This is a genomic window from Dietzia sp. KRD202, from assembly GCF_017168155.1.
GTDB classification, from domain to species: Bacteria; Actinomycetota; Actinomycetes; order Mycobacteriales; family Mycobacteriaceae; genus Dietzia; species Dietzia kunjamensis.
The window spans coordinates 94,130-151,800 of the sequence record NZ_JABFAN010000017.1 but is presented as its reverse complement, the minus strand read 5'-3'; the positions used below and the strand labels follow the sequence as shown (position 1 = coordinate 151,800).

At 71.9% G+C, this 57,671-nt stretch carries 41 protein-coding genes and 1 pseudogene (2 of these 42 running past the window's edge); 25 read left to right on the top strand and 17 right to left on the bottom strand.

Annotated elements, in window-relative coordinates; genetic code table 11:
* Positions 1 to 696, top strand: the 3' portion of a protein-coding gene (locus tag J1M64_RS13295) for a DUF5926 family protein (protein ID WP_371517424.1). 216 nt of this gene lie to the left of the window's left edge; 696 of the gene's 912 nt are visible here — the last part of the coding sequence; its start codon lies beyond the left edge, outside the window; it ends in the stop codon at positions 694 to 696.
* A gap of 165 nt (positions 697 to 861) precedes the next feature.
* On the top strand, positions 862 to 1,758 hold the full coding sequence (locus tag J1M64_RS13290; RefSeq protein WP_206474418.1) for a hypothetical protein: 897 nt from the start codon (positions 862 to 864) through the stop codon (positions 1,756 to 1,758).
* A gap of 10 nt (positions 1,759 to 1,768) precedes the next feature.
* Here the strand turns inward: J1M64_RS13290 and J1M64_RS19965 are convergent, their stop codons facing one another.
* From J1M64_RS19965 to J1M64_RS13275, 3 genes are all read right to left on the bottom strand, one after another.
* Positions 1,769 to 3,283 (bottom strand): LCP family protein, encoded by a 1,515-nt coding sequence (locus J1M64_RS19965; RefSeq protein WP_241261514.1) that lies wholly within the window; start codon positions 3,281 to 3,283, stop codon positions 1,769 to 1,771.
* Positions 3,284 to 3,505: 222 nt separating this feature from the next.
* Complete coding sequence (locus tag J1M64_RS13280) at positions 3,506 to 4,345, bottom strand: CPBP family intramembrane glutamic endopeptidase (RefSeq protein ID WP_067715105.1); 840 nt, start codon at positions 4,343 to 4,345, stop codon at positions 3,506 to 3,508.
* Between the two features lie 22 nt (positions 4,346 to 4,367).
* Positions 4,368 to 5,060, bottom strand: coding sequence for a hypothetical protein (locus J1M64_RS13275; protein ID WP_067714865.1), 693 nt, complete (start codon positions 5,058 to 5,060; stop codon positions 4,368 to 4,370).
* A gap of 67 nt (positions 5,061 to 5,127) precedes the next feature.
* On the opposite strand from J1M64_RS13275, the gene J1M64_RS13270 reads away from it, so the two are divergent.
* The 3 genes from J1M64_RS13270 to J1M64_RS13260 are packed head-to-tail and all read left to right on the top strand — an operon-like array spanning position 5,128 to position 7,249.
* The gene (locus J1M64_RS13270) at positions 5,128 to 5,667 is read left to right on the top strand and encodes a hypothetical protein (RefSeq protein ID WP_206474417.1); all 540 of its coding nucleotides are present in this window, start codon (positions 5,128 to 5,130) and stop codon (positions 5,665 to 5,667) included.
* Positions 5,668 to 5,687: 20 nt separating this feature from the next.
* Positions 5,688 to 6,620 (top strand): prephenate dehydratase, encoded by a 933-nt coding sequence (gene pheA / locus J1M64_RS13265; protein ID WP_206474416.1) that lies wholly within the window; start codon positions 5,688 to 5,690, stop codon positions 6,618 to 6,620.
* Entirely contained in the window at positions 6,617 to 7,249 is a 633-nt protein-coding gene (locus J1M64_RS13260; RefSeq protein WP_206474415.1) for a histidine phosphatase family protein, read from the top strand. The genes pheA and J1M64_RS13260 overlap by 4 nt, the downstream gene beginning before the upstream one ends.
* A gap of 27 nt (positions 7,250 to 7,276) precedes the next feature.
* Here J1M64_RS13260 and J1M64_RS13255 read toward each other — a convergent pair whose 3' ends face one another.
* Both J1M64_RS13255 and J1M64_RS13250 read right to left on the bottom strand, forming a co-directional pair.
* Entirely contained in the window at positions 7,277 to 7,627 is a 351-nt protein-coding gene (locus tag J1M64_RS13255) for a metallopeptidase family protein (RefSeq protein WP_069388729.1), read from the bottom strand.
* A complete protein-coding gene (locus J1M64_RS13250) occupies positions 7,624 to 8,742 on the bottom strand; it encodes a septum formation family protein (protein ID WP_241261513.1) in 1,119 nt (372 codons plus the stop codon). Before J1M64_RS13250 ends, J1M64_RS13255 begins: the two co-directional genes overlap by 4 nt.
* Positions 8,743 to 8,789: 47 nt before the next feature.
* Here J1M64_RS13250 and J1M64_RS13245 point away from each other — a divergent pair, with 47 nt between their 5' ends.
* Together J1M64_RS13245 and serS are read left to right on the top strand one after the other, a co-directional pair.
* Positions 8,790 to 9,233 (top strand): ankyrin repeat domain-containing protein, encoded by a 444-nt coding sequence (locus tag J1M64_RS13245; RefSeq protein ID WP_067714851.1) that lies wholly within the window; start codon positions 8,790 to 8,792, stop codon positions 9,231 to 9,233.
* Positions 9,234 to 9,293: 60 nt separating this feature from the next.
* On the top strand, positions 9,294 to 10,556 hold the full coding sequence (gene serS / locus J1M64_RS13240; protein ID WP_163375315.1) for a serine--tRNA ligase: 1,263 nt from the start codon (positions 9,294 to 9,296) through the stop codon (positions 10,554 to 10,556).
* Between the two features lie 78 nt (positions 10,557 to 10,634).
* On the opposite strand, the gene J1M64_RS19960 is transcribed toward serS, so the two are convergent.
* On the bottom strand, positions 10,635 to 11,150 hold the full coding sequence (locus J1M64_RS19960) for a PaaI family thioesterase (RefSeq protein ID WP_307872443.1): 516 nt from the start codon (positions 11,148 to 11,150) through the stop codon (positions 10,635 to 10,637).
* A gap of 62 nt (positions 11,151 to 11,212) precedes the next feature.
* Here J1M64_RS19960 and J1M64_RS13230 point away from each other — a divergent pair, with 62 nt between their 5' ends.
* Positions 11,213 to 12,034 carry a 1-acyl-sn-glycerol-3-phosphate acyltransferase gene (locus tag J1M64_RS13230; protein ID WP_173674785.1) on the top strand — a complete coding sequence of 274 codons (822 nt, stop codon included), beginning with the start codon at positions 11,213 to 11,215 and terminating at the stop codon, positions 12,032 to 12,034.
* Positions 12,031 to 12,864, top strand: a complete 834-nt coding sequence (locus J1M64_RS13225) for an HAD family hydrolase (protein ID WP_206474413.1) — start codon at positions 12,031 to 12,033, stop codon at positions 12,862 to 12,864. Before J1M64_RS13230 ends, J1M64_RS13225 begins: the two co-directional genes overlap by 4 nt.
* 180 nt (positions 12,865 to 13,044) lie before the next feature.
* On the opposite strand, the gene J1M64_RS13220 is transcribed toward J1M64_RS13225, so the two are convergent.
* On the bottom strand, positions 13,045 to 15,180 hold the full coding sequence (locus J1M64_RS13220) for an N-acetylmuramoyl-L-alanine amidase (RefSeq protein ID WP_241261512.1): 2,136 nt from the start codon (positions 15,178 to 15,180) through the stop codon (positions 13,045 to 13,047).
* Between the two features lie 409 nt (positions 15,181 to 15,589).
* Between J1M64_RS13220 and glf the strand changes: the two genes are divergently transcribed.
* Positions 15,590 to 16,789, top strand: coding sequence for a UDP-galactopyranose mutase (gene glf / locus J1M64_RS13215; protein ID WP_206474412.1), 1,200 nt, complete (start codon positions 15,590 to 15,592; stop codon positions 16,787 to 16,789).
* A 79-nt stretch (positions 16,790 to 16,868) separates the two neighbouring features.
* Here the strand turns inward: glf and J1M64_RS13210 are convergent, their stop codons facing one another.
* Complete coding sequence (locus J1M64_RS13210) at positions 16,869 to 18,263, bottom strand: hypothetical protein (RefSeq protein WP_206474411.1); 1,395 nt, start codon at positions 18,261 to 18,263, stop codon at positions 16,869 to 16,871.
* Positions 18,264 to 18,327: 64 nt separating this feature from the next.
* Between J1M64_RS13210 and J1M64_RS13205 the strand changes: the two genes are divergently transcribed.
* The gene (locus J1M64_RS13205; RefSeq protein WP_206474410.1) at positions 18,328 to 19,782 is read left to right on the top strand and encodes a DUF5129 domain-containing protein; all 1,455 of its coding nucleotides are present in this window, start codon (positions 18,328 to 18,330) and stop codon (positions 19,780 to 19,782) included.
* 34 nt (positions 19,783 to 19,816) lie between these two features.
* On the opposite strand, the gene J1M64_RS13200 is transcribed toward J1M64_RS13205, so the two are convergent.
* Positions 19,817 to 20,554, bottom strand: coding sequence for a peptidylprolyl isomerase (locus tag J1M64_RS13200; protein ID WP_206474409.1), 738 nt, complete (start codon positions 20,552 to 20,554; stop codon positions 19,817 to 19,819).
* 174 nt (positions 20,555 to 20,728) lie between these two features.
* Between J1M64_RS13200 and J1M64_RS13195 the strand changes: the two genes are divergently transcribed.
* The 11 genes from J1M64_RS13195 to J1M64_RS13145 all read left to right on the top strand — a co-directional run bounded on the left by J1M64_RS13195 (position 20,729) and on the right by J1M64_RS13145 (position 40,498).
* Positions 20,729 to 22,729 carry a glycosyltransferase gene (locus J1M64_RS13195; RefSeq protein ID WP_241261511.1) on the top strand — a complete coding sequence of 667 codons (2,001 nt, stop codon included), beginning with the start codon at positions 20,729 to 20,731 and terminating at the stop codon, positions 22,727 to 22,729.
* Entirely contained in the window at positions 22,713 to 23,348 is a 636-nt protein-coding gene (locus tag J1M64_RS13190) for a phosphatase PAP2 family protein (RefSeq protein WP_307872442.1), read from the top strand. Before J1M64_RS13195 ends, J1M64_RS13190 begins: the two co-directional genes overlap by 17 nt.
* The gene (locus J1M64_RS13185; RefSeq protein ID WP_067714824.1) at positions 23,345 to 24,382 is read left to right on the top strand and encodes a decaprenyl-phosphate phosphoribosyltransferase; all 1,038 of its coding nucleotides are present in this window, start codon (positions 23,345 to 23,347) and stop codon (positions 24,380 to 24,382) included. Before J1M64_RS13190 ends, J1M64_RS13185 begins: the two co-directional genes overlap by 4 nt.
* A 16-nt stretch (positions 24,383 to 24,398) precedes the next feature.
* A complete protein-coding gene (locus J1M64_RS13180) occupies positions 24,399 to 26,504 on the top strand; it encodes an arabinosyltransferase (protein ID WP_206474408.1) in 2,106 nt (701 codons plus the stop codon).
* A 195-nt stretch (positions 26,505 to 26,699) separates the two neighbouring features.
* Entirely contained in the window at positions 26,700 to 27,833 is a 1,134-nt protein-coding gene (locus J1M64_RS13175) for an alpha/beta hydrolase family protein (protein ID WP_206474407.1), read from the top strand.
* Between the two features lie 239 nt (positions 27,834 to 28,072).
* Positions 28,073 to 30,031: an alpha/beta hydrolase-fold protein gene (locus J1M64_RS13170; protein WP_206474406.1), complete on the top strand. Its 1,959-nt coding sequence runs from the start codon at positions 28,073 to 28,075 to the stop codon at positions 30,029 to 30,031.
* A complete protein-coding gene (locus tag J1M64_RS13165; protein ID WP_067714813.1) occupies positions 30,028 to 30,522 on the top strand; it encodes a DUF732 domain-containing protein in 495 nt (164 codons plus the stop codon). The genes J1M64_RS13170 and J1M64_RS13165 overlap by 4 nt, the downstream gene beginning before the upstream one ends.
* A 177-nt stretch (positions 30,523 to 30,699) precedes the next feature.
* A complete protein-coding gene (locus J1M64_RS13160; protein WP_082923820.1) occupies positions 30,700 to 31,665 on the top strand; it encodes a cutinase family protein in 966 nt (321 codons plus the stop codon).
* 175 nt (positions 31,666 to 31,840) lie between these two features.
* The gene (fadD32, locus tag J1M64_RS13155; RefSeq protein WP_067714808.1) at positions 31,841 to 33,787 is read left to right on the top strand and encodes a long-chain-fatty-acid--AMP ligase FadD32; all 1,947 of its coding nucleotides are present in this window, start codon (positions 31,841 to 31,843) and stop codon (positions 33,785 to 33,787) included.
* A 91-nt stretch (positions 33,788 to 33,878) separates the two neighbouring features.
* Complete coding sequence (gene pks13, locus J1M64_RS13150; RefSeq protein ID WP_206474405.1) at positions 33,879 to 38,948, top strand: polyketide synthase Pks13; 5,070 nt, start codon at positions 33,879 to 33,881, stop codon at positions 38,946 to 38,948.
* Positions 38,945 to 40,498 carry an acyl-CoA carboxylase subunit beta gene (locus J1M64_RS13145; RefSeq protein WP_154829383.1) on the top strand — a complete coding sequence of 518 codons (1,554 nt, stop codon included), beginning with the start codon at positions 38,945 to 38,947 and terminating at the stop codon, positions 40,496 to 40,498. The genes pks13 and J1M64_RS13145 overlap by 4 nt, the downstream gene beginning before the upstream one ends.
* A 27-nt stretch (positions 40,499 to 40,525) precedes the next feature.
* Here the strand turns inward: J1M64_RS13145 and J1M64_RS13140 are convergent, their stop codons facing one another.
* The 8 genes from J1M64_RS13140 to J1M64_RS13105 all read right to left on the bottom strand — a co-directional run bounded on the left by J1M64_RS13140 (position 40,526) and on the right by J1M64_RS13105 (position 55,090).
* On the bottom strand, positions 40,526 to 41,053 hold the full coding sequence (locus J1M64_RS13140; RefSeq protein ID WP_206474404.1) for a copper chaperone PCu(A)C: 528 nt from the start codon (positions 41,051 to 41,053) through the stop codon (positions 40,526 to 40,528).
* Between the two features lie 64 nt (positions 41,054 to 41,117).
* Positions 41,118 to 44,483 (bottom strand): arabinosyltransferase domain-containing protein, encoded by a 3,366-nt coding sequence (locus J1M64_RS13135; protein WP_067714797.1) that lies wholly within the window; start codon positions 44,481 to 44,483, stop codon positions 41,118 to 41,120.
* A gap of 22 nt (positions 44,484 to 44,505) precedes the next feature.
* Positions 44,506 to 47,937 (bottom strand): arabinosyltransferase domain-containing protein, encoded by a 3,432-nt coding sequence (locus tag J1M64_RS13130; protein ID WP_241261540.1) that lies wholly within the window; start codon positions 47,935 to 47,937, stop codon positions 44,506 to 44,508.
* 13 nt (positions 47,938 to 47,950) lie between these two features.
* Positions 47,951 to 49,897 carry a galactan 5-O-arabinofuranosyltransferase gene (locus J1M64_RS13125; protein ID WP_206474403.1) on the bottom strand — a complete coding sequence of 649 codons (1,947 nt, stop codon included), beginning with the start codon at positions 49,895 to 49,897 and terminating at the stop codon, positions 47,951 to 47,953.
* 2 nt (positions 49,898 to 49,899) lie between these two features.
* A complete protein-coding gene (locus J1M64_RS13120; protein WP_206474402.1) occupies positions 49,900 to 50,661 on the bottom strand; it encodes a decaprenylphospho-beta-D-erythro-pentofuranosid-2-ulose 2-reductase in 762 nt (253 codons plus the stop codon).
* Between the two features lie 464 nt (positions 50,662 to 51,125).
* Positions 51,126 to 52,574 carry an FAD-binding oxidoreductase gene (locus J1M64_RS13115; protein ID WP_206474401.1) on the bottom strand — a complete coding sequence of 483 codons (1,449 nt, stop codon included), beginning with the start codon at positions 52,572 to 52,574 and terminating at the stop codon, positions 51,126 to 51,128.
* Positions 52,575 to 52,934: 360 nt separating this feature from the next.
* The gene (locus tag J1M64_RS13110; protein ID WP_241261510.1) at positions 52,935 to 54,233 is read right to left on the bottom strand and encodes a lipase family protein; all 1,299 of its coding nucleotides are present in this window, start codon (positions 54,231 to 54,233) and stop codon (positions 52,935 to 52,937) included.
* A gap of 194 nt (positions 54,234 to 54,427) precedes the next feature.
* Positions 54,428 to 55,090: a TetR/AcrR family transcriptional regulator gene (locus J1M64_RS13105; protein WP_182631476.1), complete on the bottom strand. Its 663-nt coding sequence runs from the start codon at positions 55,088 to 55,090 to the stop codon at positions 54,428 to 54,430.
* Between the two features lie 140 nt (positions 55,091 to 55,230).
* On the opposite strand from J1M64_RS13105, the pseudogene J1M64_RS13100 reads away from it, so the two are divergent.
* From J1M64_RS13100 to J1M64_RS13090, 3 genes and pseudogenes are all read left to right on the top strand, one after another.
* Positions 55,231 to 56,364, top strand: a pseudogene (locus J1M64_RS13100) (VOC family protein).
* Positions 56,361 to 57,308: a fumarylacetoacetate hydrolase family protein gene (locus J1M64_RS13095; protein ID WP_182631478.1), complete on the top strand. Its 948-nt coding sequence runs from the start codon at positions 56,361 to 56,363 to the stop codon at positions 57,306 to 57,308. The pseudogene J1M64_RS13100 and the gene J1M64_RS13095 overlap by 4 nt, the downstream one beginning before the upstream one ends.
* A 16-nt stretch (positions 57,309 to 57,324) precedes the next feature.
* Positions 57,325 to 57,671: the 5' end (the start) of a bifunctional 3-(3-hydroxy-phenyl)propionate/3-hydroxycinnamic acid hydroxylase gene (locus tag J1M64_RS13090; RefSeq protein ID WP_182631479.1), read on the top strand. It continues 1,171 nt past the right edge of the window; the window shows 347 of its 1,518 coding nt (coding positions 1–347); its start codon is at positions 57,325 to 57,327; its stop codon lies beyond the right edge, outside the window.

Sequence of the window (57,671 nt, the reverse complement as noted above, 5' to 3'; positions counted from 1 at the left end):
GCGACCGTGCTGCCCGGCGCCATCGCGGGCCTGGTCCGCGACGAGGAGCTCGGCGGCCAGGCCATGGTCGGCCTGCAGGTGCAGGTCCACGGGCCGGACCCCGCCGTCGATCTGGCCTACGCGGTGGACTGGGCGACCCGCGCCGGTGGCGGGGAGACCCTCACCTCGTCGCACCCGACCGACTCCACCCCGGCACTGGCCGACGTCGTGGTCGCCGATGCGCCGCTGGAGATCGTCGTCCACGACGACTTCTCGTGGTGGGTCGCCGACGGCGTGGACGTGGGGCCCGAGATCGAGCAGGCCATCCGCAACGCCAACGAGGTCATGATGCCCTCGGCGCGCGTCTCCGCGGACGGCATCGAGGCCGCCTGGTGGGTCGACGCCGGCGAGAAGGCACACATCCGCTGGGTGCGGCCGGAGAACGAGGACGACCTGTTCGAGGCCCTCGCCCGCGTGCACGCCGCCGGTGCGCTCCATCTGGGGGAGGGGTCCCGCTTCGCCGGGTCGTTCCGCACGCACGGGGTCCTGGTGCCGGTGTTCGACCTGGACCGCGAGATGCACCACCAGGAATGGGCGCCGGGTCTGCAGGCGCTCGACGCCGCGCTGCGTGACGCCCTGGCCGACGACACTCCCCTCACCTCGGACGAGCGGTCCTCCCGCGACGGTCTGCGCGCACGTCAGGTGACCCTGCGCTAGACGGCGGCTCCCCGCGAGCACCACGCGCCCGGCACCCGCGGTATGAACCCCCGGCCGGGCGCGCCGACCTCTAGGATCCACTCCGATGGCGACCGCGGTCGCCCGTGACGCGATGACCCGTCACGCGATGAGTCGACGCGGGGTGGAGTGAGGGGGTGGGGCGGCGTGGCCGACCGGCCGAGGGCGGGCGACGACGACGAGGCCCCCCGGCTCCCGGAGGTGACGGTTCCGCCGTGGTTGCGGACCGGGCCGACCCCCGATCACGCGATGCCCGGCGTCCCCGCCGCGGGCCGGTCGGCCGGTGAGGCCGGTGGCCCGGGTACCGGGCGGGCCGGGTCAGGTGAGCCCGAACCGTCCGCCGATGCCCCGCCCCCCACCCGCATCACCCTCGGCGCCGCCGGCGGCGGTGCACACGCCCCGACGGCGGGGGAGCCGCGCACCTCGGCGGCGCCGGCCGGGACCGGCAGCACCCGGCGCGAGGCGGACGACCTGTCCACCCTCTCGCTCGGGGCCCCGGCCGCGGACCGTGACCTCCCCGAGGACGAACCGTCGCCGGCTCCCGCGGTGCTCGACCACCGCCCGGCGCGGATCGCCCTGCTGGCGGCCGCCGGGGTCGCGGTGCTGGGTGGGTCCGCGGTCCTCGGGTACGTCGTGACCCGAGGGGCCGTCAGCCCGGCGGCCGAGCGGGACACCGGGTGCGTGGAGGTGTCCGAACCCGGCCGGATGGTGGGGTCCGGACCGGGCTCGCTCGAGACGCCGGCCGGGGCGGTGCTGGCCTTCGATCACGCCTACTACGTGGAGCGTTCGGCCGAGAAGGCCTTCGAGGCGGTCGCGCCCTCCAGCCGGATGACCGAGGAGCAGCTGCGCGTCGAGGGGGTCGAGCGGGTCCCCGAGGGCACCACTCACTGCGTGGACGTACGAGAACTGTCACCGACCCTGCTGGAGGTGGACCTCACCGAGTACCCGCCGGAGGCCGAACCGGTACTGATCCGGCAGCGTGTCCGGGTGGCCGAGAACCCCGACGGCACGTGGGGGATCGTCTCCATCACCCCGGCCGGCTGAGCTCGGCCGCTCACGGTCCGGTGTCGAGGAACTCCGGTCCCGGGGTCCGCCCGGAGGCCACCGCGTCGAAGAACCCGGTCGTCGTGGGGCCCCACACGAGGTAGGAGCCCACGGACCCGGAGGCCATCCCGTCGTGGGGTGCGGTCACGGTGAGCGGGTCACCGCTGAGTCGACGCATCACCATGGCGAGGTTCCAGATGTGGTCGCCGGTGTCCACGGTGACCGCCTCCGACGCCGAGTTCACCAGGGGCACGGCCGTGAACGGATTGAGCAGGTTCCCGGGCGAGAGCGTCTTGCGCATGAGCGCGCCGAGGAACTGTCGCTGGTTGCGGACGCGCTGCAGGTCCTGCTCGGCGAAGCCGTAGCGGGTGCGCACGAAGCCCAGCGCCTGCGGGCCGGCGAGCGTCTGGCACCCGGCGGCGAGGTCGAGTCCGGCGAGCGGGTCGTTGATCGGCTCGTCGATGCAGATGTCCACGCCGCCGACCGCGTCGACGATCCCGGCGAAACCGCCGAACCCGATCTCCGCGTAGTGGTCGATCCGCACCCCGGACTGCTGCTCCAGGGTCTGCGCCAACAGGGGTGGACCGCCGAAGGTGTAGGCCGCGTTGAGCTTGTTCTCGCCGTAACCGGGGATGTCGACCAGCAGGTCACGGGGTAGGGAGATGAGCATCGTCCGGTCCCCGCCGCGGGGGGTGTAGACGAGCATCATCGTGTCGGTGCGCTTGCCGCCGGCGTCCGACTCGGACCCGGTCGACAACTGGGCCTGCTGCTCGGCGGTCAATCCCTCGCGGGAGTCGGTGCCCACCAGCAGGGTGACGGTGCCGGGCGTGTTGCCGCCTCGCCCCGGGTAGTCGGTCAGCGCGTCGATCCGCTGCAGTTTCGAATCCGCCCACAGCACGCTCACCACCCCGAGCGTGAGCACGACGACCAGCACCAGTCCGAGGATCCGCAGGGGCCCGATTCGGCGCCGCGGGGTGCGGCGGCTGCGGGGGCCGCGCGGCGTCCCCGCCGCCCCGCGCGGGGGGCGACGGTCGGGTCGCCGGCCGCGGCGGTCGACGGGCCCCCGGTAGGGGTCGCGCGAGCCGGCCCGTGCACCGGCGGGCTGCCGCGGGTCCCGGGGATCGCGTCCGGCACGCGGGTCGCGGGGGTCGCGCCCGGCACGCGGGTCGCGGGGGTCGCGTCCGGCACGCGGGTCGCGGGGGTCGCGTCCGGCGCGCGGGTCGCGGGGGTCGCGCCCGGCGCGCGGGTCCGCGGGGTCGCGGCGGTCCCGGGCGGCGTAGCGGGCCCGCTCCTCCGGGGACAGCGGCTCCGGTTGCTGGCGTGGCTGATAGCCGGTGCGACCCACGGGACGGTCACCGCCCGCGGCGCGGGGGTCCCGCCGGTCGCCCCGATCGCCGCGGTCGGGCCTGGCCGACGGGTCCCGCGGCGCGCCGGGGTCGGCGTAGCCACGGCGTTCGCGCGCGCGTCGCCGGAGCTCGGCGGCCTCCTCCGGGGTGAGGTGCCGGCGCCTGGAGTCGTCGGTCATGGGATCGGACTCTACTTGCCCGGTGCCGCGGTCGGCGGGTCCCACGGCCCCGGCGGGACAAGCGTCACAACCGCGGGGGTCGCCCCTCTGCGCCGGGGTGCGCTGCCCCTATGTACGCAATTCGACCCGGTTCGCTGCCTGAATGGACCATTCGGGCAGCGCACCTGAAGCGGTGGCGGGCGCGGAGCGGCGGCCGGGCGGTCACAGCGATGAGTCGGGCGGTCACAGCCACGACAGGTGCGGGGCGAGCAGCGCATAGCCGAGGAACGCGACCACGTCGAGCAGCGTGTGCGCCAGCACGAGCGGCCACAGCCGGCGGGTCCGCATCCACCACAACGCGAACACCACACCCATCGCCAGGTTCCCGAGCCCGCCGCCGAACCCCTGGTAGAGGTGGTACGACCCGCGCAGCAGGGCGCTGGCCGCCAGGGCCAGTGCGGGCGGCACCCCCAGCTGGCGCAGCCGGATGAGCAGGTACCCCACCACGAGGATCTCCTCGGCGGCGCCGTTGCCGGCGGCGGACAGCACCAGCACGACGGGCCGCCACCACGTCTCGCCCAGGCCCGATGCCGACACCTGCAGATTAACGCCGGCGGCGACCGCGCCGAGGTACAACGCCAGCCCGGGGACGCCGATGACGGCGGTCAGCGCGAGCCCCCACGCGATCTGACGGCCCGGACGGTCGCGCACCAGCCCGACGGCCCGTGCGCCGAGCCCGGAATGCGCGAGCAGCACCAGCGGCAGCAGCGCCCACGCCAGCAGTCGCAGGACCCCGAGCGCCTGGTAGGCCAGGTCGAGCCACGGATGTTCCGAGCGTGAGACGTTGAGGGCGGCGGTCTGCTCCCCGAGGTCCGCCGGTGCGAGAAGCGCGGAGACCAGGTCGAGGACGGCGTAGGCGCCGGACAGGCCGAAGGTGACGGCCAGGACGACGACGAGCTCGGCCACCAGCAGCCGGCGGACACGGGGGTCGGTCACCGGGTCGAACCGAGCCGCATACCGGGCGAACGCCTCGCGGGGCGAGAGAGCCGCGCGGACCCGTCCCGCGCCGGAAGCCGGTGGCATCGACCCGCTCACCGCCACGCGGTCACTCGGGGAGCCGGACATGGTCGACGATCCGGTCCATCCACCGGACGCCGGGAGCGGACTGCTGCGCGGTGGTCACGTACGCCACCCACCACCGGCTGTCCTCGGAACCGAAGACAGCGGTGTAGACCAGGCCGCCGGAGTCCTGGTCGGGGATGCCGTCCGGGACCACCACGTAGGAGATCGCGGCGCCCGTCCCCGCCTCGTTGTCCACGGGGGCCATCCGTTGTTCGTCACGGGTCCCGGACACGCCCAGGACGTACAACTGGATGGTCTCCGCGAGCGCGGTGGCGGCCCCCTGGTCATCGGTGATCGCGGCGGCGGCGATCCCGGATTCCAGGGGCCCGGCGAGGATGCGGGTGTCCAGGGCCCGACCGGTGCCGACCGGCCGCAGCTGCACGCTGCCGAACTCCGGGTCGTCGATCACACGCCAGCCGACCGGCACCTGCAGCTCGAGCCCGGAGCCCTCGTCGACGTAGTAGGTGCCGGCCAGGGTCGAGTCGCGGGGCAGCACCGATGCGGGGTTCGTGGCCACGGCGGCGACGAGCAACGCGGCCAGCAACCCCAGTGCCACGTGGACGGTGCGCGGCCCGCGCTTCTCCTCGGGCGTGAGGTGGGAGGCGTCCGGGGCGTCGTCCGGTGCGGGGGTGTAGTCGGCCGCGTACTCGGGCACGGGGGAGTCGTCGGTACCCATCGGGGAGAGCGTAGCAACGTGCGGGGTGTGGTCCTGAGGTCATCGCGCGGGGTGTAGACCTGAGGCCATGACGGTGTCGCTCGAACTGCTCGGTCGCGGTCCCTCCCGGCCGGATCTGCTGGACGACCTCGTGGTGGACGAGGCGTCGATGGTGTCGGCCCTGGCGCGGTGGTCGGCGCCCGCCCCGGTCGAGGTGGAACCCGCGGCCGCCACCGGCCTGCCCGCGCTCGACGCGGTGGCCGGGGTGCTCGCTGCGGGAACCCCCGCGGTCGTCGACGTGGCCCCCGGGCTGGCCGGCCCCGGGCCCGCCGCCGACCACCTCGCGGACCTGCTCGCCGTGGCCGCCCACTCCGGGGTGGGGTTCGGTTCCGGCCTGGTGCCCCGCTGCGCCGACGCCGACCAGGTGTGGGCCATTCTGGCCGGCGCCGTGGCCGCCATGACCGGGGCGGACGCCCGCGCGGCGCTCGCAGGACCGGACCCGGCCCGGATCCTGGGCCTGTCGAGGTCGGCCCGGGAGGCGATCCGCGACGTGGTCACGTGCGCCCTCGTGCCCGACGGGCGGGTCGACGCCGTCTCGGCGGACCTCGCGTCGGCCGACGGTCCCTGACGCTGGCTAGTCTTGTCGTCGTGGTCACCGTCGCCTACCTGGGCCCGCCCGGCACCTTCACCGATGCCGCCCTGCACCGACTGCGCGCAGACGCGCGCACCTCGGCGCTGCTCGCCGATGCCGAGGCGGTCCCCGCCGGCACCCCCGACGAGGCGTTGGCCATGGTCCGCGCCGGCACCGCCGACTACGCGTGCGTCCCGTTCGAGAACTCCGTCGACGGCACCGTCAACCCCACCAGCGACGCGCTCGCGGTGGGGGACCGGCTGCAGATCTTCGCCGAGACCGAACTCGACGTGGTGTTCTCCATCCTCGTGCGGCCCGGCACCGCCGCCGACGACGTCCGCGTCCTGCGGACCCACCCCGTCGCCGCCGCGCAGGTCCGCCGCTGGGTGGGGACGAACCTGCCCCGGGCCCACATCGAGACCACCTCCTCCACCGCCGCCGGCGCCGAAGAGGTCGCCGCCGGCACCGCCGACGCCACCGCCGCGCCCGGCCGGGCCGGCGAGATCAACGGACTGGTCCCGCTCGCCGAGAACGTCGCCGACATCGGCGGGGCGCGCACCCGGTTCGTGCTGGTCGGACGGCCCGCCCCGCCACCGCCCCGGACCGGCAGCGACCGCACCTGCGTGATCTTCGGGCTGCCCCACGAGCCCAACTCGCTGGTCCAGGCGCTCACCGAACTGTCGATCCGCGACATCGACCTCACCCGCATCGGCTCCCGGCCCACCCGCGTCGAGCGGTTCACCTACCTGTTCCACGTCGACCTCGTCGGGCACATCGACGACCCAGCGGTGGCGGAGGCGCTCGTCGCGCTGCGTCACCGGACCGCCGACCTGCGCTACCTCGGGTCGTGGCCCGTCGCCGGCGGCGGTGAGGCCGGTGCGCCCCCACCGGACCGCGCCGAGGAGATCGACTGGCTCGACCGCCTGCGACGCGGGGAGGACGCGGGGTGAGCGCCCGCCTCCACCTGGTCCGCCACGGACAGACCCCGTCCAACGTCGCCGGCGCCCTCGACACCGCCCTGCCCGGCGCGCCGCTCACCGACCTCGGGCGCGATCAGGCACGGCTGGTGGGCGGGGAGCTGGCCGGCTCGGGAATCAGGCCGTCCGTCGTTCTCAGCTCCGAGGCCGCCCGCGCCCGCGAGACCGCCGGGCTCATCGCCGGGGAGATGGGCCTGCCCACCCAGGCCGTGCCCGGCGTCCACGAGGTGCAGGCCGGCCGCTACGAGATGCGGACCGGTGCCGAGGCGCTCCTGGCCTACAACCGGGTGGTGCGTGACTGGTTGGAGCTCGGCGATCTCGACTCCCGGCTCCCCGACGGTGAGAGTGCCCTGGACGTGCAGGACCGGGCGATGCCGCTGATCACCGAGCTGCGCGAGTCCTATCTCGACAACGCCGTGGACGTGGTGTTGGTGGTGCACGGCACGCTCATGCGGATGCTCGCCGTGTTCGCCGGCGCCGTCCCCTCGCAGTGGGCGCTGGACAACCGGATCCCCAACTGCGGGGTCATCGAGCTCGCGCCGGACGGCGGCGGCTGGGCGTGCGAGCGGTGGGGCGACCACCTGGGGCGACCGGGGTACTGACGGCGGCGGGCTCAGCCCCGATCGGGCTCAGCCCCAGCCGAGCGCGTGGAGCGTCTCCTCGTCGATCCCGAAGTGGTGCGCGATCTCGTGGATCACCGTCACCGCCACCTCGTGGACCAGCTCCTCCTCGGTGGAGCAGAACGCGCACAGTGCGCCCCGGTAGATCGTGATGGTGTCCGGGAGGAACCCCGAGTAGGTGGTGTCGCGCTCGGTCAGCGCCACCCCCTCGTACAGGCCCAGCAGGTCGGGCTCGTCCGGGTGGCGGTCGGCGATGAGCACCACGACGTTGTCCATCGCCTCGAACAGCGCGTCCGGGACCGAGTCCAACGCGTCGTCCACCAGCTCCTCGAAGCGTGTCTCGTCGACCCTCAGGCTCACGGCGTCCCGCCGGGCACCGGTACCGACACCGTGCCCTGGCCCGCGTCGGTCGGCGCTCCGGGGACGCCTCCCGGCGGCTGACCCGGCGGCGGGATCTGCGTGGTGGTGGGAGCGACCGGGGTGGCTCCGTCGACCAGCACGCCCTGGCGCGCCGACCCCCGCAGTACCGCGAACGGGCCGGGTTCCGCGGCCTTCATCAACCCGCAGTTGACGGTCCGGCTACCCGTCTGCCACGACACCTCCGAGATCGGGTTGACCAGCGTCGAGATGAGGGTCGTCCGCCGCAGTGCCTCGGCGTCACCGAGGTAGGCGACACCGGCCTCCCGGCAGGCGTCGGCCGTGAGCTCGGACTGCTGTCGGGGGTCCGGCGGGACCGGCCCCTCCGGGAACACGGCGGAGACGTTCACGTCGGCGACGATCTCGATCGAGTGGTCCTCCGAACAGGGCGTGGTCGCGCCGGGTAGGCCCTCGTCGGTGAAGCCCAGACAGGTACCCGGCTCCCATCGGCGGTGCTGGTCTGCCTGGGCGAACGTGCCCGTCGACAGGGCGGAGCGTCCGTCGAGTTCGGCGGCGGCGACACCGCACAGCACGCTCCGGTCGCCCTTGTCCCAGCCCTGTTCGGAGGGCGGCACGACGAGCCCGGTGAAGCGGCCGCCGGGATCGACCTCGCGCCCGTCGGCGTACCGGGAGATCAGCGGGAGACAGCGCTCGGTCCCCACCGGCGCCAGCTCGGCACTGACCGGCAGCGGCGCACTCTCCCCGAAACCGGGGACCTCCGACAGGTCGATCCGGGCCGCCACCTCGAACCGGTGCGGTTCGGAGCAGTCCACCGTGTCGAACGAGGTGACGCGGTCCGCGGCGTCCAGCGACCAGGTCAGGCAGGTGCCCGGCGCGGCTTCGGCGTACGCGGGCCCGGACAGGGTGCGCGGGTCGACCTGCGGGACGACCGCCGCGATGCGTTCGGCGCGGGAGGAGTTGGGATCGTTGATCGCCGACGCCATGAGCGCACCGGTGACCGCCCCGCCGGACAGGATGGCGAGGAGGGAGGCCATGACCGCGCCCCGTGTGCGGAGCAGCGATCGACCACGGCGCGAGGATCGGGTGGAAGTGGTCATCGCCTTCCATGATGCCGCAATCGCGCGGTCCCGATAGGATCCTCTGCATGAGCGGACAGAACCACGACGAGCCGGCCGGTGCGGACGGCGACGTGCGCTCGCCGCGGGACGGGGTGGACCCGGAGGTCCTCGAGTTCGCGCAGATGCTGTTCCAGCTGGCCCGCGACGGCGAGACCGAGCGGCTCGCGGCGTATGTCGACGCCGGGGTGAGCCCGGACCTCACCAACGAGCGGGGCGACGCCCTGCTGATGCTCGCCGCCTACAACGGGCACCCGGACACCGTCCGCGCCCTGCTCCAACGCGGCGCCGAGGTGGACCGCGCCAACGACCGGGGCCAGACGCCGCTGGCGGGAGCGGTGTTCAAGGGGTACGGCGAGGTCGTCCGCGCGCTCTTCGAGGCCGGTGCGGACCCCTACGGCGGGACACCCACCGCGGTCGACACCGCGCGCATGTTCGAGAAGGACGCCTTCCTCGAGCTGTTCGGCGTCTGATCCACCCGCGGCCACGGTCGCGGCTCGGGCCGGCCGGGTGGGGCCGCTAGGCTGAGGTGCGTGATCGATCTCAAGCTGCTCCGCGAGAACCCCGACGTCGTCCGCGACTCCCAGCGCACCCGTGGTGAGGACCCGTCGCTGGTCGACCAGCTGCTCACCGCCGACGAGGCCCGCAGGTCCTCGATCGCGGCCGCGGACGGGGCTCGCGCCGAACAGAAGGCCCACGGCAAGAAGGTCGGACAGGCCTCGCCCGACGAGCGTCCCGCGCTGCTCGAGGCCGCGGGTGCGTTGAAGCAGGCGGTCAAGGACGCCGAGGAGGCCGAGAAGACCGCCGCGGCGGAAGTCGAGCGACTCCAGCGGCTGCTGTCCAACGTCGTCGAGCAGGGCACGCCCGCCGGCGGCGAGGACGACTTCGTGGAGATCGAGCGCGTCGGCGAGATCCCGACCTTCGACTTCGAACCGAAGGACCACCTCGAGCTCGGCGAGAGCCTGGGGCTGCTCGACATGGAGCGCGGTGCCAAGGTCTCCGGCGCGCGCTTCTACTTCCTCACCGGCTACGGCGCACTGCTGCAGCTGGGCATGCTGCAGCTGGCGGCGCAGAAGGCCACCGCCAACGGCTTCACGATGATGATCCCGCCCGTCCTGGTGCGACCGGAGATCATGCAGGGCACCGGGTTCCTCGGCGCGCACGCCGACGAGGTCTACAAGCTCGACGCCGACGACCTCTACCTGGTCGGCACGTCCGAGGTCGCGCTCGCGGGGTACCACCAGGGCGAGATCCTCGACCTGTCGGACGGGCCGAAGCGGTACTGCGGTTGGTCCTCCTGCTTCCGCCGCGAGGCCGGGAGCCACGGCAAGGACACCCGCGGCATCATCCGCGTCCACCAGTTCGACAAGGTGGAGATGTTCTCGTGGTGCAAGCCCGAGGAGGCCCACGCCGAGCACAAGCGTCTACTGGGGTTCGAGAAGGAGATGCTCGAGGCGATGGGCCTGCCGTACCGCGTCATCGACATCGCGGGTGGCGATCTCGGTTCCTCGGCGGCCCGGAAGTACGACTGCGAGGCGTGGGTCCCCACCCAGGGCACCTACCGCGAGCTCACCTCGACCTCCAACTGCACGACGTTCCAGGCCCGCCGCCTGGGTGTGCGGTACCGCGATGACGAGGGTCGGACGCAGACCGCCGCCACCCTCAACGGCACCCTCGCCACGACGCGGTGGCTGGTGGCGATCCTCGAGAACCACCAGCAGGCCGACGGCTCCGTCGTGGTGCCGGAGGCGCTTCGGCCGTTCGTCGGCAAGGACGTGCTCGAGCCGATCCGCTGACCCCGCACCGCGGGTGGTCGCCGGGGTGTCCGGGGACGACGACGAGGTCTTCGGACGCCTCGCGGGCCGCCGCCCGGGTCACGGGCGGAACAGCATCATCACGCCGCTCGCGCTGGCGCACGTGCGGCCGTCGGTGTCGGTGACCCGGACCTGCACCACGCACGTCGACCGGCCCGCGTGCTCGACCTCCGCGCGGATCGTGGCGGGCGTGCGCTCCAACCGGAGCGCCCGGATGTACCGCACGGTGAGGTCGAGGGTGCTGTAGCCGACGCCCTCCTCCACGACCGTCGCCGTCGCGTAGCCGAGCGCCGTGTCCACCCACCCGGAGACGATCCCGCCGTGGACCGTCCCGCCGTTGTTCAGTGCCCACTCCGCGGGCTCGGCCGTCATGGTCACAGCGCCCACCTCGGCCGCGGACAAGCGGACGCCGAGCGTATGCGCGCCGGGGGAGAGGTGTCGCTCGCCGTCGATGATGAGGCGCAGCGCCTCCAGACCCGCGTGCACGCTGCGCTCGGCAGCACCCGGCAGGGCAGGCCAGGAGTAGTGGCGGCTCTGTGCCACCGGGTCGACCGAATCGAAGGGGGCGTCATCCACCCCGCCGAACCTACCGGCAGGGGCGGGCACCCGTGTCGGTGCGGGCGGCTACGCTGGTGGCCGTGGAGCTGCTCTATACGGGGATCATCGGGTTCGCCCGCACAATGTTCAAGGTCCAGGGCCTGGACCTCACGATTCGCGGGGAGCGCAACTTCCCCGAGGTCGGTGGGGCGGTGGTGGTGATGAACCACACCGGATACCTCGACTTCGTCTACGGCGGCATCCCGGCGCGCGTGCACAAGCGGTTCATCCGCTACATGGCCAAGGTCGAGGTGTTCGACCACAAGGTGTCCGGGCCGATCATGCGCGAGCTCAAGCACATCCCCGTCGACCGGACGGCGGGCAAGGCGTCCTTCGACGAGGCCGTCGCCCGTCTCCGGGCCGGCGAGCTGGTCGGTGTGTTCCCCGAGGCCACCATCAGCCGCAGCTTCGAGGTCAAGGGCTTCAAGTCGGGTGCGGTGCGGATGGCACTGGCGGCCGATGTCCCCATCATCACCGTGACCCTGTGGGGATCGCAGCGGGTGTGGACCAAGGGCCTGCCCAAGAAGCTCCTGCGCCCCAAGGTGCCGATCATGATGGAGGTCGGCGAGCCGATGCGGGCCTACGAGCCCGTCGAAGAGTGCACCGAGGAGCTGCGCTCCCGCATCCAGGCCACCCTGGAGCGCCTCCAACAGGAGTACGCGGAGCGCTACGGCGCCTACCCGGCCGGCGCCAACTGGGTGCCCGCCCGCCTCGGCGGTTCCGCCCCCACGTTGGAGGAGGCCACCGCCCTGGACGAGGCCGAGCACGCCGAGCGCATGCGACGCCGTGCCCAGAAGGCAGTCGACCCGGATGCCGATGCCGGTGACGAGCCGGAGGGACCGGCGGGCCCGGACGCTCCGTGACCCGTTCCCGACCGCTGCTCGTCGCCTCCGACGTCGACGGGACCCTGATCGACAACGATCGCCTCGTCCCGGCCGCGAACCGGGCCGTCGTGGCGGACCTCGTCTCGGACGGGGCCACGTTCGTCCTGGCCACCGGACGCCCGCCACGCTGGCTGCCCCAGGTGGTCGACCAGTTGCCCGTCGCGCCCCTGGCGGTCTGCGCCAACGGAGCCGTCATCATGGACACCGACAGTGGCGAGTTCCTGGCCACCAGTCTCCTCGATCCCGAAACGCTCGCCGCGATCGACGAGGTGCTGCGCAGGCTGCTGCCCGGCAGCGGGATCGCGGCCGAGCGCCTGGGCGCCGACGCCGCGGATGCCGATTTCGTGGCCAGCCCGGACTACGAACACGCCTGGATCCATCCCGCGCACCTCGAGGTGGGTCACGACGAGGTCCTCTCCGAGCCGGTGCTCAAACTGCTCGCCCGGGTCCCCGGTATGCCGAGCGCCGACATGGTGGCGGCACTGCGCGGGGAGGTGGACCACCTGGCGGATCTCACCTACTCGACCACCGACGGGCTGATCGAGTTCGCGGCCCGCGGTGTGACCAAGGCGAGTGGGCTGTCCCGGATCGCGGCGGGGACGGCGGCCGGCGCGGCCGTCCCGTCCGACGCGGTTCCGGTCACCGTCGCGTTCGGCGACATGCCCAACGATCTGGAGATGCTGCGCTGGGCAGATCACGGGGTCGCGATGGGCAACGCGATCCCCTCCGTGCACGCGGCCGCCGACGAGGTCACGCTCACCAACAACGAAGCCGGGATCGCGCACGTCCTACGACGTTGGTGGGGCTGAGCGCCTGACCCGACCGGGGCCCTGTCGAAATGGGTCGAAATGGGATGCGGACCGGTCCCCACCACTTCCCCGGTGTGCACGCCGCCCCGGGTGGGGGAGGGGTGCACACCTGGTGGGACCCGGTCCGCACGACGTGGTCGGCCGGCGCGCGCCCGGTGATCGGGCGGCGCCGGCCGAGGATCAGGGGTTCGGTTCGACCGTGAGCTCCCGCGTCGCCGGGTCGTAGACCAGCGTGCCGCCGACGAACCGCTGGGCGACCGTCCCGTCGGCGCGCTCGGCCTCCGCGGAGACCGGCAGTCCGAGCGGGCCGTGCTCGAAGCCCTGGGCGGCCCACGCGTCGCCGATCACGCCCCACACGGGGTGCGTGCCCGTCTCGGGGGAGGAGTACAGCGCGCCGTTCTCGTGCTTGACCAGGGAGACGTCGCCGAATCGCTGGACTCCGGACAGTGCCTTGCCGAGCGGGCCGGCCAGCTTCTGGGCGAGCCCGGAGAAGTCGCGGCTGAGCACGTTCTGTGCCGAGCCCGCGTCGATCGGGATGTCCGACAGCGACTTGCCGCCGGTGAGGATCCGGGTCAGGGTCGCGGGATCGAGCTTGCCGCCGGTGAGGACGGTTCGCAGTGCGGAGGTCACGGCCTCCTGGACGCTGCCCTGGGTGATGACCGACGGGAGATCCGCGCTACCGGTGCCGCCACCCGTGCCACCGCCACCGGTGCCACCGCCGCCCGTGCCCGGGCTGGGGCTCGGCTGGGACGGGGCCGGGGCGCCGCCCCCGCCGCTCTTGGCGTAGGAGGCCGCGATGTCGCGGATCTGGCCCATCTTGGCGTAACCGGAGTTGCCCGGGCAGGACGTGAGGCCGACGTCGCGGTGGGCGAAGATGTTGGGCAGCCGGACGGCGGTCCCGTACGAGTACTTGGTGTACGAGGTGCCCTCTGAGTAGTGGGTGTCGGTGCCCTTGGGGTCGACGCCGGCGACGGACAGGCGCCAGCCGATGATCTCGCCGACCTTGCGGACGGTGGCGTCCGACGGGGCGACGTTCGAGTAGTCACCCATCATCGAGATGCCCCAGGTGTTGCCGTTGAAGCCGCCGGCGTGGGCGCCCTGGACGTTGCGGCTGAGCCCTCCGTGGCGGCCCTCGAAGGCCTGGCCGTACTTGTCGACCAGCACGTTGTACCCGACGTCGCACCAGCCGAGCGTGCGTGCGTGGTACGTGTAGATGCCGCGCATGACGCTGGCCGACCCCTCGCGGGAGTAGTCGTTGCTGCCCGCCGTGTGGTGCACGACCGCCGCGGCGAGGGTGGGGTCGTAGCTCGCGCTGCGGCAGCGGATCGACTCGTCGGCGCCCCAGCCGGAGCGGGAGATGATCGACGGCTGCCTGGCCGCGATGTCCCCGTGCGTGCCGCTCCCGCCGGAGGCGGTGATGTCGGCGAACGCCTCGGGATCGGGCGTCGGGGTGTCGTCGGGGGAGAGCAGGACGGCCTTGACCGACCCGGGGTCGATCGAGTCGGTGCTGCCTGAGTCGGCGTCGAGGCCCGAGGTCTCGGCCACGGGCTTGATGTCCGCGTAGCGGGTCGGCACCGGCGGGGTGCCGGCGGCGGCCGGCCGGGCCGGCTCGGACGTCGGGCCGGCGGGAGCAGAGGTCCGGGGGGCGGCGGATTCGGCCGCGCGGGTGGCCGCGACGTCCGCGTCAGCGGCGGCGGACTCAGCGGCGGCGGACTCAGCGGCGGCGGTATCAGCGGCGGGCGCGACGTCCTCGGCGGGCTCCGCGGGAGCCGGGGCGGCCTCGTCGTCGGGGACGGTGACCTCGGGCGCGTCGGCCAGCGAGGAGTCGGCGAGGTCGATCCCGGAGAGTGCGATCTGGACGGCGGTGGTGTCGGTCCCCAGGTAGACGGGCTCGGTGCCGCCGGTGCCGGTGACGCTCTCGCCCTTGCCGTCGGTGGACTCGGCCTCGTACCAGGGGCCCCACGTGCCGTCGGGGTTCTGGGCGCGCAGGGTGGCGACGGCGGCCGGGTTGTGACCCTTCCAGGTGACGCCGGCCATCGAGAACGGTGTGTCGGAGGTGACCTGGCGGACCGTGGTGCCGCCGGAGGCGATGTCGGTCTCCACGCCGACGGCCGGAGGCGCCTCGGCCAGCGGGACCTCGGTCTCGGCGGTGGGCAGGGCGCTGCCCGCGGTGGTGGCGATGTCGTCGCCGGACTGGACGACCTGGTCCGCCCCGTACACGGCGAGGGGCGTGACGACGGACGCCGCGACCGCCACCGCCAGGGCGAGGGTCCGGCGTCGACCACTGACGTACAGGGGGCGGCGTCGTGTTCTCAAGGGCTTCTCCAGATCAGATGTCTGTGTCCCGAAGCTGCTCACCTGCGGGGCACAACTGCCCGGAGGCCGCACCGGAGCGCGACCACTGGGACGAATGTGACGAACGGGGTCAATGTTATCCAAGAAACTCGTGAAACCAAGTGATAAAGACGTGAATATTGGGACTACAGGGATGTAGTTTCGAACCGGCGTACGACGGCGCCGACGCCCCACCTGCACCGTGGGCCACCGCGGTCGTCTCGAGAAGTCGTCCACCTCGTCGTCGTCGGCGTGCCCTGAACCCACCCCCGACCCGCCGGATACCCTGGGACCCGCACCCGCGCCGACCGGCGCGCGGTCAGGCGAGCGGCCGGCGGACGCACTACCCGGCGGACACCGCGGCGACGTACTACGGAAAGGCCCGACGGTTATGGCAGGCGAACGGCAGTGGGACACCTACGACCTCATCGTGGTGGGGTCGGGCTTCTACGGCCTGACCGTCGCCGAGCGGGCGGCGACCGAGCTCGGCAAGCGCGTCCTGGTGCTCGATCGGCGCCACCACATCGGCGGTAACGCCTACTCCGAGCCCGAGCCGGAGACCGGCATCGAGATCCACAAGTACGGCGCGCACTTGTTCCACACCTCCAACGAGCGGGTGTGGGAGTACGTCAACCGCTTCACCGACTTCACCGGGTACCAGCACCGCGTGTTCGCCATGCACAAGGGCACGGCGTACCAGTTCCCCATGGGCCTGGGCCTGATCAACCAGTTCTTCGGCCGCTACTACTCGCCGGACGAGGCGCGCGCGCTCATCGCCGAGCAGGCCGCCGAGTTCTCCGCCGAGGACGCGGCCAACTTCGAGGAGAAGGCCATCTCCCTGATCGGCCGCCCGCTGTACGAGGCGTTCATCAAGGACTACACGGCCAAGCAGTGGCAGACCGACCCCAAGAACCTGCCCGCCGGCAACATCACCCGCCTGCCCGTGCGGTACACGTTCGACAACCGCTACTTCAACGACACCCACGAGGGCCTGCCCGTCGACGGCTACACCGCGTGGCTGGAGAACATGGCCGCGGACGACAAGATCGACGTGGTGCTCGACACCGACTGGTTCAACGTCCGCGAGGCCGTGCGCGCCGCCAGCCCCGACGCGCCGGTGGTCTACACCGGCCCGCTGGACCGGTACTTCGACTACGCCGACGGCGAGCTGGGCTGGCGCACCCTGGACTTCGAGACCGAGGTCCTGCCCACCGGCGACTTCCAGGGCACCCCGGTGATGAACTACAACGACGCGGAGTACGACTACACCCGCATCCACGAGTTCCGCCACTTCCACCCCGAGCGCAAGAACTACCCCACCGACAAAACGGTGATCATGCGCGAGTACAGCCGCTTCGCCGAGCGCGACGACGAGCCGTACTACCCGATCAACGAGTCCACCGACCGCGAGCGGTTGGCCGCCTACCGCGAGCGGGCCAAGGCCGAGACCGCCGCCAACAAGGTGCTGTTCGGCGGACGTCTGGGCACCTATCAGTACCTCGACATGCACATGGCCATCGCCTCGGCGCTGACGATGTTCGACAACACCCTGGCGCCGCACCTGCGGGACGGCGCCGCGCTCGAGGGCTGAGCCTGCTCGCCGCGGCGCCGGGCCCGCACCGCGTGCCTCACCCCCAGGATCCGCTACTCGGAATCGGGATCCGCTACTCCTATCGGGATAGCGGATCCCCAGTCGGGGTAGCGGATTCGGCGGTGGTGCGGCCGGCCGGGGCGACGAGCCCGCGCACGACCGCGTCGCGCTGGGCGATGTGCACCAGCGTGGGCTTGGCCTCGCCGAGGTGCTCGAGCACCGGGGTGACCGAGGTCCAGAAGCGGCTCAGCGAGCTCAGCCCCTCGTTCTCGGCCAGGGCCTGGGCGCGCTCGGCGCGGGTGTCGTCGGCCCGGGTCGGGTGGAGGGCCGCGCGCTTGCCCTCGATCCGGTCGTCCTTGCGCTGGGAGATCACGTAGCCCAGCGCGAACGCCACACTCCGTGGCATCCGACCGGACAGCAGGACCTGCGCCTCCGGGTAGTCGTCGAGGACCTGCTCGACCGCGCCGGACAACTCCTCGACGAGCCGCGCGAAGGCCCGGCGGTCGATCTGTCGCCCGCTCGCGCCCGGGTACCACCGTCCGGCGGGGAGCGTCCAGGGGCGGAGGGTCGCGGTGGTGTCCGATCCGGCGCCGCGCGCGCCGCCGGAGCCGTTGGAGCCGTCGGTGGCGCCGCCCGCGCCGTCGGTGGGGGCGACGACGACGACGAGGTCCGCCGCCTCCCGAAGTGGATGCCCCGCGTCCACCTCGGACACCGGACCGCCCCCGTCCAGCTGGAGGGAGAGCCAGACCCGCTGCACGGAGGTCCGATCGGCCCGCGCCGCGGTCGCCGACCCGGCGGGGAGGGTGACCATCGACAGTTCGGCTCCGGGTTGGCTGCGGCGGGACCGCCACCGGCGCTCGGCCCACATGTCGTCGCCGTCGTCGAAGTACACCGTCCGTACGCCCGTGTCGCCGCCGGGCAGGCGACGTCTGCGGGCCTCGACCGGCAGTTCGGCGAGGTGGGTGCGCTCGCGCAGGAGGACGTCGTATCCGACCGCCAGCGCCGCCGGGAACGCGAGGTTGGGGGCCAGGACGAAGCCGGTCGCGTCGTCGTCGTCGTTCATCGCTCGCTCGAGTTCGTCGGAGACGTGGTCGACCTCGCGGCGCAGGTCCACCACCTCGTTCGCGGTGCCGAACCACCCGGTGGCCGAGCGGAAGCCCAGGCTGCGGGCGTTGGCCACGTCCACCGCGGCGCGCATCCGGTCCGCGCTCTCGGCCGGCAGCAGGCGCAGGTAGTACAGGGTGCCGTTGTGGGCGAGGAGCCACGCCCGCAGGGCCATCGCCACGACGAGCACGACGAGGGTGCCGACGAACCAGCCCAGCCGGGACGGGGACGTGCAGGCCTCGGACCACAGGTCCGGCACGGAGGAGATCGTGCACGAGGCGTCTCGGGTGATGAGGTCCTCCGCGACGAGGCCGCCGAACGCGGTCGTCAGGGCGACGGTGAGGGCGATGAGCGTTTCCAGGACGAACACCCGGTCGAGACTATCGCCGACCGGTGTCGCCGCCACCGCCCACCTGCGGCACTAGGCTCGGGTCATGACACGGACGACGACCGCCCCGGCCCTGCGCCTGCTCGTGGTGCTCGCCGGCGTCGCGGGACTGCTGCTCCTGCTGTTCCCGCTCGCGCCGGCCCGCGCGCAGGCGCCGGCCCGCGCGCAGGCGCCGGCCCCCGCCCCCGCGCCGGCCCCGGCGCAGACGGTCGAGGTCGGCATCACCGACCGCGCGGGCGTGCTCTCACCCGGGGACCAGGACCTGCTCCGCACCGAGACCGGGCGCATCGCGTTCCCGCCGCAGGTGGCGCGCGTCGAGTACCTGGTCTTCGACGACGACGGCGACAACCTCAACGACACCACCGAGCGCTTCGCCCAGGCCGAGCGACCGGATCTCGTGGCGGAGGACAGGGAGAAGTGGGCGCCGGGGACCCTGATCGTGGCCAACGACACGGAGGCGCGTGACGTCGGCATCTACTGCGGGGACGACGTGTGCGCCGCGCTCGACCTCTTCGAGGGCGGCCACCTCGACGGTTCGCTCGAGGCGATGAAGGACCCGATGCGGCGCGAGAACCACGCGGTCGGGCTGTTGGCGGGTGCGCAGGCGGCGGCCGATCCCACCGTGCAGGCGCCGGAGCCCGAGCCCGCGCCGGCGTGGCTGCCGTGGGCGTTCGCCGGGGCCGGGGTGGTCGTCGCGGGCGCGGTCGGCGCCGGGGTCGCGGCGAGCCGCAAGAAGAAGGCGACGACGGCGAGGGAGCGGTACGACCGGGTCTCCCGCGAATACGGACGGGTCGCGGGGGAGCTCAGCGGGCTGGACATCCGCGCCAACTCGCTCACCTCCCCGTTGGCCGACGACGAGCTGCGCTCCCAGTGGGAGGACGTGCGCGGCCGGTTCCTCGCGCTGGACACCGTCATGGGCCGGATCGGTGACCTGCGGCCCGACTCGACGGACGCCGAGTTCCGCGCCAAGGCCGGCGACATCGACACCGCCCACACCACTGTCGACCAGATGATCACGGCGGAACAGAACATCGACCAGCTCTTCCGCATGGAGCAGGGGGACGCCGACGTGCGCCGCCGCCAGCTGGGCGAGCTGCACGAGGACATGCTCGCCGCGGCGCTGGGGACGAAGGACGAGCGACTGGCCGCCGAGGCCCGGGCACTGGACACCCGCGCCGACGAGCTGGCCCGGGATACGCAGGCGCCCGACTTCATGGACCGCTACGCCCGGCTCGTCGTCGACTACCGGATCGTCGTGGAGGCGATCCGGGCGCGCGAGATGGCGGACGTCGAGACGGCGGACGACGCGGGCGACCGCCACGCGCCCCGGCTGTACGACCGGGACTGGCGGGCCGGGTACGGCTACAACGGCTTCGTTCCGTTCTATGTGGTCTCCAGCTGGCACGCGCACGACGTGCAGGCGGCGCAGGCGGCCAGCTCCACCACCACCGGCTACTCGAACGCGTCGTTCTCCGGCGGCGGAGGGTCGAGCGGGTACTAGAGCCGCCCGGCCCGGGCGGCCGACCCGGGTCGGCTCAGCCCTCGACGATCTCCACGGACTCGATCGTGTGCAGCGTCTGCGGCCGGCCCTGCGGGCTGCCGTCGTCCTCGATCGCGGTGACGGCGTCCATCCCGTCGGTGACGGTGCCGAAGAGGCTGTAGTCCGGCGGCAGGGAGACGCCGGAGTCGCCGGTGACGATGAAGAACTGGGAGCCGTTGGTGTCCGGTCCGGCGTTGGCCATGGCCATCGACCCGATCTCGTACTCGCCGGACTCGGGCAGCTCGTCGGCGAATTCGTATCCCGGGCCGCCGCTGCCGGTGCCCTGCGGGTCGCCGCCCTGGATCATGAAGCCGGGGATGACACGGTGGAACGTGATTCCCTCGTAGTACTTGTTGCGGGCCAGGAACACGAAGTTGTTCACCGTCTCCGGGGCCTTCTCCTCGAGCAGGTCCACGGTGACGGGGCCGGCGTCGGTGGCGATGACGGCGGAGTAGTCGACGCCGTCGGTCAGGCACATCGGGGGGGCCGAGTCGAACGAGGTGGTGCGCTCCGTCGCACCCTCGGCGGGCGGGCACTCGACCGCGCCCCCGGCGGAGCCACCGGACTCGCGGCCCTCGGACTGCGACGCCGAGGTCGCCCCGGTGGTCGCCGCGCCGTCGGACGGGGCGTCATCGGAGCCGCACCCGGCGAGCGCGAGGGGCGTGGCGAGGGCGAGCACCCCCAGGGCGGTGCGGACGGTCGGGCGGCGGCGGGCGGATCCGATGAGGTGCATGGGACGAACCTACTTCTTCCGCCGGCCCGGGTGGGCCCCGGCGCGTGCTGGACTGGGCATCACGGCCCCGACGGGTACGATCGACCCGGCTTTCCTGCCCGCCGTGCGGGCAGGGCGAGGCGCAGCAAGGCTGATGAGGGCGGCCCCCGGCCGTCGGGACGGGGACTGGCACACATGGAACACCACGGCCACCACGAACTGATCGACGAGATCGAGCGGTCGGTCGTCGCGCTCTCCGCTCCACGTGGCCGGGAATGCCTCCAACGCATCATCCTGCCGCGGGCCGGTGAACCGCTCGACGTGCGCTCGCTCTACCTCGCCGAGGCGCCCACCAACGTCCGGCGCGCGCACTCCTCCGCCCGGACCTCCCTGCGGATCGGGGCCGACTCCGAGGTCTCGTTCGCCACCTACTTCAACGCGTTCGCCGCGGCGTACTGGCGGCGCTGGTCCGTCCTCGGCGAGGTCGTCCTCCGGTTGACGGTGCGCGGTTCCGGTCGCGTGGACCTGTACCGCTCCAAGATCGACGGCTCGCGGATCGCGGTCACCGGTGACGTCGTCGGCGAACCGGGCCGCGCCGACCAGGTGACGACGGTCGAGTTCGTCTGCGACCTGGGCCCGTTCGAGGACGGCGGCTGGATCTGGTTCGACCTCACCTCCGACACGGACGTGGAGTTGCTCGCCGGCGGGTGGTACTCCTCGGTCGACGCACCGCCCACGCGTCCCGACGCCCGCCCGGACGGCACGCCCGACCCGGCCGTACAGGTGCCCAACGACCGGCGGGTCACCGTCGGCATCCCCACGTTCAACCGGCCCGGCGACGCGGTGGCCGCGCTGCGGGCACTGACCTCCGATCCCGAGGTCGACGCCGTGATCGACGCCGTCCTCATGCCCGACCAGGGCGACCGCAAGGTCCGCGACGAGCCCGGCTTCGCGGAGGCGGCGGAGTTCCTCGGGGACCGACTCCACATCTTCGACCAGCCCAACCTCGGTGGCTCGGGCGGCTACAGCCGCATCATGTACGAGGCGCGCAGGCTGACCGATTCCCCGTACATCCTGTACATGGACGACGACATCGAGATCGAGCCCGACTCGATCCTGCGGGCCCTGGCGTTCGGACGCTTCTCCACGGTCCCGATGCTGGTCGGCGGGCAGATGCTCAACCTGCAGGAACGCAGCCACCTGCACACCATGGGCGAGGTGGTGGGCGCGCACGACTTCATGTGGACCGCCGCCCCGCACGCGGACTACGACTACGACTTCTCGCGCTACCAGCTGACGGACCGCGAGAACCCCAAGCCGCTACACCGCCGCATCGACGTGGATTACAACGGCTGGTGGATGTGCCTCATCCCGCGCGTGGTCGCCGAGAAGATCGGGCAGCCGCTCCCGCTGTTCATCAAGTGGGACGACGCCGAATACGGGCTGCGCGCCCGGCAGGCCGGACACCCCACCGTCACCATGCCCGGCGTGGCGATCTGGCACATGGCGTGGTCGGACAAGGACGACGCGATCGACTGGCAGGCCTACTTCCACCTCCGCAACCGCCTGGTGGTGGCGTCGATGTACCACGACGGCGACCACAGGGGAATCATGCAGTCCAGCCTCAAGGCGCTGGTCAAGCACCTGGTGTGCCTCGAGTACTCGACGGTCGCCATCCAGATCGAGGCCATCCGCGACTTCCTCAAGGGGCCGGAGGCCCTGTACGAACTGCTGCCCACCGCGCTGCCCAAGGTGCGCGCGATGCGGGCGGAGTTCCCCGACGCGGTGGTCATCCCGTCGGCCGTCGACCTGCCCGCACCGTCGGGTGGCCCGGCCGGCATCCACTCCGAGCCCCGCGGCCCGGTCCGCAAGGCGGTGGCGCTGGCGCGGGGCCTTGCCCACACCCTGAGCAGGGACGACAAGACGCACCACGAGGTGCCGCAGGCCAACTTCCCGCCGATCGAGGCCCGCTGGTACTCGCTCAGCAGGGTCGACGGCGCGACCGTCACCACCGCCGACGGTCGCGGGGTCGTCTACCGCAAGCGCGACCGCGACCTCGCCGCCGCCCTGTTCAAGGAGTCGGCCGCCGTGCACCGTGAGCTGTTCCGCCGATTCCCGGAGATGCGCCGCCGCTACCGCGACGCCCACGCCGATCTCGTGACCAAGGAGGCCTGGGGCCGTGTCTTCGAATCCTGATCCGGTGGTGTCCGATCCCGCCGTGGAGATCCCCGTACCGACCGGCGAGGTCCGGTTGCTGGCGGCGATCCAGCGTCAGCTGTTGGCCGTGCCCGGTTCCCGGGAGGCGGCCGTGACACTGTCGCATGTCGGGGAGCACGCCCTGGGGTGGATGGCGGTCGCGGCCGCGGGGATGGCCGTCGATCCGGCCCGCCGCGGTCGGTGGGCGATGGTCGGCGTCGGCAGCTTCGGCGCCCATGCCACGTCCGTCGTCGTCAAGCGCGTCATCCGACGGCGGCGACCGGACCACCCAGCGGTGACCGTCGGCGTCGGTACCCCCTCCAAGCTCAGTTTCCCGTCGTCCCACGCCACGTCGACCACCGCGTTCGCGCTGCTCGCGGAGTCGGTGGCCGGGGTCCCGGTGGCGCCGGCGCTCGTGCCGGTCATGCTGGCGTCCAGGTTGGTGCTGGGAGTCCACTACCCTTCGGATGTGTTCGCCGGCGCCGCGGTCGGCGCGGGCTGCGCTGCGCTCACCCGCGCCGTGTGGCCCTCGGCCGCCGTCCAGAGCGTGCTGCCCGAGTCACTGCGCGACGGCGCGGCGGGCCCAGGCGTCACCCAGAACCGCGAGGAGAAGCGATGACCGATCAGTCCGGAGCGCCGGTGACCCGGGGCGGGGCAGACCACCACCTCCTCGGCGCCGAACCGCACACCGCCAACGAGATCGACGACATCGCCGAGGCGGAGGAGGATGCCAAGGGCGCGCCGCCCAAGAACCTCCTCGATGGCATGGTCAAGGCGCTCCGGCCGCGTCAGTGGGTCAAGAACGTCCTCGTCATCGCCGCGCCCGCGGCGGCCGGGTCCCAGACCCTCACCGACGGCAGCGTCCTGTTCTCGGTGTTCATCGCGTTCGTGGCGTTCTGCATGGCCGCCTCGAGCGTGTACCTCATCAACGACGCGTTGGACGTCGAGGCCGACCGCGCCCACCCGACCAAGCGGTTCCGCCCCATCGCGGCGGGCGTCCTGCCCGTGGGGTTGGCGTACGGCATGGCGGTGGTGCTCATCATCGCGTCGATCGCGATCTCGGTGCTGCTGGCGCACCCGGCCCTGGCGATCGTCGTGGCCGTGTACATCGTCCTGCAGCTCATGTACTGCTTCGGGCTCAAGCACCAGCCGGTGCTCGACATCGCGTTCGTCTCCTCCGGCTTCCTGCTGCGCGCGGTCGCCGGTGGCGCGGCCGCCGAGGTCGAGATCTCGCAGTGGTTCCTGCTGGTCATGGCGTTCGGTTCGCTGTTCATGGCCGCCGGCAAGCGCTACGCCGAGCTGAGCCTGCACCTGAAGACCGGCGCCAAGATCCGCAAGGCGTTGGAGAGCTACACCCCCACCTACCTGCGGTTCGTCTGGACGCTCTCGGCCACGGTGCTCGTGCTCTGCTACGCCCTGTGGGCGTACGACCGCGGCTCCGACCCGACGCAGCCGAACGGGGCGGCGATCTGGCTGCAGATCTCGATCGTGCCGTTCACCATCGCCGTCCTGCGCTACGCGGTCGACGTCGACGCCGCGCAGGCCGGCGAGCCCGAGGACATCGCCCTCGGCGACCGCGTCCTGCAGGTCCTCGCGGCGCTGTGGGTCCTCACCGTCGTGATCGGCGTCTATATCGTCCCGTCGATCGCCTGAGTCCGGCGGACGGACGATGTCGCAGGTGACGGCGGCGCGCCGGTTCGGGCGCACCGGGACGGTCTTCTGGACCGGGGTCGTGGTGGTGGTGGCGGTCTTCTTCGCCGGCGCCTGGCAGCGCCGGTGGATCGCCGACGACGGCCTCATCGTCCTGCGCACCGTCCGCAACCTCATCGCCGGCAACGGCCCGGTGTTCAACGCGGGGGAGCGGGTCGAGTCCAACACCTCCACGCTGTGGACGTACCTCATCTACGGCGTCCACGAGATCGTCGGGTACCGGCTCGAACTGGTCGTCCTGGGCGTGGCGCTCACGCTGAGCATGCTCGCCGTGGTGTTCGCGATGCTGGGCACCCGCGTGATGTACCGCGGCACCCGCCGCGCACCCGCCGGTGGGCCGATGGTGCTGCTGCCGTTCGGCGTGCTGGTCTACGTGATGCTGCCCCCGGCCCGCGACTTCGCCACCTCGGGTCTCGAGACGGGCCTGGTCATCTGCTGGATCGGCGCCATGTGGCTGGGGTTGCAGCTGTGGGCCCGCGCGCCCCATCGTGAGGGCCGGTTCGGCCTGCCCACCCCGGGCACGGCCGCGATCGCCTTCCTCGCCGGGCTCGGCCCCCTGGTGCGCCCCGAGATGGCACTGGCCGCGGCGGCGTTCCTGGCGCTGATGGCCGTCGCCCACCAGTCGTGGCGTCACCTCGGGTGGTTGGTGGTCCTCGCCGGCACGGTCCCGGTGGTCTACCAGCTCTGGCGGATGTCGTTCTACGCGCTGCCGTACCCGCTCACGGCCGTCGCCAAGGACGCCGGCGGGTCGAAGTGGGACAAGGGCGCCGAGTACCTGTGGAACCTGCTGTCGCCGTACGTCCTGCTGGTGCCGCTGACCGCCGTGCTCGTCGCGGGGCTGGTCGCCCTCTGGGCCCGCCTGGCCCCCCGCCCCGGAAATCCGCTACTCCCGCTCCGGATCCGCTATCCGCATCCGGGTAGCGGATCCCGAGGGACGGTAGCGGATCTGCGGGGCGCCGACGGTGGCGGCGACGGCGGGGGCGCCGACGCCCACGACGCCGACGCCCACGACGCCGACGACCACGACGGCGACGACCACGACGACGACGACGAGGGCGGTCGCCTGCCGCGGCTGCGCCGCCGGGCCCGCTCCACCCCGGTCGTCACGATCGTGTTCCTCGTGGTGGCACTGGTGATGTTGCTCTACGTCATCCGCGTCGGCGGCGACTTCATGCACGGCCGCGTGCTGCTGCCGTCTCTGTTCCTCCTGCTCCTGCCGGTCTCGGTGGTGCCCCTCCCCGTCGGTCCCGCCAGCGGGTCCGCGGAGGCCTCGGTGCGCCGGGTGGCGGTCCCGGCGATCGCGGCCGCGTGGCTCGTCGTCGTCGGCTGGGCGGTGACCGTCCAGGTCACCGAGAACCCGTTCCGGGAGGAACCGGAGTCGATCACGTCGGCGGGGATCGTCGACGAGCGCCAGTTCTACATCCAGCGGACCGGGCACAGGCACCCGTTGCTCGCCGAGGACTATCTGGACTTCCCCCGGATGCGGGCCCTGGTGAACGACGTCACCCGGAACCGGACCGGCGCGGTGTTCCTCCCGGTGCCGGGGTTCCAGGACCGGTGGGACGTGGTGTCCTACGACCGACCAATGCCCGGGTTGGCACCGTTCGAGCTGCCGGAGGAGCCCGTCAAGACGGTGGTGTTCCTCAACCTCGGCATGACCAGCATGAACCTGCCGCTCGACGTGGACGTCTACGACACCGTCGGGCTCGCCTCGCCGCTGGCCGCGCACACGGACCGCATGGAGGACGGCCGGATCGGGCACGACAAGTTCCTGCCGTACGACTGGGTGCTCGCGCGCACCGGCGTCGTGGAGGACCCGGTCAACTTCCCGCGGTGGATCGACGTCAACTGGGTGAACCAGGCCGAGGTCGCACTCCAGTGCCCCGCCACGCAGGCGCTCATCGAGTCCTACACGGCCCCGTTGACCCTCGAGAGGCGCTGGTCCAACGTGGTGAACGCATTCTCATACGCCGAGTACAGGATCAACAGAATCCCTGCGTACGAGGTCCAGAGGTGCGGACTGCCGATGCCGGAGGAAGTGGAGAAGTACCAGGGCACTCGGTAGTGTGGCGCACGCTGTTGTCTCGAAACGGTAACAGTCGGGGGTCGAAGTGGTCCCCGACCTGTAACACCTGTCCCAAAGTGCGCGACAGTATCGATGAACTCGATGTCGCAGTTCCGGTCCTCCCCTGGTGGGGCCGGTCCGATGAACGTCACCGATGCCTTCCCGGGCACCAGGAACGAACAAAGGAACACACGAATGTCCCACTCCACCCTCCGGCGCAGGTTCGCCGCCGGGCTCACCGCACTGGCGACGGCCGCAGGGCTCGTCGTCGGCGCCCCGGCCCTGGCCGGCGCCCAGGCGACCGAGCAGGGCTCGTCGGCCAGCCTCGGGTCCGCGGGCTCCGCTGCCGCGCCGCCCGCCGCCCCCGCGTTCCGGCCGGCCGGTGGTGACGAGAACCCGGTGGGTTTCCGTAACTGGCTTCGTCCCGGTTGTCAGTGGGACCCGGTCGCCTCCTGGGTCCAGCTGTGCGATGTCTACTCGCCGGCCATGAAGCGGGACATCAAGGTCCAGGTCCAGCCGGCCCGCTTCGGCGGCAACGCCGGTCTGTACCTGCTCGACGGGCTGCGCGCCCGTGACGACTGGAACGCGTGGACCCACGACGCCCAGGCCCAGCGCATCTTCCTGCAGGACAACATCACCCTGGTCATGCCCGTCGGCGGCCAGGTGTCCTTCTACTCCGACTGGGAGCGGCCCATCAACCTGGGCGGCAACCTGCTCGAGTACAAGTACGAGACGTTCCTGACCGAGGAGCTCCCCGGTTACCTGCAGGCCCACTTCGGCGTGGCCCCGAACAACAACGCCGTGGCCGGTCTGTCGATGGGCGGCTCCGCGGCCGCGATGCTCGCCGCCAAGCACCCCGATCAGTTCAAGCAGGTCTCGGTGTTCTCCGGCTACATGAACCCCACGGCCCCGGGCATGTACACCATGATCCCGCTGGCGATGTTCGACCAGTGCAAGTGCGACCCGTTCGCCATGTGGGGTCTGCCGGGCTCGCCCAAGTGGGGCGAGCACGACCCGCTGCTCAACGCCGCCAAGCTGCGCGACATCCCGATGTACGTGACCGCCGGGTCCGCGATCCCGGGCCGGTACGACCAGCCCTCCAGCCTGCAGGCCGTGTTCAACACGTTCAACGGCATCATCCTCGAGGGCCTGTCCCGCGGCTCGACGCTGGCGTTCCAGAACACCATGAACGCCGCGCCGAACAAGGCCACGTTCGAGTACCGCACCACCGGCATCCACGGCTGGGGTTACTGGAACGACGACCTCATCGCGGCCCGCTCGGCGCAGATCCTTCCCGAGATGAACGCATTCGCATGGGCCGGGTACTGAATCGACTGAAATAGGCACGGATTCGGCTGGCTACAGCGAGTCCTCACCCGTCACACCGGGGCCCCGCGCGTAGATTCTCGTGCGGGGCCCCGGTCGCATCTGACCACCGGGTTCGGCCGCGGGAGGGGAACCCGCGGGCGCGCCACGGACCCGGGCTCCGGATACATGTGGCGCGGGTCGTTCTGACGCGCGCCCACTAATTATTCGGCGAGACGACGCGGCAAGGAAGAGAACAACACATGGCGACCCCCAGCTCAGACGCGAGCCCCCGGCACCGGTGGGCGTCCCTCCTCGCGGCTCCCCTCGTGGCGTCCGTGGTGGGTTCCGGTCTCGTCCTCCCGCCCGTCGCGGCGGCACAGGAGACGCCCGTCCGGGCGACCCCGGCGCAGACGGGCCCGGCGGAGAGCCCGGCGCGGTCGACCCCCGCGGAAAGTCCCGCCACTGCACCCGAGGCGCCGACCCTGCGCGTGCCGTCGACACCGCCGTCCGGTGTCCGGCTCGACAAGGTCGAGTGGAAGTCCGCCAACCGGGTGGCGCTCTGGGTCCGGTCGCCGGCCATGGAGCAGGCGATCCAGGTGCAGCTCATGCTCCCGGCCCAGTGGAACGCGGACCCCGAGCGCACCTATCCCTCCCTGCTGCTGCTCGACGGGCTGCGGGCCCGCGATGACGCGAGCGGTTGGACGCTCGAGACCAAGATCTCGCAGTTCTTCGACGCCAAGAACGCCGTCATCGTGCTGCCCGTCGGTGGCGAGTCGAGCTTCTACACGGACTGGGTCTCCGACGCCAAGGGCTCGGCGTACCAGTGGGAGACGTTCCTCATGCAGGAACTGCCGCCGTTGCTGGCCCGCGACTGGCGGGTGGGCGACCAGCACGGCGTCGCCGGGCTGTCCATGGGCGGCACGGCCGCGATGATGCTGGCCCAGCGCTACCCGGACCACTTCGCGTTCGCCGCCAGCTACTCGGGCTTCCTCGACACCACCAGCTTCGGGATGCCCGAGGCGGTCAAGGTGGCCATGCAGGACGCCGGCGGCTACCCGGCCGAGAGCATGTGGGGCCCGCTAGGCTCCCGGCGCTGGCAGGAACAGGACCCGAAGCTCCACACCGAGAAGATGCGCGGGCAGAGCGTCTACGTCTCCGCCGGCAGCGGCAACACCGGGCCCTGGGACCAGCCGTCCGGCCTGCCGGACATCCCGACCAACTTCCCCGGCTACGGCCTCGAACTGCTCTCCCGGATGACCACGCAGACCTTCGTCAACCGCGCCCGCGCCGCCGGGGTCGAGGTCACCGCCAACTTCCGCCCGTCCGGCACGCACACCTGGCCGTACTGGCAGTTCGAGATGACCCAGGCATGGCCGCAGTTCGCCGCCGCGGTGGGCATCGAGAACGTCGAGAAGCCGTGCGCGGCGGAGGGCGACATCGCACGCCTCGCCGAGCGGCAGCCCGGCCTGGGGCCGTGTCTGACCGGCGAGTACGACGTCCGCGGCGGCAAGGCCACCGACTTCCGCTTCGGGCGCGCCTTCTGGTCGCAGGGGACCGGGGCCCACTCGGTCCTCGGGGCGATCGGCGCGGCCTACCAGGCCGAGGGCGGCCCCGACGGGGTGCTCGGGCTGCCGACCTCGGGCGAGACCACCACCCCGGACGGCCGCGGCCGGTTCTCCACCTTCCAGAACGGCGTCATCTACTGGTCGCCCACCACCGGGTCGCACGCCGTCCGCGGTGGCATCCGGGCGATGTGGCAGGAGCGCGGTGCCGAGCGCGGCGAGCTCGGCTACCCGACCACCGACGAGATCACCAACCCCAACAAGCCGGGCGTCGTCCAGGGCTTCCAGGGCGGGACCGTCTACTGGTCCGAGGAGACGGGCCCGAAGGTCGTCGAGGGCAAGATCCTCGAGACCTATCGCGAGGCCGGCGCCGAGAACTCCGAGCTGGGTTACCCGACCACCGACGAGATCGCCCTGAGCACCCGGAACGGCGCGTTCAGCCGGTTCCAGGGCGGCTACATCTACTGGTCCCCGCGTACCGGGGCCCACGTGATCCCCCGCGGACCGGTGTTCGACGCCTGGGGCACGGTCGACTACGAACGCGGACGGCTCGGCTACCCGACCGGCCCGCTGCGCACCACCAGGGACGGTCAGGAGATGGAGTTCGAGGGCGGCCGCATCACCGTGAGCGGTGGCCGGGCGGAGATCTCGTCGTGAGAACCCGGTTGGCGACGCTGACCGCCGCGCTGCTCGTCGGCGGTGGGATGCTCACCGCCTGCGGCGGCGGGGACTCGACGGTCTCCGGCGTGCCCGACTCCGAGACGCTGGCCCCGCCCCCGGGCGGCAGCGGATCACCCGGGGTGTCGCGCGTTCCCGCGACGGAGGATTCCGGCCGTTACACGGAGGCGCCCGCACCCGTCGATCCGGACGCCTCCGGGTACACGGCCCCGGCCGTCGGCGCGCGGGAGCGCGGGTATCTCGCGGCGTTGGAGAGCGAGGGCATCGACACCGCGGACCTCTCCGATTCGCTCGTCGCCGCCGGCAACACCATCTGCCGCATCCGGACGACCGGGGGCGCCGCCGACGAGACGACGACGATCGCCGACGCGGTCGCCGGTCAGATCTCGGCGGGCGGGTACTCGGATCGCGAGGTCGACGAGCTCTCCCGCGTCGTGGTGGACGCCTCGGCGGGCCAGCTCTGTCCGTAGTCCGACTAATGCACACAGCGCCGCGGCGCCCGGTCCGGCAGGACCCGGCACGTGTCGCCCCGGGGTGAGACGGGACACCCTCCCGGTGCTCCCGGAACCCGCAGCGCCACCGGGGCGTTGACCGGTCGTCGGCCACCCGCCCCAGTCGAGCGGGGAGGCCGGGAAGGAGTTCGAATCGTGGCTCGCGGAATGCGTCGTGGGAGAGGCCGTCGTCTCGGGTGCTCGTTGGGGGCACTCGTGCTGGTGGTCCTGCTGGTGCTGGGCATCGGATGGTGGATCGGGAATCGTGGGCTGCCCACGGGTCCCGACGGGCCCCTGCCCGGCCCGGGAGAGCCGGAGCTGACCCAGCCCGCGGACTGTCCGGACGTGGAGATGGTCGCCGTGCCGGGGACCTGGGAGAGCAGCCCCACCGACGACCCGTACAACCCGGGTTTCCTGCCCAACGCCCTGCTGAGGACGATCACCGACCCGCTGAGCGAGCAGTACCCGGACGACCGGCTCGAGGTGTTCACCGTCCCCTACGTGGCCCAGTTCAGGAACCCGCAGGCGCCCAACGAGATCCCCTACGACCAGAGCCGGGCGGAGGGCACCGAGAGGGCCCGCGCCGAGCTCGCCGCCACGCACGAGCGGTGCCCGTACACGTCGTTCGTGCTCCTGGGCTTCTCCCAGGGTGCGGTGATCGCCGGTGACCTCACCAGCGAGATCGGTACCGGCAACGGGCCGGTGCCCGCCGACCTGGTCCGGGGATCGGTCCTCATCGCCGACGGCCGCCGCGTGCCGGGCCAGGGTCAGTCGCCGGGGTTGTCGCCCGGAAACGGGCAGGGGATGGAGATCTCCCTACAGCCGGCCACCGGGCTCACCCAGCTCATCGCCGGCGCCACCATGACCGGGCCCCGCCCGGGTGGCTTCGGCGAACTCGGCGACAGGACCGCCCAGATCTGCGACTCCCGAGACCTGATCTGCAATGCCCCGCTCAACGTGGTGGACGGCGCCGCCCGGTTCCAGGAGTTCGTCGCCAACAACGCGATCCACGCCATGTACGCGACCAATCCGGACGTGATCGAGGGGACGACGGTCCCGGAGTGGACGATCGGGCACGTGCGCGAGCTCGTCGACGCCGCCCCGGAGATCGCCCACGGCTGACCCGTCCACGTCCTCTGAGGGGCTCGGCCTGCGACACGCCTGACGAGCCGGATGATTCGGAGTTCGGATGCGCCCTGGGGCACGCTGTAGGATCGACCAAGCTTGTCGTCAGTGCACCCGGCATTTCCGTGGTCGACGACGTCGACCAACGTAAGACGGATCGGAACGGAGCAACGTGGAGTTCGAGCAGTACCACGACGCCGGTGGGGCGATCGTCATCCCTGATCGCACGACCCTTGTCGACTTCGTCGAAGCCAATGTCTCCGCCGCCCGCGAGGATCCTGCCGAGGACGGGCTGATCTACCGCTACATCGACTACTCGTCCTCCCGCGACGGCGAGGTGCACGAGCTCTCGTGGTCGCAGTTCGGTGATCGGCTCTACGCCATCGCCGCCCGCCTCCAGCAGGTCGCGAAGCCGGGGGACCGGGTCGCGATCCTCGCGCCGCAGGGACTCGACTACATCGTGTCGTTCTTCGCGGCCATCCACGCCGGGCTCATCGCGGTGCCCCTGTTCGACCCGGACGAGCCCGGTCACCACGACCGCCTCCACGCGGTCCTGGCGGACTGCGCGCCCGCGGTCATCCTCACCTCCACCGAATCCGCGGCCGGGGTCCGGACGTTGTTCCGCTCCCTGCCGGCGCGCGAGCGTCCGCGCACCGTCGCCGTCGACGCCATCCCCGCGGAGCTCGGCTCGGGGTGGACCAGACCGGATCTCGGCGCCGACGACATCGCCTACCTGCAGTACACCTCCGGCTCGACCCGCGTGCCGGCCGGTGTGGAGATCACCCACCGCAACGTGGTCACCAACGTCATGCAGCTGTTCGACGGGCTCGGGCTGACCCGCGCGTCCCGCGGGGTCACCTGGCTGCCGCTGTTCCACGACATGGGCCTGCTGACGGTGATCCTGCCCGCGATGGGCGGGGCCACCATCACGGTGATGAGCCCCCGCGCGTTCGTGCAGCGCCCGGGTCGCTGGGTCTCGCAGCTGGGCGCGATGTCGGACGGCGACGGGGTGTTCGCCGCCGCCCCCAACTTCGCGTTCGAGCACGCCGCCCGCCGGGGGCTGCCGAGGGACGGCGAGACCCTCGACCTGTCCGGCGTGACCAGCATCATCAACGGCTCCGAGCCGGTCACCCCGGCCTCCATGCGTGCCTTCAACGAGGCCTTCGCGCCCTACGGGCTCGCACCGACCGTCATCAAGCCATCCTACGGGATGGCCGAGGCGACCCTGTTCGTCTCCTCGCCGCGCCGCGACGACGAGGCGATCGTCATCCACGTGGACCGGTCGGACCTCAACAAGGGCGTCATGACCGTCCTCGACCCGGCGCAGGTGGAGGGCAACGAGGACGCGATCCCGCAGGTCGCCTGTGGGTACGTCGCACCGAGCCAGTGGGCCACCATCGTCGAGGCGAACATCGACGAGGCCACGGGTGAGCACGACGGCACCGGGCGGGAGCTGCCCGAGGGGCGCGTCGGCGAGATCTGGCTGTACGGCACCAACGTCGGTCGCGCCTACTGGGGGCGCCCCGAGGAGTCGGACGCCACCTTCGGCAACCGGCTCGTCGAGTGCCTCGAGGAGGGGTCCCGCACGGTCCGGGAGTTCGGGACCGTGCCCTCCGACGCGCGATGGCTGCGCACCGGTGACTACGGCGCCTACGTGGACGGTCAGCTGTACATCACCGGCCGCGTCAAGGACCTGGTGATCGTCGCCGGCCGCAACCACTACCCGCAGGATCTCGAGAACACGGCGCAGGGCGCCTCCGATGCGCTGCGCCCCGGATTCGTCGCCGCGTTCTCGGTGCCGGCCAACCAGCTGCCGATGGAGGCGCGTAACGGCGCGGAGATCGCCGCCGATGACTCCTCGGAGACGCTCGTCGTGGTCGGCGAGCGCGCACCCGGCGCCGGCAAGGCCGACCCGGGCCCCATCGCGGACGCGGTCCGCACGGCGATCTCGGCACGTCACGGCGTCACCGCCCAGGACGTGCTGCTGGTCCCCGCCGGATCCATCCCCCGCACGTCCAGCGGCAAGATCGCGCGGCGCGCGTGCAAGGCGGCCTACGTGGACGGCACCCTGCGCGGGGGTCACCAGCAGACCGCCTTCCCGGACCTGCCGGCGCAGTAGCGTCCGCCCGGCCGGGCCGGTTCAAGCACCACGGGTGCCCCGCCGCGACGGGACACACCGGACGACACCCGAGGAAAGGCGAGCCAGGACGATGGCACAGAGCGAGATGACGGTAGTAGAGCTCCGCGAATGGATGCGGGGCTGGGTCTGCCGGGCCACCGGGCTCGACATCTCCAAGGTCACCGACGACCGCTCGCTGGAGGAATACGGCCTGTCGTCCCGCGACGCGGTGTCCCTGTCCGCCGATCTCGAGGACCTCATCGGTCGACCACTCGACGCGACCGTCGCCTACCAGCACCCCACCATCGCCTCGCTGGCCGAGTACGTCGTCAACGGACCGGTCGAATCCGAGGCGCCCACCGATTTCCACACGTTCCGTGACCGCGGCGCGGGCATGGAGTTCGACGTGGCCGTGATCGGGTTCGCCACCCGCTTCCCCGGCGGCGCCGACACCCCGGAGGCGACCTGGGAGCTACTCGCCTCCGGTCGGGACGCCACCACCCCCCGCCCGGCGACCCGCTGGTCCGAGTGGTCCGGCGACGCCTACGTCCAGCAGGTGCTGTCCGAGGCGCCCGATCGTGGCGGCTGGCTCGACGACGCCGAGGTCCGCGACTTCGACGCCGAGTTCTTCGGCATGAGCCCCCGCGAGGCCGAGATGGTCGACCCGCAGCAGCGGCTCGCACTCGAGCTCACCTGGGAGGCCCTGGAGAACGCCCACCTGCCGGCCAGTGACCTCAAGGGCCACGAGGTCGGCGTCTTCATGGGATCGTCCTCCAGCGACTACCAGGTGTTCCTCACCTCGGACTCCGCTGCGGCCTCCCCGTACGCGGTCACCGGCGCCTCCAACTCGATCATCTCGAACCGGGTCTCGTACACGTTCGACTTCCGCGGCCCGTCCATGACGCTGGACACCGCCTGCTCGACGTCCCTGGTGGCGATCCACGAGGCCGTCAACTCGCTGCGACTGCACGAATCGGACCTGGTCGTCGCCGGCGGTGTCAACATGATGCTCGCGCCCGCCGCGACCATGGGCTTCGCCAAGACCGGTGCCGCGCTCAGCCCCGACGGGCGGATCAAGGCGTTCTCGTCCGATGCCAACGGCATCTGCCGGTCGGAGGGCGGGGGAGTGTTCATCCTGAAGCGCCTGTCGGAGGCCGAACGGGACGGCAACGACATCCTCGCCGTCATCAAGGGGTCCGCCGTGAACTCGGACGGTCGCTCCAACGGTATGACCGCACCCAACCCCGACGCCCAGGTCGCCGTCCTGCGCCAGGCCTACGCCGACGCCGGCGTCGACCCGCGCGAGGTCGACTACATCGAGGCGCACGGCACCGGCACCATCCTCGGGGACCCCATCGAGGCCACCGCACTGGGCCAGGTGCTCGGCCGCGGCCGCGAGGCCGACCGCCCCACGCTGCTCGGCTCGGCCAAGACCAACTTCGGCCACATGGAGTCCGCCGCCGGGGCCGCCGGCCTCGCCAAGATCATCCTCGGGATGACCAACGACGCCCTGCCGCCGACGATCAACTTCGCGGGCCCCAACCCGTACATCGACTTCGACGCCGCGCGACTGAGCGTGGTCACGGAGACCACCGGGTGGCCGCGCTACAGCGGGCGCGCCCTGGCCGGCATCTCCGGGTTCGGGTTCGGTGGCACCAACGCGCACGTCGTGGTGGCCGAGTACCAGCCGGCGCCGGTGCGCGCGTCGGAGGAGACCACGGTCGACGAGGACTCCGTCTCCGACGTCCGGGCCGGCGAGGTCGCCACCCCTGACGCCCCTGCCGCCGAAGCCCCGGCCCCCGAGGCCCCGGCCGCCGCGACCCCGGCCGCCGCGGACGACATCGCACGCTGCGTGGCCGAGGCCGTGGACCGCAACGCCGACGAGCTGGCCACCACCGGTACCTCCGCGCCCGGCGCCCCCGCGACCGTGCTCGTCGTCTCGGGTTCCCTGCCGTCGCGCCGCAAGTCCACGGCCGGTCAGATCGCGGACTGGCTGGAGGCGCAGGACGACTCGGTCGACCTGGGCGCCGTCGCCCGCACCCTCGCCACCCGCAACCACGGTCGCTCCCGCGGCGCCGTCGTGGGCCACACCCGCGACGAGCTCGTGGCGGGCCTGCGCGCCCTGGCGGCCGGCGACCCCGGTCCCGGCGTGTTCAGCGCCGACGCCCCCGCCGGCACCGGTGACGTGTGGGTGTTCTCCGGCTTCGGGTCCCAGCACCGCAAGATGGCCAAGGAGCTGTACCTGTCCAACCCGCTGTTCGCCTCGTGCCTGGACGCGGTGGACGAGCTCATCGACTTCGAGGCCGGCTACCGGATCGCGGAGTTGATCCTCGATGACTCACAGACGTACGAGCTGGAGAACTCCCAGGTCGGGATCTTCGCCATCCAGGTGGCGCTGGTCGACACCCTGCGCGCGCTCGGGGCCAAGCCCGAGGCCGTGATCGGGCATTCGATGGGCGAGGTGGCCGCCGCGTACGCGACCGGAGGCCTCGGCCTCGAGGACGCCGTCCGCGTGATCTGCGTGCGCTCGCGTCTCATGGGCGACGCCGAGGGGCAGGTCTCGGAGGAGGAGGCCGGCGCGATGGCGCTGGTCGAGTACTCGGCCGAGGAGATCGCGCAGATCATCGCCGACAACCCGCAGTTCGCCTCCATCGAGCCCGCCGTCTACGCCGCGCCCACCCACACCACGGTCGGCGGCCGTGCCAAGCCCGTCGCCGACTTCGTCGCGTGGGTCGAGGAGCAGGGCAAGTTCGCCCGTCAGCTGCAGGTCCGCGGCGCCGGGCACACCTCGGACGTCGACATGCTCCTGGGCGAGCTGGCCGCGGAGATCGCGGGTCTCGAGCCGCGCGAGCTCACCTCCGGCCTGTTCTCCTCGGTCGATCGCGAGACCTTCTACCGCGCCGGTCACGAGCCGGTCCACGCGGAGGAGTACTGGGTCAAGGGCATGCGGCACTCCGTGTGGTTCACCCACGCCGTGCGCAAGGCCGTCGAGGCCGGGTACGTCACGTTCCTCGAGCTCGCGCCCAACCCGGTGGCGGCGATGTCGGTGGCCGCGACCTGCTTCGACGCGGGGCTCATGGAGCCGAACCTCCTCCACACGCTCAAGCGCAAGGAGTCCGAGGCCGACACGCTCCTGCACGCCGTCGCGCAGCTGTACGTGCACGGTCACACCATCGACGTGCCCAGCGTCGTGGAGATGATCCACGGCTACGTCACGGGCCCCGGCCGGTACGCGCCGGTGCCGGGGACTGCGTGGAAGCGCCGCACCCTGTGGCCCAAGGTCACCGCCGGGGGCGGGTCGGGCGAGGGCCGGATGCCGGGCTCGCACGTCGCGCTGCCCGACGGTCGACACGCGTGGCAGGTCCGTGCCGAGGTGGTGCCCAGCGTCGACGCGCTGATGACCGCCGCCGCGGCGTCGGTGCTCGAGGGTGCGACCCTCACCGCCGTGAACCGGCCCGGCGTGCTGCCGGCCGCCGGTTCCGTGACCACCACCATGACCCCGCACCCGGGTGGCGCGTCGGTGCAGGTCCACGCCCGCGCCGGCGACGCCACCGCGGCGTTCGTGTTGGTCGCCGAGTGCGCCGTGACCGGCGGCGCCCCCATCGCCCCGGACTCCGCGCCCGAGCAGCACTACGTGTCGAGTGAGTCCGACGCGCCGGTGGTCGACGACGAGGACGACGACGACGAGGTCGACACCCGCTGGAACCCCGACTCCGGCGAAGCGATCGGTGACCGCCTGGCCCGGATCATCGGCTCCTCGATGGGATACAGCCCCGACGACCTGCCGAGGGAGCTCCCGCTGCTCGATCTCGGCCTGGATTCGCTCATGGCGGTGCGGATCAAGAACCGTGTCGAGCACGAGTTCGCCATCCCGCCGCTCGAGTTGCAGGCGATGCGCGACGCGTCGCTCGACGATGTCGCGGACATGGTGCGGTTCGCCGTCGAGAACCCGGATCAGGTCGGCGACCTGGCGGCCCAGCAGGCCCGCGGTGAGGGCGCCGTCGACGTGGCCGCACTGCGCGGCGACGCGCCGGCGTCCGAGGAGGGCTCCGTCGGCGATGACGCCGCGGTCGCCATCGCGCCCCGCGACGACACCGAGCGCATGGCGTTCGGCGCCTGGGCCGTGGTCACCGGCGCCGCGGCACCCGGCGTGACGGGGCCGCTGCCCCCGGTCGACGAGCCGACCCGGGTCGCTCTCGCCGAGCGGCTCTCCGCCCGCTCGGGTGGCGACATCACCGCCGCACAGGTCGCCGGTGCCACGACGATCGCCGAAGTCGCGGATCTGCTCCGTCCGTTCACCGAGGTCGCGGTGGAGGGCAACATCCGCGTGCTGGCCGAGGGGTCGGCCGAGGGCACCCCGCTGTTCCTGTTCCACGCCGCCGGCGGGTCGTCGTTCGTGTACGAGCCGCTGGTCGACCGACTCGGCGCGGACACCCCGGTGTACGGCGTCGAGCGCGTCGAGGGGCCGCTGGAGGAGCGGGCCGCGAGCTACCTGGACCGCATCCGCGAGATCGCGGCCGGCCGTCCGCTCGCCGTGGGGGGCTGGTCCTTCGGCGGCGCGCTGGCCGTGGAGGTGGCCCGGCAACTGCGGGCCGCTGGCGACGAGGTCGCGCTGGTGGTCCTGCTGGACACCGTGCAGCCGTCGGAGCCGATCCCCGACACCCTCGACGAGGCCGAGGCCCGGTGGCGTCGGTACTCGGAGTTCGCCAAGCGCACCTACGGGTTGGACGTGGAGGTCCCGCGGGACTTCCTGGCCGAGCACGGTGAGGACGGCGTGTTGGATATGCTGCTCGGGGCGCTGGGTGCCGAGGCCAACGCCATGGGCGGCGGTGTCATCGAACACCAGCGGGCCAGCTTCGTCGACAACCGGATCCTGCAGAGCGCGGACCTGTCCACCTGGGCCGGTGTCGGCGCCGAGGTGCCGTTCGTGCTGTACCGCGCGGAGCGGATGCACGACGGGGCGATCGAGCTCGAGCCCCGCTACGCACACATCGACCCGGACGGCGGCTGGGCCCGCATCGTCGGCGACCTGGAGGTCGTCCAGCTCGACGGGGACCACCTCGCGATGGTCGACGAACCGGTGGTCGGTACCGTCGGTAAGCATCTGGCGCGTCGGCTCACCGAGCTCGACGCGGGTGTACGGAAGGGGACAGACGCGTGACGGCGAAGACCACCGCGGAGAAGCTCGCGGAACTCCGGGTCAAGACCGAGCAGGCCAAGGACCCGGGCAGCGAGCGGGCGAAGGCCCGCCGCGACGCCGCGGGGCACACCCCGCCGCGGGAGCGGATCGCACTACTGCTCGACGCGGGCAGTTTCGTGGAGATGGGCCAGCTGGCCAAGGCTCCCGGTAGCCCGGACAACCCGTTCGGTGACGGCGTGGTCACCGGCCGCGGCACCATCGACGGTCGCCCGGTGGCCGTGTACGCGCACGACAACACGGTGTTCGGCGGGTCGGTAGGGGAGGGCTTCGGCAAGAAGGTCTGCGCGATCATGGACTTCGCGATCAAGATCGGGTGCCCCATCATCGGCATCAACGACTCCGGTGGTGCCCGTGTCCAGGACGCCGTGACCTCGCTGGCCTACTACTCCGAGATCTCCAAGCGCCAGTACCCGGCGTCGGGCTACGTCCCCCAGATCTCGATCATGCTGGGCAAGTGCGCCGGCGGCGCCGTCTACGCTCCCGTCACCACCGACTTCGTCGTGGCTGTCCAGGACCAGGCGTACATGTTCGTCACCGGCCCGGACGTCATCAAGCAGGTCACGGGCGAGGAGATCTCCATGGAGGATCTCGGTTCGGCCCTGCAGCAGGCCAAGAACGGCAACGTCAACCACGTGGCCGTGAGCGAGAACGACGCGTTCATGTACGTGCGCAACCTGCTGAGTTTTCTGCCGTCCTCGGCGGCGGAGAAGGCCCCCCGGATCAACCCGGGGCTCGAGCCGGTGCGCACCGAGTCGGATCTGCACCTCGACACGATCATCCCGGACTCGGACAACGCCGCGTACGACATGCACGATGTGCTGCTGCGGATGTTCGACGACGGCGAGTTCGTGGAGACCTCCGGCCAGTTCGCGTCCAACATCATCACGGGATTCGCCCGTGTCGACGGTGAGTCCGTCGGCGTCATCGCCAACCAGCCGCTTCACCTGTCCGGTTCGCTGGACATCGACGCCTCGGAGAAGGCGACGCGGCACATGATGCTGTGTGACGCCTACTCGATCCCGCTGGTCTACGTGGTGGACACCCCCGGCTATCTCCCGGGCGTCCAGCAGGAGAAACTCGGCATCATCCACCGCGGCGCCAAGATGGGATACGCCGTGGCCGCGACCTCGGTGCCCAAGGTGACCTTCGTGGTGCGCAAGGCCTACGGCGGCGCGTACGCCGTGATGGGGTCCAAGAACCTGGGTGGCGACCTCAACTTCGCCTGGCCCACCGCGCGCATCGCGGTGATGGGTGCCGAGGGCGCGGTCGACCTGCTGCAGCGTCGGCAGATCGAGGAGGCGGGCCCCGAGGAGGGTCCCAAGCTCCGCAAGCAGCTCATCGACATGTACAACGAGTTCATCGCGACCCCGTACACCGCCGCCGAGCGCGGGTACATCGACGCCGTGATCGAGCCGTCGCAGACCCGCCTGGTGCTGCGCGGTGCGCTGAACCAGCTGCGGGACAAGATCAGCAACGAGCCGCCGCGTAAGCACCCCATCGCGCCCATGTGACCGCCGCGGGCGGGGTCGACTGGGCGGCTACTCGGACTGGTTCGGACAGGCGTCGACGGCCACCTGGAGGGTGATGTCCCCCGCCCGCTCGAAGGTGAAGGTGACAGGGATCGACTTCCCCGGCTCGGCGCTGTCGTCGAGACCGAACATGAAGGACCTGAACGGCCGGTCGGGTGCGTCGGCGTCCTCGACGTTCTCCACCGGTTGACCGGCGGCGATCGACGACTCGGGGGCGATTTCGAGGGCACCCGCGGGGGCGTCGATCTCGACCCGCTCCGCGGCGGGGCTGGTGATCCCCGAGAGAGTCTCCGCCTCGGTGGAGCTGTCGTTGACCGCGGTGAAGCTCAGCTGAGCGGGTGCGTCCACCTGCAGCGAACAGTCGATCGCGTAGGCGGGTGCGATGAAGACGTTCTCGACCGAGGTCTGACCGTCCGTCTCTCCTCCACCGCGGTTGGTCGAATCCGGTTCCGGGTCGTCGGACGAGCATGCGGTCGACACCCCGAGGGCGAGGGCCATCGCGGCCGAAGCGGCGTACCGGGTCATTGCGATGCTCATAGCCGACACGGTACCCACGGTGGGCGTGTCGGCACACCACATTCCCCCGGTACCGCGGTGCGGCCTACTCCGGGTCGGTCACCAGGATCGGCCCCTCGGGCTGCCACCAGCCCCAACGGGTCTCGGTCCCGGTGGTCACCTCCGCGGGCGCCGGCGGGTCCTCCTGATAGGTGCCCAGCGGCGTGTACGCCTCGATCGAACCCCAGTCACGGTTCCAGTCGTGGCGCAGGTACGACGGGATCGTCCGGGCACGCTGGGCGGTCTCGATCCACCCGAGCGGCCCACCGGCCTCGTAGGACATCCACGTACTGGTGGCGCTCACGGCGAGCGGACGGTCGGGCAGGATCCGGAACTCCGGCAACTCCGCCACACCCGCGTAGTGCTCGAACGGCCGCTGGCACGGGAACTGCAGGCTCACCGCCCAGTCGAGCAGGACGGGCGACTCCGACCCGACCATCTCCTGGACCGTCACGAGCTCGGGTGCGCGCGGCGGGGTGATGGCGGTCCACTGTTCGGGGGTGAGGTCGTTGTCGTCGACCCGGACCCGCATGACATCGGCGTCGGCGGGGGCGTCCTGCATGTCCACCCGCAGGTTGCGCCACGTCGGCGCGGGACCGATGTCGAACGGCACCACCGGCTCGCCCACCGTGTCGACCCCGGCGTCGCCGGACCGGCCGAACTCGACCACGACCTCCTGGCCGTACTCGTAGAGCCCGTCGGCGTCGTAGCGGCCGATCCGGCCGGCCGCCGAGATCACCAGGAGCGGGTGGGACTCGCGGTTCTCGGGCAGGCGGTACCAGCCGGTCTCCAGGCTCGCCTCCCGCTGCGGGCCCACGAAGAACGACCCGAGCACCGGGGTCGTGGCGGGGTCGAGCCCGAACGGCAGGGCCACCGTGGACTCGTTCACGCCCTCCGCCCCGCGGCCGCCGGCCGTGCCGGCGCTCTCCCCGGTGCTGACCGACGGGCCGCCGCCGGGCTCGGAGGTGGTGTTGGCGGCGCCGGGGTCGGCCACCACCGCGTCGGCCGACAGGTCCGGGGCGACACCGTCCGGGGTGAACGCGGTGTTCTCCCCGGCCTCGAGGGCGGCGGCCCGGTCCCGCGGGTCGATCGACCCGTCGGGCAGGGGGGTGGCGTCGAGCGGGTCCAGCATGCCGGCGTTCGCGTCGGGCTCGACCAGGACGCGGTCGGCGAGCATGCAGGGGTTGCCTGCGAGCGCGGACACGTTCCCGGCGGCGATGGTGTAGGCCGGGTACTGCTTGTGGATCCCCTTGGCGAACGAGGCGAACGAGAAGACCACCAGCAGTCCCGCGACCACCGCGATGGGCGCGGCGGCGAAGGTCCGCACCCGTCGACGACCCGCCGAGGTGCGGGGCGCGTGCTCACCGATGTAGTCACGACGGAGGTGCTGCCAGCCGGCGAAGGCGAACGTGAGCACGGCCAGGGCGAGCAGCACAGTGGCGGCGTCGATGCCGCGGACGCTGGGTGCCTTGTCCCACCACGGGATGCCGTAACTGGAGACGTACCACCAACCGTTGGGGCCCGCAAAGGCGAGCGCGACCACCACGAGGATGACGCCCAGGAACAACGTGCGGTTGCGGGCCGTCCGGACGGCGGACGCGGAGATCGCGAGGGCGCCCAACGCGGCGATCGCCCCGCCGATGCCGGCGTACACACCGAAGTGGTGGGTCCACTTGGTGGGCGAGAACATCATGAAGAAGGCGGTGCCCACGACCACGCCGACCAGGCGCCAGACCGGTCCCGAGGCTGCGCCGGGCACCTTGCCGCGGCGCAGCATGGTGCCGATCACCAGCGCCAGGCACAGCAGCACGAGCAGGACCGGCAGGCGGCGGGCGAGGGACCCGTCCACCGTGGGGATCATCAGGTAGTAGTAGCGGACGAATTCCTCGAACCAGTTGAGGTTGGGGCCGATCTCGCCGCGGACGCGGATGGCCTCGAGGACGGCGGCGAGGTTCTGGACGCCGAAGACGACGATGAGCACCATGGTGCCGGAGGCCAGCACCGGGGCGATCAGGGCGAGGTACGAGCCGATCCGGCGGCCGCGCACGACCACGGTGCGGACGACCGCCCGCAGCCCCATGATGAGGGCGGCGACGGCCATGAGGCCGGTGGGGCCGGTGGCCAGTGAGAACGAGGCGATGATCACCGCGATCGCGAACGGGAGCATCCGGCGCGTGGCTATCGCCCGTTCGACGGAGACCCAGGTGAGCAGGGCCCCCAGCGCGATGACGGGCTCGGGCCGCAGGCCGTTGTTGAACGCCATCCAGAACGCGAGGAACACGGCGGCGGCGCTCCAGAGCACCACCGGGGTGGTGCGGGCGGCCCGGCCGAGGCGTGGCAGGACCTCGCGGCTGATGACCAGCCAGCAGAGGATGGCCGCGACGAGCGCGGGCAGGCGCATCCACGGGCTGGCGGTGGAGACCTGTGCGAACAGCGTGAGCAGGTCGTAGTAGGGGGAGCCGAAGGGCGACTCGGGGACCCCGTACCAGCGGTAGTAGTTGGCCATGTACCCGGCCGGGTCGGCGGCGCGGGCCATCGTGAGGATGTAGCCGTCGTCGGAGGTGTTGCCGCCGATGAAGTGCCAGATGCCGAGTGTGCCGATCACGACGACGTCGGGCGGCCGGATCTTGAACCAGCCGCGCGGCAGGAAGCGGCGGGCGCGCCGGCCGTCGGTCTGGTCGAGTGCGTGCAGGGCCCACAGGGCGACCGCGGTGGCCAGCAGGCCGATCACGATGGCGGCCCACTTGAGGGCGGTGGGGTCGGTGGTGAACCGGGAGTCGACCTCCACGGTGGCGCCGAGACCGTCGGGCACGGCTGTGTCCGAGGGCAGGTCGGTGTAGACGCCCACCACCATCGGGCGCAGGTCCTCGGCGTCCACCCTGCGGGTGGCCGCGGGATCGTCCATCCCCTCGAACGCCGCCTCCACGTAGGTGGGGGCCGCGACCACGCTGAGCCGGGTGCAGTCGCCGGCCTCCACGCGGTCTCGCGGTGCGGAGACGATCACCCGGTTGCGCGAGATCACGTCGACCGTCTCGGCGGAGGCGCGCACGAACAGTGCGCGGTCGCCGGCCTCCTCGCCGCCGGCGGGTGCGGTGGCCAGCAGGATGCCCCCGTCCTCCGGGAGATCCGCGACCAGGGTGCACGGTGCGGTGGCGGTGAACCGCTGCGGCGAGTGCGCCATGAGCGGGGCGGTGACCGAGTCGACGGACCCGTTCTGCGGCCACTGCACGGTCGAGGTCGTCTGCTCGACCGGCAGGAACGGCAGGGAGAGGAAGCACAGGGTCCCCAGGAGCCCGCTGACTATCGAGATGAGACGGAGTCGCTTGACGCGGGAGTCGGCGGCGACCGAGCCGGCCACCGGGCCGGTGGCCGGGGCGGTTTCCGGGGACGGGGCCGGCGAGGAGTCTGACACGACGACCGATTCTAGGCGACGATCACTTCATCGGACCCGGCGTGGTCCAGCCCCACCGCAACTCGCTGCCGCGGACCAGTTCGGCCGGACTCGCCTGCGGGTCCAGAGGTTCGAACCGCTGGAGCGAACCCCAGTCCCTCGACCAGTCGTGGTCGAGGTAGGTGGGGACCGTGATCGCCTCGACCGTCTGGGTGGTCCACAGCAGGGGTCCGCCGCCGCCGGCGCTCTGCCACCAGTTCGCGGCGGAGGAGGATTCCCGGTCGGCGAGGATGCGGTATCGGGGGATCTCCGCCACGCCACCGTTGTGCGCGAACGGTCGCTGGCACGGGAACGCCAGTGCCACCACCCAGTCGACGAGCACCGGGTCGGTGTGGCCGACGACCTCGTCGAGGGTGCGCAGGCGCGGGTTCCGTGGTGGGGTCACAGCGAGCCACTGGTCGGGATCGAGGTTGCCGTCGGCGGCGACCACGCGGACGACCTCGGCCTCGGCGGGGATCGACTCGAGCGGGATGCGCAGGTTGCGCCAGGCGGGGGCCGGCCCGATGTCGATGGGGGACATGGACCCCATGACCTCGAAATCGGTGGGTCCGGCGGGGCCGACCCGCCCGGGGCGTCCGTACTCGATCCGTAGGTCGCCGCTCCCGATCCGTCCGGCGGCGGCCATGACGAGTAGTGGCCGGTTGGGGCTGCGGGCGGGCAGTTGGTACCAGGCGCTGGTGAGTTCGGCGGCGACCTGCGGCCCGCGCCGGTACGAACCGAGGACGGGAGTGGTGTCCGGGTCGAGGCCGAAGGGCAGGGCCACGGTGGAGCCGTTGACGGTCACGGCGCCGCGGCCACCGGTGGTGCCGGCGTCCACGCCGTCGCCGGGGTCGCGCTCGCCGGTCTCGGACGTCGCCAGGGAGCCGGAGGCCTCGGTGCTGTCGACGGTGATGGAGTCCGGCAGGCCGTTGGGGGCGAAGCCGTTGACCACGCCGGCCCCGAGGGAGATCTCCGGCCCGGCCCCGATGGCGCCGAGCAGGCCGTCGTTGGAGTCCTCCTCGACCAGTACCGAGTCGGCCAGCGCGCAGGGTTCGCCGGCCAGGGCGCGCATGTTGCCGCGCCCGACCGTGTAGGCCGGGGTCTGGGCGAACACGGCGATGATCGCGGAGGACAGTTCGAAGATCACCACGGAGAACGCGACGACCGTCAGCGGGGCGCCGCCGATCCCGGCGTGGCGGCGCGGGCGGGCAGTGTCCCCGGAGCCGCCGTCCCGCCGTCGCGACGCGGGGGTGTCGGCGTGCGTGCGCAGGAAGGGCACCGCCTGTCTGATGCGGACGCGGAGGGCGGCGCCGGGGTCGTCGGGCAGGATCCCGGAGTGGATGAGCCCGGCGATGAGCAGGCACACGAATCCGCCGACGAACGCGACGTACTGGATCTGCACCCCGCCGATGGCGGGGAAGGAGTCCGAGAAGGGGATGCCGTAGTCGGAGACGTACCACCAGGTGTTGTCGGTGGCGGTGGAGAGTCCGACGACGAGGCACAGCGCCGCCCACACCAGCCAGCGGTTCCGGCTCAGCGACACCGTCGAGGAGCGCAGCGCGATCACGGCCAGCACCGCCAAGGCTCCGGCCAGTCCGGCGAACACCCCGAAGTGGTGGGTCCATTTGGTGGGCGTGAACACCAGGAACAGCAACGATCCCGCGATCACGCCGATCAGCCGGCGGGACGGCCCCGCGGCGGCGCCGGGGATCCGCCCACGCCGCAGCATCACGGCCGAGACGAGCACGAGGCACATGAGCATGAGCAGGACGGGGAAGCGCCGGGCGACCCCGCCGTCGGCGGAGACCCCGAACAGTGCCTCCCAGCGTTCCTTCTCCCCGTACCAGGGCAGACTCGGACCGAGCTCGGTGCGGATGCGGGTGGCCTCGAGGACCGCGGCCAGGGTCTGGTCGGCGAACACGGTGTAGAGCAGTGCGAGGCCCACCGCCAGCACGGGTCCGAGGATCGCCGCCCATCCGACCACCTGCGCGCGGCGGCGCACCATGCGGACGAACTCGCGTGCGCCGGCGGCCAGCGCCGCCACGCACATCAGCCCGGTCGGGCCGGCACCGAGGGAGAACGCGGCCACACCGATCGCCGCGACGCCCGGCACGAGGCGGCGGGTGGCGATGGACCGCTCCACCAGCGACCAGGTGAGCAGGGCGCCCAGCGCGATCACGGGCTCGGGCCGCAGCCCGTTGTTGAACGCCATCCAGAACGCGAGGAACAGGGCGGCCCCCGTCCAGCGCGGGCCGCGCCAGGTGCGCGCGAGTCGACCCAACCGGGGCACGACCTCCCGACTGATGATGAGCCACGCGAGGATGCCGCACACCAGGGTGGGCAGGCGCATCCAGGGACTGGCCGTGGACACCTCGGCGAACACCCGCAGGATCTCGTAGTACCACCCCACCGGGGACTCGGGGGAGCCGAGCCAGCGGTAGTAGTTGGCCATGTATCCGCTGGGCCCGGCGGAGCGGGCCATGGTCAGCAGGTAGCCGTCGTCGGAGGTGTTGGCGCCCACGAGGTGCCAGAAACCCAGGACGCCGATCACCACGCCGTCGACCCCGGACAGTCGCGACCAGGACCGGGGCACGAACCGTCGACCCGAGCGGCCGTCGATGCCGTCGAGGCGGTGCAGGAACACCACGGACGCGAGGGTGGCCAGGACGCCGATCACCATCAGCACCAGCTTGAGCAGCGTGGGGCTGGACGAGTAGCGGGAGTCGACGGTCACCTCCACCGTCGACTCACCGAGCCCGTCGGGTGCGGTCGCGGCCGTGAGGTCGGTGAAGACGCCGGTGACCTGCGGCCGCATGCTTCCGGGCACGGCGGCGCGCACGGCGTCGTCGGCGTCGTCGGGGTCCCGTTCGAGGCCGGTGAACTCTGCGGTGAGGATCCCGGTCTCGGCGCGCACGTGCAGCGTCTCGCACGCGGGGTCGCGCAGGGTCGACAACGGCACGGACAGCAGCGTGATGTTGCGGACCGCGACCTCGATGACGGGATCGCCCGCGGCGTCGCGGACGCGTTGGACGACCAGCCCGTCGGAGATCCGCCCGGGGGCGTCCTGCGGGAGGGTGGAGAACACGATCGTGTTCTCCGGTACCTGTGACAGCGGCGCGCAGGGGGCGGTGATCGTCAGGTCGAGCGGCCGCCCGGAGACGAGGGGCGCGGTGACCGGGGCGTAGTCGGGCCCGGCCGTCCACTGCACACGGGTGGTGTCCTGGTCGACCGGCAGTAACCCGGCGAGGACGGCGAGGAACGCACCGAGGAACCCGGTGATGATCGCCCACCGGCGGTGGCGGTCCATTCCGGGGTAGGGGTGCAGTCCGAGGGGACGCTCACGGTCGGTGACGCGCACCTCGTCGTCGTCGCCCCCCGGCACGGTCCCTGCTCCCGGGCCGTCACCGGACCCGCGGCCGTCACCCGCTCCCCGCATCGTCACCGCCTGATCACCGCACCACGATCACGGCGAACGGTCCCACGTCGTGGACCTCGAAGTGGGGACCCTCCACGGCCTCGGCGGGGATGGTGACGCCGAACCGTCGCACGTTGGGGTCGTTGGGGTAGGTGTCCTCGGCCAGGCGCAGTGCATATCCGTCGCCCGACGGGCGGGCGACGATCGCGTCGGGGCCGCGCCACGGGGTCTGGTCCATCATGGCGCGCAGCTCGGCGCCGCTGGTGGCGTCCTCCCACCGGAGCATGGCCTCGTTGCGGTCGGCGTACCGCCCCAGGGGGTTGGCGTAGTGGGAGGTGACGGCCTGGTAGGCCAGGTACGGGTGGTAGGCGAGGAAGGCATCGGCGGTGCTGACGACGACGAGGTCGGTCCGCCTCCGGCCGGGGAACGCCTCCCGGATGGTCTCGTCGACCTCGGCGTAGTGGGACTCGGGTCCGGGCGGGTAGCGGTCCGCCCGCTCTCCGTGACCGTCGGTGTCGGTGTAGGCCAGCCGGATCTCCTCGTGCAGGTGATCGGGGATGCCCTGTGCGTGGGCGAGTGCGGCCAGTGAGGCCAGGACCCCCACCACCGCGGTGGCCCGGCGACGCCGGTCGGCCGCCTCCGCAGCGGGCCGGTCGGTGCCGTTCTGGCGCCCGGCGAGGCGCACGGCGAGGCCGGCGACATCGGCGATCGCGAAGACGCCCGCCACCACGAGCAGTCCGATGAGCACCGGTTCGAGGCGGAAACCCAGCATGGTGGTGCCCAGGACGGTGATCGCCATCGAGGCCAGGCACCAGAGGTAGACGGCCACCACGCCCAGGCCCAGCGCCTGAGCGCGGCGCGAGGTCCACGCTCGGGCGACGATCCAGACCAGACCGGCCAGGCACACCCAGCCCGTGAGGCCGCCGGCGGTCATGGGCAGCGGCAGGCGGGCGCCGGCGTCGGGTAGGTAGTGCATCGCCGTCCCGGAGTCGGCCGGGGTTCCGCGGAGGGCGGCGAGCAGATAGGGCGCCCACACGATGAGCGCGATCGCGATGGAGCCGAACCCGATCGCCGCGAGCCGGGCCGCGGGCAGCCAGAGCGGGAAGGGCCCGCAGCCGGCACGGCGATGCGCGACCGCGGCGCCGACGGTCGCGACCAGCGCCATGAGCACGACGGTGCCCGCCGCCAGGCCCGTGTAGAGCGTGTACATGCTGGCCGAGACGCCCAGGAACAGGGTGGTGGCCACGGCCGCACCGCGACCGGCGTGCCGCGCCGTGGGGTTGACGGCGTGCCACGCGAGGATGAGCACAGGCGGGAGGAACAGCGCCACGATCGCGCCGTAGGGCTCGGGGCTGCCGTAGGCGAGCATGATCGAGGTCGAGGCCAGTCCCACCGCCGCCCCGAGGTCGGTGCGCAACAGGCGGGTCCACAGCACGGTGACCAGCGCCGCGGCGATCGCGAGCGAGAGGATGGACCACGGCTTGTACGCCGCCCAGCCCTCGAGGCCGACGAGGTTGGCGAACCGCCCGCCCAGCCAGAACCAGCCGGACGGGTAGAACGAGGGCAGGTCGGCGTACGCCATGTCGGGCAGGCCGAGCGAGGTCGCCGAGCGACCGAGGAACTGGGTGCGGAACTCCTGGTCCACGCTCACGCCGTGCAGGTACAACCGCGATGCGGCGAGCGGGATCCCCAGCGTGGCGGCGACCAGCAACGCCGAGCCGGTGGGGGCCGCGAGCTTGCCCAGACGGACCAGCGCGGGCCGACCCCCCGGCCGCTCGCCTGCGCGTGCGGACAGGATCCCCAGCACCACCAGCGCGAGGGCAGCGACCTGACCGACGACCGTCAGCGCCCGCAGGACGTTGGAGTTGCCGTAGGCGGGGAAGGAGACGAGGGAGAACCCGACGAGGACGACCGCGGTGACGACGGCGGCCAGCAGCGTCGCCGCGCCGGCCAGGCCGAGCCCCCGGAGCGCCACCGGCATCCCTAGAAGGGGAGCTTGCGGAAGATGGGGCGGGGGACGTGCGTGAGCACGGCCATGACCCCGCCGAACGCGGCCGGTGCGAAGACCGCGCCCTTACCGGCTCCGGCGTTCTTCACCGCGATGCGGGCGACCTCGTCCTTGTTGATGGTCAGCGGCGCCTCCTTGACGTGCGCCGACATGCGCGTGCGGACCTGGCCGGGCCGGATGACCAGGACGTCCACCCCGTGCTCGGCCAGCGCGTACCCGAGGCCGGTGTAGAAGGAGTCCAGCCCCGCCTTGGTGGAGCCGTAGACGAAGTTGGAGCGGCGGGCACGGAGACCCGCGGCCGAACTCATGGCGATGATCCGGCCGTAACCCTGCGACTTCATCCGTTCGGCGAGCAACACGCCCACCGAGACCGCGCCGGTGTAGTTGATCTGGGCGATCTGGACGGCCTTGCGCTGGTCGGACCAGAGTTCCTCGTTCTCACCCAGCAGGCCGAACGCGACGATCGCCACGTCCACGTCCCCGCCGGCGAAGATCTGCTCGAACGCGGCCGGGTGGGACTCGGTCGCGGCGGCGTCGAAGTCGACCACCTCCACCGCGCTCGCACCGGCGGCGGTCATCTCCGCGCGCGCGTCGTCGACCCCCGGGTCTCCGGGCAGGCAGGCGAGGGTCACGCGCATCGGGCCCTGCTGGAGGTACTCGGCGCAGATGGCCAGGCCGATCTCGGAGGTACCACCGAGGAGGAGCAGGGTCTGGGGGACGCCGACGGCATTGATCATGGGCAGGAGTCTACCGAGGGGGTCCGACGCTGCTGCGCCCCTCACGGGTGGCGGGTGGATCGGGACGGGCGCGAGGCGGTGTGCGCCGCTGCGCGGTGGCCCGGTCCGGCCGGCCCCCGGCCGCCCGGATCAGATGAATCGAGGTCGTCCGGGCCCGGCTCGGCGCGGTGCGCGTGGCCGTGGGCGTACCGAGGTGGGTGACGGGGCCGGTCTGCCCGGGGACCGTTCCCACACCGCCGAGGGCGGGGTGGTCACGATCAGGGCGAATGCGGCGACAGCGGCGCGGAGGATCATGGCGGGCTCCATTTCGGACGCCTCGGTAGACGCTCGTGGTCCGAGGACATCCTCCAGTGTGACGCCGGGCCGGGGTCGTGTGTAGCCCCCGCCGGAGGTCCCCCGGCAGAGGCGCGTCGCGGCCGTGGAGCCGGGCGGCGGCGGCTGGGAGGCCCCGCCCCGGTCGACCGTCAGATCAGCTCGAGGCGACGCCCCATGTCGGAGACGAACACGCCGTTCGGGTCGATCCCCCGGCGGGTGGCGATCCACGAATCGATCCGGGGGTACATCGCGTGGAAGCGCTCGGCCGGGACGCGGGAGTCCTTGGCCGTGTACAGGCGGCCGCCCATCGACATGACCTTGGCGTCGAGTTCGTTGACGAACGTGTTGAGACGGCTGTTGATCGGGAAGTCCACGCAGACGTTCCATCCCTCCATGGGGAAGGACAGCGGTGCCTCGTTTCCCGGCCCGAAGAGCTTGAAGACGTTGAGGAACGAGTAGTGCCCCGAGCGCTGGATGTCGCCGATGATCTCCTTGAAACCCTCGACCTCGCCGGGCGGGACGATGAACTGGTACTGCAGGAATCCCTTGGACCCGTAGGCCCGGTTCCACTCGGAGAACAGGTCGAGCATGTGGTAGAACGCCGGCAGTGTCTTGATCTGGTTCCGGGACGTGACCCCGAGCCGGTAGTACACCTCGCCGATGGGGCCGAAGGTGTACTTGTTCGCGAGCCCGTTGGGGAAGACGTCCGGGAAGGTGATGAGCGGCTTGGCGTCCATCGCCAGGGGGTTCTTCGCCAGCTTGGGCGCGTATTCCTCGAGCTCGGCGAGGGTGGCCAGCGACCCGCGGGACACGGCGGCCCGGCCGAGCTTCGGCGGCGCGCTGATGGCGTCGAACCAGGCCGAGGAGTAGGTGTACTTCGACTCGGAACCGTCGGTGTGCAGGGCGATCGTCTCGTCGAGCGACCCGGTCTGATCGGAATCGGCCAGGAAGAAGGCGGTCTCGGTGCGGGTCATGGCGATCCACGCCTTGAGGATCACGCCGGTCAGGCCGTTGCCGCCGACCGTGGCCCAGAACAGGGTGCCCTCCGGGTCGTCGGCGGTACCGCTCGGCTCCAGGGTCAGCACCCGGCCGTCGGCGACGAGCAGTTCCATGCGGGTGACGTGGTTGCCGAAGGACCCGGCCGAATGGTGGTTCTTACCGTGGATGTCATGACCGATCGCGCCGCCGACCGTGACCTGTCGGGTGCCCGGGAGCACCGGAACCCACAGGCCGAACGGCAGGGCCGCGCGCATGAGCTGGTCGAGGTTCACTCCCGCGTCCACCACGGCCAGCGCCTTCTCGGCGTTGAGCTCGTGGATTCGGTTGAAGCGACTCATGTCCAGCACGAGGCCACCGGAGTTCTGGGCACTGTCGCCGTACGAGCGACCGAGTCCACGCGCCACCACGCCGCGCTGCAGGTGCGCGGGAGAGGAGGCGTTGGAGTCGTTGACGGTCGCCACCGCCGCGGAGATCTCGTCCACCGAGCGTGGCGTGAGCACGTGGCTCATCGCCGGGGCGGTACGGCCCCAGCCGGTGAGACGCTTGAGTTCGGTGTCGAGCGAGGACGGGGCCGGGGTGTTGTTCTGCGCGGTGCTCACACGGTCGAGGGTACCGCTCACCGGCGGCCGGCCTACCCCGCGACGGGCCCGACGTGACGCCGCGACGCGCTGCCGGCGCCCTCCGGCGCTCGCCGACTGCGTGGATGAGCATTCGGCCAGCGCAGTTGGCTGCACTCACGCTGCCTCTTTGACCTGCGCTGCCGCTGTGGACCATTCCAGCAGCGCAACTGGGGTATTTCTGTACTTAGAGGCAGCGCAGGTCAGAAAGCAGCGCCACCGGAGGGCGATGCGCTGGCGCGGTGCTCGATATTGGAACCGGCCAGGGCCAGCACGAGAAACGCGACCGGCCGGCGCGGGTCGAGGGCCGGGTGAGGCCGAGTAGCGGCGGCGCTGGTCGTGTCAGGCGCAGCCGGCGGTGAAGGGGACCCCGCGGGCGCGGTCGTCCACCCAGTCCAGAACCGGGCCCACCGCGGTATAGGCGGCCGTGATGTGTTCGCCGGCCACGGGCGTGTACTCGACGTCCGCGCCGGCCGCACACCACTCGTCGGCCAACCGTCGGGCGGTCCACTCCGGGATGAACAGGTCACCGGGCCCCTGCTCCGAGCCCGGGCCGGGACCGATCGGGACGACCGCATCGCCGTGCCAGACCTGCACGGGCCCGGTCGGCACCTCGCGGGGGTCCGCGCCGTACTCGGGGTCGGCGGTGCCGAGGCGGTTGCGTCCGAGCACCCGGAGCACGGTCGGATCGGTCCGCGGGTCGACGTCGGTGAGCATGGGCAGTGGAGTGTGGAAGATGCCGGCTGCGGTATTGGCGGCGGCGCAGGAATCCCGCGAGAGGTGTGCCAGGACGTCGCCGGTGTCGTTGAGCAGCGGGTACAGCTCCGGGTACTCGCGGGCGAGGCCGAGGATCGCGGCGAGGAACAGGCCCGATCCGAGGGTCCCGTCCAGGGTGTCGAACAGTTCCGAATAGTCGGCGGGGACGCCGCCCACCGACGACCCTACCAGGACGCCGGTCAGTTCGGGGGCGTAGACGGGTTGCAGTTGGGCGGCCCACCCGGTCGCGATTCCGCCACCGGAGTATCCGACCTGCACGACCCGCGAGTCGGCGAACAGCGGGCCGGGGTAGCCCGGCGGGACGAAGGCCCGGGCCGCGCGGATCCCATCGAGGACGGCCCGGCCGTTGGCCCGGCCCGCGGCGTACGCGGCCTTCGGGCCCTGGAAGTCCGTGACGACCAGGCCGTATCCGCGGTCGGCCAGGATCTGGAGGAACGGCGGCAGCTCGAGGTTGAACTCGTGCGGCAGTACGTGCGACGGCATGCACGTCAGGCCGAGGGAGTCGATCGTGACGTTGAACGACACGAGCGGCCGCGTGCCGGGCCCGGTCCACGGAGTGGCCGGCTCGATGACAGTGGAGACGATCTGCTGCGGTCGGTCGTGGGAGTCGGTGCTCTGGACCAGCACCTGCCAGCCCCGGCCGAAGTTGCGCATGTTGTGCGGGGGGATGGTCACCGGACGCGAGTCGAGGATCGTGCCGGGGGCGGTGGCGGGATCGACGACGGGCGGGGAGGAGTACCACGGGTCCGGCGACGGGCTGGGCAGATACCGCTCCGGCGTTCGCTCGTGCGGCGGGGCAGGTCGGAACGCGGCCATCGGATCCGGTAACCCGACGGCCGAGGATCCCGCCGCCGGGTCGGACATGGCCGCCGCCGGAGACTGTCCGGCGACAACGCAGGCCAGAGACATTATTGCCGCGACGACTGCGCGGCCGGGACGGAGGGGACGCCGCGACCTCATGGGCGTACGTTATCGCGCCCCTCGGACACGGCCACCAGATGGTCGACGCACCCTCCTCGCGGCCGGGGTGGTCCGCCCCAACGGGCAGGCGGCCCCAGTTAGTCCGGGCCTGCCTGCGTGAGTGGCACCCCGCCGATGTCGGGGAGAGGAAGTCCGCAGAGGCGGCGGGCCTCGCCGGAGGCCAGACCGAAGGTGCGGAGGAGGTCTTCGGTGATCCGATCGGTCGCGTCGGCATCGTTCCGACCGGGCTGGTCGTGCAGCAGCTGGGCGAGGCCGATGGTCGCACCGGCGACCAGCGCCAGCGCGAGGTCCTGATCATGGAACGTGAAGCGCCCCGCCGCGGCCGCGGCCCCGAGGTCGCGGCGGGCGCGGGGCGCCAGTCCGAACTCGGAGGAGATGAGTGACGCGCCTTCGGAGAGGATGACCCTCGAGAGTTCCGGATGAATCCGGTGGAGGCGGCCGGTGATCCGAAACGATCGGGCGAACACCTCTGCCGGGTCGTCCGAACCGGTAGTGAGCTCGTCGAGCATCTCCCCGTGCGCCTCGAGAGCCTCGTCCACGGCGGCCCGGAACAGGTGTTCCTTGCTCTCGAAGTGGTTGTAGAACGAGCCCATGCCCACGTCGGCGGCCTGGGTGATCTCGAGAACCGGCACCGCCGTGCGCCCCTGGGCGAGGAAAGACTGAGCGGCATCCACGAGCGCGGCGCGGGTACGCGCCTTGCGGCGTCGGAGGTGGTCCTCGCGGGTTCCGGTGTCGACCATGGGTCGCGTTGCCTCCTTCGTGGACGAACTCTGTGTCGAACCTAGCAATCCGGTGCATTTCTGACGATATCGTCAGAACCATTGACTGATGATTGCGTCATGAGTGACGATATCGTCAGTCGCAGATCGAGGAGGCCAGGATGGGCCAACAGTCCGACCCGCACGCGCACCTGCACTCCGAGCAGGGCGCACTGCGTGGTGAACACCCCGGTCGTGCCGTGGATCCGGTGATCAAGGTGCAGTCGCTGGCCTGGCTGGAGTTCGAGAAACCCGATCTGGATCGGGCCGAGAACTTCGCGCGGGCCTTCGGGTTCTCCACGGTGAGGGTCACCTCGACCGAACTTCATCTGCGCGGGACGGACCCCGGAGCGGCCTGCGTCATCATCCGCCGAGGTCCCCGCTCTCGCTTCGTGGGTGCCGCCTTCGCGGCCGCGGAGCGCCGGGACGTCCTCCGGTTGGCCGACGCCACCGACCGCACGGTCACCGCGCTCCCCGAGAGCATCGGCGGGGTTACCGTGGACCTCACCGATCCCGGGGGAAGCCTGGTCCGGGTGGTCTCCGACGCCCACGAAGCTGCGGCGCTGACCCCGTAGCAACCGCAGGTGGTCAACGCCGGGCCGCGGATCGCCCGCATCAACTCCACCCAGCGCCCGCCGCGCGAACCGGCGCGGATCGAGAGAGTCGGACACGTGGTGCTCCAGAGCGCCCACTATCTCGACAGCCTCAACTGGTATCTGCAGCACCTCGGCCTCATCGTCAGTGACTTCCTCTACTACGAGGGGCAGCGCGAGCGGGGCCCCGTCATGAGCTTTATGCGCTGCGACCTGGGGCCGGTCCCCTCCGACCACCACACCCTCGCCCTCACGCTCGGGCCCCGGGACCGCTACGTGCACTCGGCGTTCCAGGTCTGCGACCTCGACGCGATCGCCGCGGGCGGCGAGTTCCTGCTGGACCGGGGTTATCGACGGTCGTGGGGTATCGGCCGCCACATCCAGGGCAGTCAGATCTTCGACTACTGGCGCGATCCAGACGGCTTCCTCGTCGAGCACTACGCCGACGGCGACTTGTTCGACTCCACCCTTGAGCCCGGCTGGGCTCCGATGACCGCCTCGGGCCTGGCGCAGTGGGGTCCGCCGGCAACCCCGGACTTCCTCGGCATCGCACCGGGGAAGGAGTCCTTGCGTGAGCTACGCGCCATGGCCTCGTCGCTGCGAGGCGACACCGAATTCGATCTCCAACGCCTTCGCGGCCTACTGAAAGTTGCCTCCACATGAGTATCTCCGTCCTTCGCACCGCCGACGCCTGGTGGGTCCAGAATCTCGACGGTGCCGCGAGGATCGACACCGCCGCCACCACCACGGGGGAGCTCCTCGGCGACCGGGCGGCGATCGTCGCAGCCGAGGCCGCGGGGCCCGGCGAGCGTGTGCCGGTCGATGACCTCGACCTCGTCTCCCCTGTGACCGCGCCGTGCCGGGTGGTCGCGCAGATGACCAATTACGCCACCCATGTCAAGGACTCCGGGATGGACCCCCACACCGTTCCGCTGACCTTCTTCCGCAAGTCCTCCGGGTCGATCAGCGGCCCGTTCGACGACGTGATCAGGCCGGGGCACGTCACACTCCTCGACTACGAGGTCGAGATCGGCTTGGTCGTGGGATCGCCGCTGCGGGTGGGCACCGAGGTCGACGAAACCACGCTGCCGGAGGTCGTCGCCGGGCTCGTCATCACGAACGACGTCTCCGCCCGTGACGTGCAACTGCCCAAGACCCAGTTCTACGAGGCCAAGTCGTACCCGACGTTCACCCCCGTCGGCCCCGTCCTCGTCCTCCTGGACGCCGCAGAGTTCGCCCGCTTCGACGATCTCCGCTTGACGCTGCGGGTTAACGGCGAGATCCGCCAGGACCGGAAGGTGGGCGGGGACATGATCTACGGGCCGGTCGAGGCGCTGCGGACGTTGGCGGGTTTCCAACGGCTCGACGCGGGGGACCTGGTCCTGACCGGGACTCCCGGTGGGACCGCCCTCAAGGCCCCACCCAAGCTGATCGAGAAGATCGGTGCGCTGCTGCCGCCGGCGCTCAAGTGGAAGAGCTTCTTCAGGGGGCAGGCGAAGAACCCCGCCTATCTGAAGGACGGGGACGTCATGGAACTCTCGATCGCCACCGACGACGGCGCCCTGGACCTGGGCATCCAGCGCACTCGGGTGAGGTATGCCCGGTGAGGGCCGGGGTCGGTCCATGACGGTGACACGCCACTCCGTGGTGGTGGTGGGCGCCGGCCCGGTGGGGATGGCCACCGCGATCCTACTGGCGGACCGCGGCGTGGATTGTCTGGTCGTGGACCGATGGTCGGATGTGTACCCGCAGCCCCGGGCAGTGCATCTCGACGACGAGGTGTGTCGAATCCTCTCGAGGCTCGGGTTGGCCGACGACTTCGCCCGCATCTCCCGTCCGGCGCACGGGCTGCGTCTGGTCGACGCCGGCCGTTCCGTCCTCGCGCAGTTCACGCGTAGCCCCGGTGCGGGGGTCCACGGCTTCCCGCAGGCCAACCTGTTCGACCAGCCGGAACTCGAGAAACTCCTGCG

Bases quoted from the DNA above. Each gene is read 5' to 3' on its own strand.
- J1M64_RS19965 (WP_241261514.1), bottom strand. From the start codon at position 3,283: ATGACCGACGACTCCAGGCGCCGGCACCTCACCCCGGAGGAGGCCGCC.
- J1M64_RS13280 (WP_067715105.1), bottom strand. From the start codon at position 4,345: ATGCCACCGGCTTCCGGCGCGGGACGGGTCCGCGCGGCTCTCTCGCCC.
- J1M64_RS13275 (WP_067714865.1), bottom strand. From the start codon at position 5,060: ATGGGTACCGACGACTCCCCCGTGCCCGAGTACGCGGCCGACTACACC.
- J1M64_RS13270 (WP_206474417.1), top strand. From the start codon at position 5,128: ATGACGGTGTCGCTCGAACTGCTCGGTCGCGGTCCCTCCCGGCCGGAT.
- J1M64_RS13250 (WP_241261513.1), bottom strand. From the start codon at position 8,742: ATGACCACTTCCACCCGATCCTCGCGCCGTGGTCGATCGCTGCTCCGC.
- J1M64_RS13245 (WP_067714851.1), top strand. From the start codon at position 8,790: ATGAGCGGACAGAACCACGACGAGCCGGCCGGTGCGGACGGCGACGTG.
- glf (WP_206474412.1), top strand. From the start codon at position 15,590: ATGGCAGGCGAACGGCAGTGGGACACCTACGACCTCATCGTGGTGGGG.
- J1M64_RS13205 (WP_206474410.1), top strand. From the start codon at position 18,328: ATGACACGGACGACGACCGCCCCGGCCCTGCGCCTGCTCGTGGTGCTC.
- J1M64_RS13200 (WP_206474409.1), bottom strand. From the start codon at position 20,554: ATGCACCTCATCGGATCCGCCCGCCGCCGCCCGACCGTCCGCACCGCC.
- J1M64_RS13195 (WP_241261511.1), top strand. From the start codon at position 20,729: ATGGAACACCACGGCCACCACGAACTGATCGACGAGATCGAGCGGTCG.
- J1M64_RS13185 (WP_067714824.1), top strand. From the start codon at position 23,345: ATGACCGATCAGTCCGGAGCGCCGGTGACCCGGGGCGGGGCAGACCAC.
- J1M64_RS13180 (WP_206474408.1), top strand. From the start codon at position 24,399: ATGTCGCAGGTGACGGCGGCGCGCCGGTTCGGGCGCACCGGGACGGTC.
- J1M64_RS13175 (WP_206474407.1), top strand. From the start codon at position 26,700: ATGTCCCACTCCACCCTCCGGCGCAGGTTCGCCGCCGGGCTCACCGCA.
- J1M64_RS13170 (WP_206474406.1), top strand. From the start codon at position 28,073: ATGGCGACCCCCAGCTCAGACGCGAGCCCCCGGCACCGGTGGGCGTCC.
- pks13 (WP_206474405.1), top strand. From the start codon at position 33,879: ATGGCACAGAGCGAGATGACGGTAGTAGAGCTCCGCGAATGGATGCGG.
- J1M64_RS13140 (WP_206474404.1), bottom strand. From the start codon at position 41,053: ATGAGCATCGCAATGACCCGGTACGCCGCTTCGGCCGCGATGGCCCTC.
- J1M64_RS13130 (WP_241261540.1), bottom strand. From the start codon at position 47,937: ATGCGGGGAGCGGGTGACGGCCGCGGGTCCGGTGACGGCCCGGGAGCA.
- J1M64_RS13125 (WP_206474403.1), bottom strand. From the start codon at position 49,897: ATGCCGGTGGCGCTCCGGGGGCTCGGCCTGGCCGGCGCGGCGACGCTG.
- J1M64_RS13120 (WP_206474402.1), bottom strand. From the start codon at position 50,661: ATGATCAATGCCGTCGGCGTCCCCCAGACCCTGCTCCTCCTCGGTGGT.
- J1M64_RS13110 (WP_241261510.1), bottom strand. From the start codon at position 54,233: ATGTCCGACCCGGCGGCGGGATCCTCGGCCGTCGGGTTACCGGATCCG.
- J1M64_RS13105 (WP_182631476.1), bottom strand. From the start codon at position 55,090: ATGGTCGACACCGGAACCCGCGAGGACCACCTCCGACGCCGCAAGGCG.
- J1M64_RS13095 (WP_182631478.1), top strand. From the start codon at position 56,361: ATGAGTATCTCCGTCCTTCGCACCGCCGACGCCTGGTGGGTCCAGAAT.